This is a genomic window from Marinifilum fragile JCM 15579 (assembly GCF_001310955.1).
GTDB classification, from domain to species: domain Bacteria; phylum Bacteroidota; class Bacteroidia; order Bacteroidales; family Marinifilaceae; genus Marinifilum; species Marinifilum fragile.
In genome coordinates this window covers 115,344-157,783 of record NZ_BAZX01000007.1, presented here as the reverse complement: position 1 = coordinate 157,783, position 42,440 = coordinate 115,344, and the positions used below count along the sequence as shown (strand labels likewise).

Sequence of the window (42,440 nt, the reverse complement as noted above, 5' to 3'; positions counted from 1 at the left end):
CACAACATGTATAATTATTGGCTAGCTCTCGCTACTTACGAAAAACCTCGCGGATTTTCTATTCAGTCTTTATTTGCTAAACTAGGTGCTTAAACACGCCACTAATCATACACAAAACCCTTACCTGCTTTCCTCACAATTAAGAATTTGTATTGTAAAAATTAGACATCCATTACAGCCCTTTCATATCCCTTGGCTTTAGTTGAGGGGCGTATTTATGAATTACATTTTATAATATTTATTTAGAAACTGCTCTCGATAAGTAATGCCGATTGGTATTTTATGATTTTTCATGGTAATTTGGTGTCTTTCTACAATATCTATATGCCTCATAGCCACCACATAAGATTTGTGTACTCTTGCGAATTGTTCCGTTGGCAATTGAGCGATGGTCTCCTTCATGGTTTGCAATACCATTATTTTCTTATCGCATGCATGAAAATTCACATAATTGCCAGCTCCCTCAATAAAATAAATCTGATCCAATAAGATGCGATGTACCTGTGTTCCACTGCGGATGATCATCTGATTATTTTGATTCTTTAATTCTGGCTGAACAGTTTGCTTAGCGCCATTGTTGCGTTCGTACACCTTCCCCATCGCCTTTAAAAAGCGTTCATATTTTATTGGCTTTAAGAGGTAATCAATAGCATCGTATTCATAACTTTCTACACCATATTCAGAATATGCCGTTGTAAATACTACCATTGGTTTGTGCTTTAAAGAATTTAGGAATTGTATTCCTGAAAGCTCGGGCATGTTGATATCGAGAAACAACAAATCCACCTCATGTTCAAGGAGATATTCGAGGGCCTTTAAAGGATTTGAAAAAGATCCTAAACAATCTAGAAAAGGTGTTTTATCGATGTAGGTTTTCATCAAATCCAATGCGAAGGGTTCATCATCTATAACAATACATTTCATTACAGTACTAGTTAAGCATTAAGTTTAAAGATATGCTATATTTTTCTTTTTGTTCTTTAATTTGAAGCTTGTGTTTATTGGGATAAATTAAATCCAATCTTTTCTTTACATTTTCCAACCCTATGCCAGAAGATGAATTGTTTACATTGTTTTTATTTACACTTACAGGATTTGATACCATCAATTTTAACTGATGATTTTGGCATGAAATAAGAATATTAATATTTGTTTCAGCATTGTAATGCAAACCATGTTTAAATGCATTTTCGATAAAGGGAATTAACAATAAAGGAGCCACAGAATTTGAAGAAAAATCACCATTGGTTTGATAGTTTATTTTTACTGGCATATCATCAGAAATGCGTAATTTCTGAATTTCGATATACCTACTGATATGATCTATTTCTTTTTGAACAGATACCTTTTCAAAATTACTCTCATAAAGCATATACCTTAATTGTGAAGAAATCATCTCAATAATATTGGCTGTATACTCATCACCATTTTTCGTTGCACTGGCAAAAGCAATATTCATCATGTTGAATAAAAAGTGAGGATTTACCTGCGCTTTAAGATAATTGAGTTCTGCAGATAGCTTTTCAGCCTTTAAACTTTGCTGTTTCTTCTCTTTCTTGATCCATTCTTTGGTTAAACCATATGACAGAGCCAAAGCCAATATAAAAATATGAAATACCAGAATTACTATAAATTGGGCTAATAATGGTTCTTCCTCCGATGAGTAGATCGAAGGCATTAAAAAATAATCAACCAATGATTCGCCAATACTTAGTACTATAGTTACAATTATCAGGTAAAAAATTAGCTCTCGTCTTAATCCTTTAGCGTTAAATTTTGGTATTAAAAAAAGTGAAACAAAATAAAATAGAACGATATTAAAGAATGTACCAATTACAACTGCCAACGAGTAGATATCCATTCCTCGTTTTAGAAAACCAATGTTGTTGATATTATGAAGTGCAATAAACAATCCTGTTATCCATATCAACAGGTGTAGGAATGGTTCCAAATGTCTTTTTTTCAATAGCATTATTTGTGTTTTAAACTATAAAAATAAGATTGATTATTCATTACGAAAATAATTTCACACAAAATGCTAAATAAAAGGATAAACGACATATTAAAACTGACAAGTTTAATTCATCCAATGGAAATTGGAGTTTGTGTATTATTCTTTTCAGTAATGGATTTGATTTTTAATTGATTTCATGATCAGATAATATTGAGGTGTAATTTAATGCACACCACAATATGAAAACAAACAAAACACTTGTTATACTTGTAATAATACTTACTTGTATGGCCCTATCAAGCTTAGCTTATTATCAGCAAAGTGAAAAAAAAACATCAGACAACTGGGATGTTATTTGTAAGAGTGTAGACAGTTTATTGCTATCGGAGATTGGTACAAATGATCCTGGTGGAAGCATTGGTATTATTTATGGGAATAACTTGGTTTTTAAGAAAGCTTATGGCTTAAGTGATATCTCCGCCTCGATTAAAAACAACAGTAGCACTAAGTTTGAAATTGGTTCTGTTTCGAAACATTTTACTGCTTATGCCATTCTCCTGTTGGAACAGCAACACAAATTAAAATTGGATGATCCGATTGGTTTATACCTACCTGACCTTCCCGATTATAAAAATAGGGTAAGCATCAGGCATCTGATACAACATACCAGCGGTATTGCTTCTACAGATGTACTCCGACTGCTAGCCAATTCTGATTTTGAAATACCCTGGTTTCAGAAAGACGAAATTAATATGATTGAATCATATCCTCAGTTGAATACAGAACCCAATACCCTTTATAACTATTCGAATTCGGGTTATGCCCTCCTGGCTGAGATTATTGAGGTGGTCAGTAAAATGAATTATCACGATTTTATGAATACTTCTGTTTTTCAGCCACTGGCTATGACATCTAGTTATGTATTTCATTCTCCTACTCAAGCGAAAAACATCACTACTAAAGGATACAAAAAAGAAAAGGATGAATTCATTCCATATCAAGTAAATTCTGAATACACCTATGGATCAACAAATATTTATTCTAACATTACAGACATGCTAAACTGGGGAAAACACATGCTTGAGGATGAACTTTCTTGCAAGAATTATTTATCGAGAGTTAGCACCCCATACAACACTCTTGAAAATGGAGATACCATTTCGACAACCTATGGCTTACACGTCAGCAATTATAAAGGTGTTAAACGGGTAAAACATTCGGGAGGAACACTGGGGTTTAGAAGTCAATTTGCCATTTATCCTGATCAAGATTTGTGTATTGTAATTCTATTAAATACGGAAAGTATAAATAGCGCTCGTCTTTTAAATAAAATTTGCAAGATTGTTCTATCGGATCAATTGATTGAAAAAGAGAAACAGCTGCGAAAAGAAATCCAATTGCCAGACAAACTAATGGAAGCCTATACCGGCAAATTTAGAATGCCTGATGGCGCGAGTATAGAAATCAAACTTGATGCCGACACTCTAAAACTTGTTATCCCTGGAAATCAGACATTCAGGTTATTTGCAGAATCGGAACATGAATTCTTTTTAACAGCTTTTGAGGCTCAATGCAAGTTTATAACCGATAATGATGGTAAAGTAAATGAATTGATTTGGCAACAGGGAGGTGAAGATTACGTGGCACATAGAATTTATAAAACTAAAATGCCAACAAACGAAGAACTTCAGGAGTTTGCTGGCGACTATTATCAGGCTACTTTCGATGTACATTATCCTGTTAGCTTTGATAATAACAAATTGACTCTGTCTCCTCCTAAAACTTTTGAAACCTATTTAAATTTTGGGAATACAGAATTGGAGTACATCGAAAAGGACAAATTCAGAGCAGGACAACTTGGCATATTAACATTTGAACGTAACCAAAAGGGTGAAATAAGTACGATGATTTTAAAGGATTTAGGTAGAGTAAAGAATTTCAGATTGGAAAAAAAACTGTAAGAATAAAATACTTCAAACAAGAGCTTGTGCAATTGACATACACAAGCTCTTTAACTTTTATGTGGTTTTTGTTTGCCAATATGCAACACACTATTATAGTTACTGTCTTTTAATTAACCTAAATTGATAACTATGAAAAAAATACTATTTGTACTATTAGCTTTCCTCACTTCTAATAACTCTTTTGGACAATCTGCAGAAAAAGTATCACCAACCCCAATTATGACTCTTGGAGTATTTCATTTCGCATACCATAATCTGGATGTGGTGAAAACTAAAGAGAAAGATATGATTTCCGTTCTTGATGAACCCTACCAATCTGAGATTAGAGCGATCTGTAAATCCATTTGTGAATTTAATCCTACAATAATAGCTATAGAACAGAACCCAGAAAGTCAGCTTACTATTGATTCCCTTTACCAGCAATATAAATTGGGAAAGTTCCAGCTTAAAAAAAGTGAAGTCTTTCAATTGGCATTTAGAATTGGGAAACAATTAAACCTGGACAAAATAGTCTGTGTAAATAATATGGGCAGACATTATAAAAGCGTAGAATCAATTTTTAATGACAGCATCAGGATTTCAAAATTTACAGATTATTATAATAATTCATATCAAACGAAACCTGCTACTAATGGCAAGGTATCAAGCATAGTTAAAGAATTGTACGAATTTAACAGACCTGAATTAATCCGAGAAAGATTAGCAATATATTTATCTCACCCATTTAAATATGAGGAGCAAGAAGGAGATTTTACAGGTGTTGATTTTGAAACTGGAAGATGGTATAACAGAAACCTTAGAATATTACGTAATATCCAACGAATACAATGTAATGAGGATGATAGAATTTTACTAATTATAGGTAGAGAGCATTTGAATTTATTGAATCTATTTTTAGATATTTCTAAAGAATACGAATTAATATCCCCATTACCATATTTGAAAAATTTGTAATCAATCAGAACATTCGCCAAGCAAGGCATTTGTGCGAGTTGGCAAGATAAAATCATAGAAAAGTTATATGTTTAAACATTAGCATAATTAATATATAACATTGTGGTTTTATAGAATAAAAACTTCAGTAAACCACAATACCCTTGCTGGTACGTGACTCTACCGTGTACCAATGTAAAAATAGAACCACACGAGAGAACTCGTGCGGTAGCGAAGTGGAAAATAAATAAATAAATAAATGAATGAATGTGTGAGACAAGAGCCTTGAGTCTTGTCTCTTTTGTTTAAATAACAATATAATGTCTTTGTAAAGGGACTATTGTTTTGTAAATTGACGAGCGGTTATTGCACAATACTTACCTATGGTAGATATATTGTGCAATAAGTGATTTAAGAAGAATAAATTTGACAATGCACTTATAAATACCTTAAAATACATTTAATAGAAGTTATTAAACATGAAACAGAACTTACTTTTTTCTATAATACTCTTGACAAGCAATCTGATATTTGGGCAAAACCACACCATTTTAGATAAAATCTATAAGCATTCTTCTGTAATCACAGAAAATGATACCATAAACTACCATACGCACGCCAAACAAGGTATTGATTCAATTAATACTTTATTCTTATATATTCAAGGTTCAAGAGCAAGGTCCTTATATCAACTAAGAGAACGCAATGGAAAAAAATCGATAAAAACAGTTCTGCCATTTAATTTAAATACCATTCCAAATAACTATTTATTTGTTGTTATTTCACGTAAAGGCTTTCCTTTTCTGATGAAAACAAACAAACCATTCTCCACTCCAAAATCATACTTTGAGAATCAAATTCTTCAGTATAGGGCTAATCAAGCGGACCTAGTTATTAACGCTTTGTGTACAAAGTACAACAATAAGTTTGATAAAATAATTGTACTTGGGCATTCCGAAGGCAGTGATGTTACTGCCAAACTGGGAACTATAAATAATAAAATAACCCACTTTGGATATTTGTCTGGAGGTGGCAATACGCAATTTATTGATTTTGTAACTTTTATTAGAAAAGATGTTGACAAAGGGAAATTAACAGAACAACAGGCTCAAAGCAAAATTGATTCATTGTTTAACGATTTAAAAGACATCATGTCCGATCCCAATGCCACTGATAAATTTTGGCAGGGAGAAAATAATAGCTATAACCGATGGAGCCACTTTTCCGAACCTCCGGTTGAAAATTTGTTACAGATAGAGCAACCAATATTTGCTGCCATCGGAACAAAGGATCAAGCTGTTGCTTTAGAATCGGCTTACTTAATCCCAATTGAATTTATAAGACACCGAAAAAACAATCTTACTTTCAAAGTGTACCCAGATTTAGATCATGGATTTGGAAAAGAAATAGAAAGTGGAAAGTTTGAAGAACATTGGGATGATGTTTTTCAAGATTTTCTAAATTGGGTAAATCAAACAGAATAAAAAATGTATGCTTACATTGGCTATAAGTAATTGCTTGTTCTCGCCTACTTCTGAAAATCCTCGCGGATCTTCAGTTTGGTTTGTACTTGCAAAGTTAAGTGCTAACCTACGCAACTACTCATAATCAACACCCTTAGGCAAAATATTTATGAAGACACAGAAAAATACAAACCTATGGAAAAGATTAAAATAATACTGACTGTAATATTATCAATAATATTCATTGATAATTTACAATCACAGAATAGTAAAGTTTTTCCAGATTCTACATGGTTAAAACACGATACAATTGAAAATGTCGGTTATGATTCAAAGAAATTTAATGAAATAAACCGATTCATAATTGATAGTTTAAATACAACTGGATTAGTTGTGATAGTTGACGGAAAAATTCTATTTGATTATGGCGATATAGATGAATTAAGTTATATCGCATCTTGCAGAAAAAGTATATTATCAATGATATACGGGAAATATGTTGAGAATAATACCATCAATTTAGATGAGACTTTAGAAGAACTTGAATTTGATGATATTCAAGGATTGCTCCTATCGAGAAAAAGGCAACAGTCCGAAATTTAATAACAGCAAGGTCAGGAATTTATCATCCTGCTTCTAATGAAGGTAGTGATAACAAAAACAATCCAGGAAGAGGCTCGATGAAACCAGGAACATATTTTTTATACAACAATTGGGATTTTAATGCTGCAGGGGCAATTTTTGAACAACAAACCGGACTAAACATCTATGATGCATTTAAGAAAGACATTGCTATTCCAATACAAATGCAGGATTTTGAAAGAGAGAAACAAGAAAAATCGGGGAATCAGCGAAAATCTAAATATTTAGCCTATCACTTCTGGTTTTCTACTCGTGATATGGCTCGATTAGGATTGTTAATGTTAAATATGGGGAATTGGGATGGAGAACAAATCATTCCAAAAGATTGGATAAAACTTATAACGAGTGTTACAACTTCAACTGATGAAATGAATTCATATTGGTGTAAAGAAGGTAATTATGCTTATGGATACATGTGGTGGATTTGGGAAAAGTATAATAATCCTGATTTAGAAGGTGCTTATTTAGCAACAGGTGCATATGGGCAATACATTTTGGTAATCCCTAAATTAAATATGGTGATCGCACATAAGACTAAATCAGATTATAAGCGAAATACGGATAAAGATTCATTTGAAAAATTGGTCTATAAAATACTTGATTTAAAAATGAAATAACTACTTTGCCTAGCATTGCATATAAAACATATGGCGGACAATTATAATGGCATTACATTTATAAACTTTGCAGCGGTTTGATTGGAAATTGCTTTGAAATGCCAAATGCTTCATATCCTTATCCGTTCAAAATGAAAATAATCTATTTACTACTCTTAATTACATTATTCTCTGCGAACCATAGTTATGCGGGAAAAATCAATCTGTCTTAAACTCCGTTAATAATCATACAAACTCTCCCACGAAAGAGCAAATGATTGAAACACCATACCATCTGTATGATAATTTAAAAAGTGAAAACTATTTAAATGCAAGACAGTATTTTATTGATTTGAAAGAAATTAACGATGAGAATTTCATTGAAATTGTATCGGACCTAATTGAAAAACAAGAAATATCGAAGGAAGGAATACAAATACTTTCATCTAAAGTCCAATTCGGTAAACTCGAAAAAGTTTATGGTCAAAAAGGTGTTTCAGAAGCTTCAAGAAAAGATTTGAACATTAATAATTGTTACGGGATTTTTATTGAGAATACAAATATAGAGGCTATGGCACTATGGGATGGAAATCATTTCAAGTTTTTCAGAATTGATAGTATTGGAAGACTAAAATAGTACATTGGATAAGACAGAGTAAAAAGCGCAGTCCTACCCTACCAAGCCAGCACTGCGTTTTTTACTCTAGCCTTTGTGCCCAATTTAAACAAAAGAACTGAAAAATTGGCAGCACGGCAACCCACGAAATGTTACAAGCAAGCCCAAAATAGACTATATTAAAGGAATAAAACATGTAAACCGATGAATGAACTAGAATATAGAATTGAAAAAGATACAATGGGTGAGGTAAAGGTGCCAGCTCATTGTTATTGGGGTGCTCAAACAGAACGTTCTCGTAATAATTTTAAAATTGGTCCCGAAGCGTCGATGCCCAAAGAAATAATTCATGCGTTTGCATATTTAAAAAAGGCAGCAGCGATGACAAATCATCAATTAGGTGTATTGGCAGCTGATAAAAAAGAACTGATCGGAAATGTATGTGATGAAATTATTGCAGGCAAACATGACAAGCAGTTTCCTTTGGTAATATGGCAAACTGGTTCGGGGACGCAATCCAATATGAATATAAACGAAGTAATTGCTAACCGGGCACACGTAATGCAAGGTAATAAGTTGGGAGAAGGCAAACTGTATATTCATCCCAATGATGATGTCAATAAATCGCAATCGTCCAATGATGCTTTTTCATCTGCTATGCATATTGCGGCATATAAAATTGTAATAGATAAAACTATACCAGGAATAAATGCTCTGAAAGATACATTGCACCGTAAATCGCAAGAGTTTAAGAACATTGTTAAGATAGGACGTACACACTTCATGGATGCTACTCCACTTACCTTAGGTCAGGAGTTTTCGGGGTATGTACAGCAACTTGTTAATGGTATCAGGGCCATTAAAAATGCACTGCAAATGGTTCGTGAATTGGCCTTGGGAGGAACGGCGGTTGGCACAGGACTAAACACACCAAAAGGATATGATTTATTAATAGCACAAAAAATTGCAGAGCTCACTGGTATCCCATTTATTACTGCGCCAAATAAATTTGAAGCCATTGCTACTCATGATGCTATGGTTGAATTATCAGGAGCATTGAAACGTTGTGCTGTTTCATTGATGAAAATAGGGAATGATATTCGTATGTTGAGTTCTGGTCCCCGTTGCGGTATTGGTGAAATTATTATACCAGAAAATGAACCAGGTTCATCTATTATGCCTGGAAAAGTTAATCCTACGCAAACCGAAGCCTTAAGCATGGTATGTGCCCAGGTAATGGGAAATGATGTAGCCGTTTCTATCGGAGGTTCAAACGGACACTTTGAATTAAATGTATTTAAACCACTTATTGGCACGAATGTTTTGCAATCAGCGCGTTTGATTGGTGATGCCTGCGTTTCGTTTAACAATAAGTGTACAACAGGCATTCGTCCCAATATCCCTGTGATAAAGCAACATCTTGAAAATTCCCTTATGCTTGTAACAGCTCTTAATTCACACCTCGGCTATGAAAATGCCGCTAAAATTGCAAAAAAAGCTCATGCAGAGGATAAAACATTGCGGGAAGCAGCGATTGAACTCAATCTTTTAACTCATGAGCAATTTGATAAATTGGTGAAGCCGGAAGATATGTGTGGACCAATAGACTAGTTGATGTTTTAATACGTCTATAGCAAAACGATTTATGAAATAACTGCACCCTACTTAAACTAATATTTATGGAGTGAGGAAAAAAGAATGATTGGAACAATTAGAATCGCCGTTCTCATTTTAAGACCATTTGAGAAAACTGTCCATCCATTGACGAAATTTGTCCATTTTCGAAAGCTTTAATACTCCCAATCTTTGTATTGTCGATATTGACAAACAATATTTAAAGCAATTTAAAATGGAAAATTTAATTAAAACAGAATTTAAAGTTCCAACAAGAGAGCAAGTATCTTCTACAAACCAAGAGATCTTTGATGGTTTAAACAAAGCTTTGGGAATGGTTCCAAATCTTTATGCAACATTAGCCTATTCCGACCATGGCTTAAAACGATATTTGGATTTCCAAAATTCTAAAACATCCTTATCCAACAAAGAGAAAGAAGCAGTTAATTTAATTGTAAGTCAAGTAAATGGTTGTATTTATTGTCAAAGCGCGCATTTGGTCCTCGGTAAAATGAATGGGTTTGACGATGCCCAATTGTTGGATATCAGAAAAGGGAAAAGTGAGAATGCTAAATTAAACGCTCTGGTAAAATTGGCGGCAGAACTTACCAAAAATAGAGGTAATGCCAGTACTGGAAATGTTGAAGACTTTTTTAATCAAGGTTATACCAAAGAAAATTTGGTTGATCTTATTCTTCAAATTAGCGATAAAACTGCGATGAACTATTTACACAATCTTACTAAAGTTCCTGTAGATTTTCCCATTGCACCAGCCTTATAATTTATCAACAAAAGAAGGAGAAATCGTAATTAATGTATTTCTCCTTCTCTATAAAAAACAGAACAATGAATATAGAAGAAAAAAGATATCCACTCCCCCCTTTTACATTGGAAACCGCTCTTGAAAAAGTGAAAAAAGCAGAAGATGCATGGAATAGCAAAGATCCTGTGATCGTATCAAAAGCTTATACCATAGATTCCGAATGGCGAAACCGGACTCAATTTATCAATGGACGAGAGGAGATTGTCAAATTTCTGACTGACAAATGGAAAAAAGAAAGGAATTATAGATTAAAAAAAGAACTTTGGGGATTTCGTGGAAACAGAATGGCTGTAAGATTTGAATATGAATTTCAAGATGAAAACAACCAATGGTACAGAGCCTATGGAAATGAGCTTTGGGAATTTGATGAAAATGGATTGATGCAAAAACGTTTTGCAAGTATCAATGATATGAAGATTGAGGAAAGTGATAGAAAGTTAATGTAACTTTGGACTTATGATACAAAAAAATAGTTTCACTCTTATTAATCCACAAACAGGAAGTTTGGCTTTCAAATTATTCTATTTCGAAAAGAATAACCCTTTTGACCATATTCAAAGATTGAATTATTACTCAATGGTTTGGATAACAAAAGGAAAAGGAAGTGTAAAAGCAGATTTCTCTGAGTATAACTTCAAGGAAGATGTACTATTTTCATTTTCACCTTATCAACCCTTTATGCTTAATCTAAATGGAGAAATCAAAGGTTGGGTTATCAATTTTCATCCGGATTTCTTCTGCATTCACAAACATCACAAAGAAGTAGCTTGTAATGGTGTATTGTTTAATAATATTTACAATCCTCCTTTAATTCAAATTGATGAGAAGACAAGAATAAACTTTGAAACTGTAATAGAGCAATTGAAGACCGAAATGCAAAATCCTGCATTGGCACAATATGAACTATTGATTTCCTATTTAAAAATATTCTTGATTACTGCATCGAGACTTAAAATCGAACAGCATGCAAAAATACATGAGGTAGATGCAGAAAAGGAAAAACCTTTCATTTTACAAAACCTAAAAAACGCTATCGAGCTACATTATAAAACTAAGCATTCTGCACGTGATTATGCCGATATATTATCAATAACACCTAAAGCCTTAACGAAACTAACTAAAACTCATTTAAACAAAACCCTGACCAATTTAATTACGGAACGAATAATTATCGAGGCTAAGCGAGAATTATATTTAACTAATAAAACGATAAAGGAAATTGCTTTTGAATTAGGATATAATGATGAATATTATTTTAGCCGATTTTTCAAAAAACATTCAGAAGTTGCACCACAACTTTACAGAGAAACTGTTGGCTTTGACAGGGCTAATGCAAGCTTGTGAAAATAAAAAATGAACACACTACATTTTGTATTAGTAAAGTTAGAAATGGAGCTAAACTTCAACGCTTGTAGCATTTAATCTGCCACAGGGTTTACTCTAAATCTTCATGATCAAAAGTGCATCAGCCAACGGTGCGAATAATTAATAACAAAAAAAGTGATTAATATTAAGGCGTGCCAAACGGCATGACGGTTAGACAGGAAAATAAGCTGGAATTAATTCTCCAATTACATCAATTAACACTAAAACTTCATGAATCTTTTTTATAGAATACTTATACCTTTAATTTTCAGTATTATATCCTATTATGCTTTTGGACAGCAGAATAATGACAGGTGGGAGAAAACATTTTCGAAAAAAGGAGTCGGATTTGTACGATTAGGTGACGATTTAGAAACTACAATTATCAACTTAAAGAGCTATTTTATTATAGAAGTCGATAGTATCCCTGTTGGGTTTTTTAACAATGGTAAATACGAACAAATATATGTTGCAAAAGACCATAACAACAAAGTAGTATTTAAGTTTACACGATCAGTAACATTAAATACAATTAATTGCATCGAACTTTATTGCGAGTCATATACATCGAATAAGGGTTTAAAAATTGGCTGTACTATTAAAGATGTAAAAGAAAAATACAAGAAACTTAAAGTCAATTATTTCTTTGATTATGGGTTATATGTATATCCCCGCAATACAAATTATGCGTTACGCCTGAGTACCAATTCACTTTCAGGCTCAGCACAAGAACAGGATAATTACGAAGAGGTAACATCTGAATCAATACCAGATGAATTGGTTATTGATATGATTGCTATAGTTGATAAAAATGCTGACTCGAGAAAAAACAAAAAACTTTTAAAACAACAAGATTAACTTATGCCCGTTTGACAGGAAACTACCTCTCAATCTGCCATTACTCATACAATTTTCCCTAGGCAATCCCAATACTCTCCTCTCCCAAATCATTTTGTCTTTTTTTAATAATAACAATCAAAATCATTAAATAATATGTAAGTTTAATCAACGATCTTTAGTGTAAGTTGATAAGGCGCTAGTTTTTCCCGATGGCTATCGGAAACACGATGCCATACCCGCGAAACCTTGTACACCATTTGAAAAAAGCCATAATAATGGAATATAGAGAAAATAAGATAGACGGATTTCTATCCAACTTCATTCGTTGTTTTTGGGAATTTGAAACCCCTACAAAGGATGTTAATTATACCATCTTACCAGATGGTCATTTTGATTTGATCTTTGAAATTAGAAACAATGAGCTTTCAAATATTTCTTTGACCGGCGTGTGGACAAAGCCAATTAAAGTACAAATTGATAAGGATACAAAACTGATTGGAATTCGATTTAAACTAATTGCAGCAGAGTATATTTTCAAGCAGTCAATGAAAAATATTTTGAATACAACAACCAATTTTTCGATAGATTTTTTTGCGCTGAAAAATTTTCCATTTAACGACTTTGACCTTCTCACTGATTACCTTTTAAAAAAAATTAATTACGGCTTAAAAAAACTGAAAGAAATTGATAGCAGAAAGTTCAAATTATTCGAACTGCTATATGAAAACAAAGGGAACCTAAAAGTAAATGAATTGGCAGAAAAAACTTTATGGAGCAGTCGTCAGATTAACCGATATTTCAATGCAAAATTTGGTTTCTCGTTAAAGACATTTTCAAATATTTTGAAGTGTAATTCTACTTACCGCCAAATTGCAAACGGAAAATTATTCCCGCAACAAGATTATTTCGACCAAGCACATTTTATTAAAGAAATAAAAAAGTATACGGGTACAACTCCCAAAGAACTGTATAAAAATGAAAACGACCGATTTTTACAATTATCAACCCTTATGACTTCATAGTTTTGCTTTTACAACTAACAAAAAGATTAAAAATGAAAGCAAACAAGTTAACACCAAATTTTCAAGTAAAAGACATTAAGGAAACTGTAAACTTCTACCAATCCGTACTAGGGTTTTCTCTTATTATGGCAGTTCCCGAAACCCAAGATGCAATTGAACAATTTGTCGCAGACAACAAAGAGTATGTTTACGCTTTGGTGTCGAAAGACAAGGTAGAAATGATGTTTCAGCGAAGCGATAGTTTTAAGAGTGATGTGAAAATGGCAAAAGATATTTCTTTGGGAGCCTCCGTTTCATTCTATATGGAAATAGATGGTTTGGACAATTTCTATGATGAAATAAAGGATAAAGTTTCAGAAATAACCGAACCAAAACTAGCATGGTATGGTATGAAAGAATTTTACGTGAAAGATCCCAATGGCTACATACTTGGATTTGCTGAGAAATCAGAACAATAAATCGACATTGGATATTGAAAAATTAAACTGATACTAGCAATGTGTATAATGAATAGTAGGTTCCCACCTCGCTTGTTACTCCTCTTATACGGAAAATCATTACCACACAAACTTGAAAAAACAAAATAAGATGAACAAAGAATCTTTCCTTCGAGAATTTATGGATGAAGTTTGGAATAAAAAGAAACTTGAAAAAATTGAGCAATATGTCCATAATGAATATACAATCCATCTCGACCCAGGCGATCCTTGGGAAGGGAAAACATTATCCCATTCCGAATTTAAGAATCGTATGGAATTAGGTTCATTCGAGCCATTTCCTGATATGAATTTTGAAATAACTTTTGCAATTGAAGAAGAAAGTTGTATGGCGGTCACTTGGATTTTAACAGGAACAAATCTTGGACAAATTGGGGAATACCCCCCAACTAAAAAAGCCATTAATATAAAGGGAATTACCATTTATCATTTCAAAGACAATTTGATAAATGGTCATACTCAGATTTTCGACAGAAAAACAGTTATGAAACAATTAGGGGTTATATAAAGGAAAAATATTAAGGACGGTAACATTGAACTGTTATCCCGATCCAATTCCAGTATCACCAAGAAAATTTGATTTCTTAAAGAATATTCTGGAGAATGAGAAGATTGATTCGGCCGAAGAAATTTAAAATAACTAAAGAGACACTATGTAAGGCGTCTCTTTCCTATTATACCTTTATATAGTATTTCTGCATTCTTCATTCCCCGAGTAAGAAGAACCACATATGCGATACTCACCTTTAAAATAGATATTGTTAGCAATATGTCTCCCACTCCAAACTTATCAAGAAGGAAAAAGTCCTATAATTGAAAATATAATTTTAAAAGCATAATTTATTTTACAATAGACTAAAATAAATTATCTTAGTGGTATTCAAAGCCCAACAGATGATAACAGGCTGTTATATCTCTTAAGCTGATGACGAGACATACCGCCGTACTGTTAGGCCAAGCATGATAGTACAACCCATTGATTATCGGATTGATACATTTTATTATAAAAATTTATTTTAGAGATGCTCGAAAAAATTATCAATTTTAGTATCAGAAATAAGTTAATTGTAATATTGTTTACATTAACCCTGACGGGATTTGGCTTATTTTCAATTTATCATATCTCAGTTGGCTCTGTCCCGGATGTTACAAATAACCAAGTTCAGGTTATCACCACATCGGGTAACCTATCCACACAGGAAATTGAGCAATTTATAACCGCTCCGATTGAAATGGAAATGGCAAACCTTCCTGGCGTATTGGAAATACGTTCTATCTCGAAATTCGGAATTTCGATGGTAACTGTGGTTTTTGATGAAAGCATGGGAACTTACCTTCCCAGACAATTAATTGCTGAAAAAATTAAAAGTGCTGCCGGGCAAATACCCGAAAACTATGGCACTCCTGAAATGGGGCCAATTTCAACTGGACTTGGAGAAATATACCAATATATTTTAGACGTAAAACCAGGTTATGAAGACAATTACAGCCCTATGGAACTTCGAACCATTCAAGACTGGATTGTAAAACGCAGGCTATCGGGAATCAATGGCGTTGTGGAAGTCAATAGTTGGGGCGGATACCTAAAGCAATACGAAATTTCAATTAACCCGGCATGGTTAAAAAGTGCCAATGTAAACTTAATGGAAGTTTATAACGCTTTAGAGAATAATAACAATATTAGTGGCGGAGCCTATATAGAAAAAAACAAGCAAAGCTATTTTATCAGGGGCGATGGATTGGCCAAAAGTATAGAAGATATCCAAAACATTGTGATTAAAACCAATGATGGTGTTCCTGTTTACATCCGCGATGTTGCTACAGTTCAATTTGGTCATGCCAACCGTTTTGGAGCAATAACAGCCAACGGAAAAGGCGAAACAATTCTTGGTCAGGTAATGATGCTTAGAGATGCCAACTCTAAAGAAGTAATAAAGGCTGTAAAAGAACGCGTTAATGAAATTCAGAATAACCTGCCAGAAGGCGTTTTTATAAACCCAATACTCGAACGCGGCGAATTAATCGCCAAAACATCAGAAACGGTTGTCGAAAACCTTGTCCTGGGTGCAATTATAGTCTTTCTCACCGTACTGCTCCTGTTAGGAAATATTCGCTCCGCATTGGTAATTTCCTCCATGATTCCTTTGGCATTGTTTTTTACCATTTCAATGATGTACGTTTTTGGTATCGATGCCAATCTAATGAGTCTTGGTGCGCTGGATTTTGGAATCATAATCGACGGGGCGGTAATTATTGTCGAATTTATTGTATTGCGGATGAGCCTGATGAGCAAAAAATTAAGAACCGCTCCCGATGATCAACGAAAGCATATGGTAGATGAAATTTCGATAAGAGGTGCATCTAAAATGATGAAATCCGCTATTTTCGGTCAAATCATTATCCTTATTGTTTTCATTCCAATTTTATCCTTACAAGGGGTTGAAGGAAAAATGTTTCAACCTATGGCTTTGGCATTCTCATTTGCCATTATCGGCGCCATGATTATGGGTTTAACATGGTTGCCTGTGGCTTGTTCATTATTCCTAAAGCCCAAGGACATGACTAAAAATAATTTGTCTAAATGGTTATTAGACAAAATTTACGAGCTCTATTATCCAACCATTAAATGGTCGTGTGGACATAAACGGATTGTACTTGGGGTAGCATTGATTTCTTTAATAATTACAGGGATTCTGTTTACAAAAATTGGTGGAGAGTTTGTCCCTACGCTCGACGAAGGTGATTTTGTGATACAACCAGCCTTAAAAACCGGAACATCGCTTTCCGAAACCATAAATATGACAACAAGGATGGAAAACATCCTGATTGACCAATTTCCAGATGAAGTAGAACAAATTGTTTGCCGAATTGGAGCTGCCGAAGTTCCCACCGATCCAATGTCAATGGAAGAAATTGATATGATTATAAAACTTAAACCCAAGAAGCAATGGATAAAGGCAAGTTCGAAGGAACAACTTGCTGGGGAATTTAAAGAGGCTTTGGAAATCATTCCAGGTATTGAATATGAATTCACTCAGCCTATTGAGATGCGCTTTAACGAACTGATTACCGGGGTGCGTGCCGATATTGCCATTAAGCTTTATGGCGAAAACCTTGAATATATCAACCAAAAAGCAAACGAAATTAAAAGCATTGTTGAAGATATTCCAGGTGCCAGTGATGTAATCCTGGAAAAAACAACAGGACTTCCGCAAATTAAAATTGCTTATAACCGACAAAAACTTGCCCGATACAACATGGATGTAAGTACACTAAACACATATCTGTCGGCAGCTTTTGGAGGTAAAACGGCGGGTGTGATTTTCGAAGGTGAAAAACGATTTGACTTAGTTGTTCGCTTGCAAAATAAAAACAGAAAGAACATAAGCGACATTCGTAACCTAATGGTAGAAACTCCACTAGGAGTTCAAGTGCCTCTTTCGGAATTTGCCGAAATTAAATATACCAAAGGACCCGCTAAAATATCGCGTGACAATACGCAGCGCAGAGTTGTGGTAAGCGTAAATGTAAGAAATCGTGATTTACAATCGGTGGTAGAAGAAATTCAACAAAAAATTAATGCCAATTTAAAATTAACACCGGGCAATTATATCGAATATGGAGGTCAGTTCGAGAATCTTAAAAATGCTTCCAAACGACTTGTAATCGCCGTACCTGTAGCCTTGTTACTAATATTTATCTTCCTTCATTTTGCATTTCAATCCTTAAAAGATGCCATTATGATATTTACTGCTATTCCACTAGCAACGGTAGGTGGCGTGGTGTTGTTATGGATTCGGGGGATGCCCTTTAGCGTATCGGCTGGGGTTGGTTTTATCGCTTTATTTGGTATTGCTGTGTTAAACGGAATTGTGTTAATCGAACATTTTAAAGAATTACAAAATGAAGGTGTAAAAACGATGCGTGAACTTATTATTACAGGTACAAAAAACAGGTTACGCCCAGTATTATTAACCGCAGGTGCTGCAGCAATGGGTTTTCTGCCAATGGCAGTTTCAACAGGTGCAGGTGCCGAAGTACAACGACCATTGGCTACTGTGGTAATTGGGGGATTGGTAACATCTACCATGCTCACGCTTATTGCATTGCCCTTGCTATTTGAGATATTTTATAATGTTATCGGTGTTAAGTTTTTCCCATTGCGATTTATAAGATCAAAATCTTTAACTATTATCACATTTTTACTATTTGTACCCTCTATTACGGGATTTGGGCAAACACCAGAGCTTATGAATCTTGAGCAATTATCTCAAATTGCTTTAGAAAATAATGAACAAGTTAAAGCTTTTGCTCTGCAAGCAAAACAAGCAAAAGTGCTCACAAAATCTGCTTATGCAATTCCCAAAACCCTTATAAGTTATGGAACAGACGAAAATAACATTGCCGAAAACGGTCATCCACTTAAAGTATGGAGTATTGAGCAAGAATTAGCATTCCCTACACTTTATTCTGCTGAAAAAAAAGTAAAACGAACCGAACAGTTAATCGCCGAATCGCAATACATTCTCGAAAAAAATAAACTTTTAAAAATGCTGTCTGTGGGATACTTTGAATATGCCCTAATTTCAAAGAAAATTGATATTTATAATGAACTTGATAGTATTTACGGCAAGTTATTGCTACAATACAAAAAAAAACTTGATCTTAAAGATGTTAGCAATTTAGAATACCTGAATATTAAATCGAAGCAAAATGAAATTGGTGTTGTGCTTGAAAGGTTTCAGAATCAACTTGATATTACTTTTCAGAAACTGAAAACCATTGTGAATTCACCCAATGAATTTATCTTGCCAAAATGCTGTGAGTTGCACCCTTACGGTACATTCAATGCTGATTCTCTTGAGATTTTCAACTATTATAACTTGCAAACAGAAAAAGCAACTTCGCTTGTTAAGGTTGAAAAAAACAAATTATTACCTAATCTTAAATTCAATTATTTTCTGGGGTCGAATTCTTACGACCAAGCTAAGACTTACCACGGGTTTGAAGTAGGAATTGCAATACCTGTGTTTTATGGAAGTCAAAAAAGCATGTTGCAGTCGGCAAAAATAAACCTTGAAGCTGAACAGAATAAAAAAATCAGTATTACTAAACAAGTAAAAGCAAAGTTTTATGAATTAAATGCTTTATTAGTTCAAAGTAAAAACCTGATTGAACGATACGAAAAAAATGAATTGCCCCTTGCCTCTGAGATAAAACGCACAGCTTTAAAAGCTTATGAATTAAGAGAAATTGATTTTTTCAACTTTGCAAATAGTTTAGAATCAGCATTAAAAATTGAATCGGGCTATTGCGATGTCTTGTTCAATTACAATAAAAATTATCTAGAATTAAAGTATTTTACAAATTGATAGTAGCATGAAAAATTTATACATCATTTTAAATACACTCTTCCTTTTTGCAGTAGTTTCATGTAAACATGAAGTTAAAAACGAAGTAGAAGCTGATGAAAACCTTGTTGAAATTTCGAAAGTACAGTTTCAGGAAGAAAACATGGTATTAGGGAAAGTAGAAAAAACAGAGATAAAAGAGCAGGTGGCTTTTTCAGGTAAGATTGTTCCAAAAATAAATGGGATTGCCAAAATAAGTGCACCTGTACCAGGAAAAATTATATCTGTTCAGATAAGAGATGGGCAATATGTAAATGCCAATGAAAGCTTGCTAGAGATTGGAGGAAACGAGTTAATTGATTTACAACATGCTTTTGCTTCGTCATCGGCCAAAATAAAACAGTTAAACTCAAACTATGATAAAGCAAAAAAACTTTTTGATGAAAACATTAAAACAGAAACTGAGTATTTACTTGCTGAAAGTAACTACAAAGTTGAACTGGCAAATTACAATGCTTTAAATGCAAAGCTTCAAAATATTGGATTAAAGCCAGCAAACATTATAAACGGAAAATATGTTTCACGCTATAGCATTAAATCTCCTATTGCAGGTCAAATAAGCGAAATAAACGTTATCAACGGACAAAATGTAAACACAGAAACTGAAATCATTGAAATCACAGATAACACCAAAACCGAATTACATCTCACCTTATTTGAAAAAGATTACCAGAAAATTAAAATCGGACAAAAAGTCCAATTTTGGGGCATAGACAAAAATACATCTAAATCTCTTGCAACAATAGTTCGAATTGGAGGTAAGCTTAACTCAAACTCAAATACAATCGATTGCTTTGCTTCAATCTCAGACAAAGCAAGTACTTTTGCTATCAACCAAATGGTAAATGGAGAGATTATTGTATCTTCAGATTCTGTACCTGCAATTTCTCAAACAGCAGTTTATACTATTGGAGATAATCACTATGTTTTAATCAAAAAATCAGAAGGCGAAACCAATTATCAGTTTGAAAAAAAGAAAATAAGCACCGGAAAATCCTCAGATGATTATATTGAAATTTTAGAAATTATTAAAGAAGAAATATTGATGAATGGGACCTATAACATTAGTATAGAATGAAGAAATGCGATCGCTTAACGAACAGGTATACATGCCCAGGTTCCATTCTGCTGGAAAAGCTTAGCTGTAATTAAAAAGATATAAAGTATGACAAATCAATTAAAAGTTTTCATTCTAATTCTCACAACAATCTTAACGTCATTGTCGTGTAAAAATGAAACCCATAAGAAAAATCAAACAACACAAACTAAAAATACGGAAAGTGTTGCTATAACAGGTAATTATGTGTCTGAAGGTTATGTAAATCGTAAACATGGAAGTGATTGGGTATCTGTAGCTGTTACTAAGCTTGATAATGACAAGTTGAACATCTCAGTCCGTTCACGAGCCGACATAAAAAAGCCTACTTGTACTTTTGATGCAACTGCACAAAAAGTTGACAATAGAACCTATGAAACTCAAATTGACGAAAAAAGCGTTTTATTCCTATTTTTAAAAGACGAATTATCCATAAGCACTAAAAACGAAGCTGATAAAGATTTACTCTATTTTTATTGTTCTGGTGGGGCAAGTATTGCCGGAACATATCAAAGAATTGACGAAAAACTTGACGAGACTCAAATCGATAAAACACAATTCAGTAAAATCCTTAATTTACAAAGCATTGGATTTAATATTTCGAGTGTATATAAAGATGGAAACAATCAGTTAACAGTTTTAACCTTTGGCCTACCACATGATTACAATGAAATTTTTGACATTGGAAATAATATAATAGTCAATGCTGAAGTTGAAGACTTAAATGCCGATGGTTCACCTGAACTAGTTGTTTTTGCCCAAAGCCAAGACAAATCAAAAAAAATAACAGTTTATGCATTTTCGGTGAACAACCAAACATCAATGAGCCAAGTCTATTTTCAACCAACCGAAAAAAACACAAAAATAAACAATGGTTACAACGGAAATGATGAGTTTGCTTTGGTAGAGAACTATTTGGTACAACGCTTTTCTATCTACAAAAACGGGAACAAAACAGATAAAATGAAGCAAATACAATACAAATTAGTTAACGGAGAAGCTTCTCGAAGATTTGAAATCGCCAAAATAAGTGAATATGATATAAAATAACACTAATAAATTAGGTTCTCGGCTAGATCATTAGCCTAGCTGAGAACCTCTCACCCATCCTGGTAAGAATAATCTATCCGCAATTTTTTTTTATCAGGCATTCATTAGCTCACTCCTTTCGTTACCCTCCTTCAATTTTTGCCTACTCTACTTCTGCACGTTTCACTAAAATAGTGCTAGAATGTTAAGCTTGACAAGAATATCATGACCTCCCCCTCAACATTTGGTCAACATTCATGATAATACAAATATTAAGATTTTTCACACGCAACCTATACCACATTTCACCATCATTCAATCGAATAAAATCAATAAAAAATGAATCAAAGAATATTATTTTCAGCACTAATATTATTCACACTAGTGCTACAATCTTGTTCTTCAAATGTGAACAAGATATTTTGGGTTGGTGGCTATAAAACTGAATGTTCTGCAGGAGCAGGAAAAATACAATGTCTCAATGTAAATAGATCAGAAAGTTTGGACAATCCTAATTGGGAGAATTTCTATACTAATATTAAAAATTTCGAATTTGAAGAAGGATATCTCCAGAAAATAAAAGTAAAAGAAACAAAATTAGAAGAAAATAAAGTTCCTGCTGATGCTTCAACCTTAGAGTATGAACTTATAAAGGTATTGGATAAACAAAAAGATATTCGCACAGAATTAAATGGCGAATGGACTTTAATAAAACTCAATGATGCTCCTATAAACAGAATGGTGGCCATTCCAACAATGACCATTAATCTTTCCAATAATTTAGTCTCGGCCAATGGTGGATGTAATAATTTTAGAGGTCGAATACAATACCTGACTAGCTCAAAAATATCTTTGGGAACAGTTGCTGGCACAAAAAGAGCTTGTATTAAAAAAAATATCGAACCTGAGTTTATCGAAGCCTTGAATTCCATTGCATCTTATCAAATAAAAGGTGAAACGCTCGCTTTTTACAATGAAAATGGAAATAAAATTCTTGATTTTATTAGAGGACAAGGCAACAAACCAAATTCAAGTCTTCATGACATATGGATAACAACAAGAATAAACCAAAATCCTATCAACCGAATGTCTCCAGTGCCAAGATTGGAAATTAATTTATCTGAAATGAAAATTATGGGAAATGATGGTTGCAATGACTTTACAGGAGAAATAGAAGAAGTTTCTACGAAACAGTTGAAAATAGGAAATATTGCTTCAACAAATAAAATGTGTCGAAATATGGAGACAGCCCAATCTTTTAATAAGGCACTGAATCAAGTTACCTATTACAAATTAGATGGATTGAATTTGATTTTGTTTAATAACGAAAATAAAGAAGTATTGGCTTTTTTGAAAGGAGATTAAAATAGACGGTTATGAACAGGTATAATCGTTGTTCAAAAAAATAAGATACAAGCCTTAAAAAAATGTGAGCTCACATTTTTTAAGGCTTTATTTATGTAGGCCTAATTAATTCTATTGATATTTATTTTTAAAGTTCCATAAATTGGGTTAAGATTCTCAAACCAGTTCGCATATTAATCACTTCTTGCCTTTTATGTACCTTTCAAATTTGCTTTCTACTCTTTTGATTGATGATAGAAGTTATCATCCAGGACTCAATTTGAGAGTTGAAAACCTGAAAATTACTTGATATATCAAATATTTTCATATATTTGTTTGATATATCAAGTAATTATGAATTTTAAAACACCCACCAACACAGCTCTCTATTCTATTGAGGAAGCTATAAAGGCATATCGCAAATTAAGTCAGCACAATATTTCTCAAATCGTGCCTAATATTACTGTTGATCAAGCATTGATTCTACTAATACTGGAAAACAATGATAAAACTCAAACTGAAGTAGCAGATATGGTTTTTAAGGATTATGCTTCGATGACTCGTATTGTAAAATTAATGGTCAGTAAAGACTATTTGATTAAAACAGTTGATAATCAAGATAAACGAAAAGCAAAATTGGAAATTACTAAAAATGGGAAAACTATTTTAGAAAAGCTCAAACCAATGATTCAAAGGAACAGAGAAGTTGCCTTAAACAACGTTTCGCATGAAGAACTGGAACAGATGTATAAGACATTAAATAAAATTACCCAAAACTGTAAATCTAAAAAATGAAAAAACTCATTTATTTATTAATTCTAATAGTACTCTGTTCTTGTAAAAACAAGAAATCAAATTCCTTTTCGATTAAAGACCCTAAAGTAACTGAAATAGCAAACTATTTAGAGGCTTTAGAAGGATTAAGCGGTGCGGTTTTAATTGCTAAAAATGATAGGGTCATGTTCAAAAAAGCTTATGGGTTTGCACATTTGGGACATAAAGTTAAAAACAATACAGAAACCAAGTTTTCTTATGCTTCTATTGGTAAATCATTCACAGCAGTTGCTATATTTCAGCTAATTCAAGAAGGAAAATTATCATTACAAGATCCTATCGGAAAATTTCTTCCTGACTATGCTAATGAAACAGCAAGGGATGTGATAACCGTTGAGCTATTGCTCAAACACAAAAGTGGATTGCCTAATTATTTTCATTCAGAGACATACCTAAATACCTCAAAAGATCAATTTAGAACCCTGGAGAGCCTTGAAAAGCTATACGAGAATAAACCGTTAGAGTTTAAACCAAATGAGCAATTTGCTTACAGAAACACCAATTATATTGTTCTTGGCAGAATTATAGAAGTCGCTAGTAAAATGTCTTATGAAGACTATATCAAAAAGCATATTTTCTCCGTTGCAACAATGGAAAACACAGGCGATTTTGATATTGACCTCAACATTGAAAACACAGCTGAAAACTATACGTTGTCAGACATCTATCCCAATCAATTTCAAAAAACAATCTTTATGGGTTCGGCAAAAGGTGGTCCTGCCGGTGGTGGATATTCAACTATTGATGATTTGTATAAATTCGCAAGTGCTTTCAAGAACAATAAACTTTTAAGACCCGACTTAACAAATTTCATGAAAAAGGAACCTGAAAGTGATTGGTACGGATACGGAATGCAATTTGCCGGTGCAAAAGGTTCGGGAATTTATGGACATAGTGGTGGGCATTATGGCGTGGGAGCCGAATGGAGAGTCTTTGAAGAACAAAATTACATTGTGATACTTTTAACCAATAAGGATTTAGACCAAGGTTTTTTTGATGCTCGTTTTTTTATAGAAAAAACCCTTTCTGGTACAACTCAAAAGTTGGATAATTATTTTTTCACTAAAGACGTTGTTCAAACCTGTTTGGATGACAATCTTAAGCAAGCTAAAATATTGGCAGAAGATTCCAATTATCAAATTTCTGAAATTCATTTGAATGCAAAAGGTTATGAAATGATAAAAAGAGGTTTCTATAAAAAGGCAATAGATTTATTTACACTTGAAGCACTATCTTTTCCTGAATCTTATGATGCTTATGATTCTTTAGGAGAGGCCTATATGAAAGATGGACAAATTAAAAAGGCCATAGAAAATTACCGAAAAAGTTTAGAATTGAACCCCGAAAATCAAAATGCAAAAGAAAAATTAACCGAATTACTTAAAATATAAAAAATGGATTATCGCGATACGGTATTTATTGCTGTAGCTGAAAACTTAAGTTTTTCTAAAGCTGCAAATGATTTAAACATTAGTCAGCCGGCAGTAACCAAACATATCAAGGAATTAGAGATCAAATTCAATACAAATTTATTTGAGCGTAAAGGCAATAAAATTTTCCTTACCCGAAAGGGGAAAATTGTATATAATTCATACAAACAGATTGAACAGCAATATCGAGAACTTGAATTTGAAATCAGCCAGTTAAACCATGATATTTCGGGTGATTTTATTATTGGGGCCAGTTCAACTATATCGCAATATCTTATTCCCAAAACCATTGCCTCTTTTCACAAGCGTTACCCTAAAGTAAATATTCACCTTATCAATGGCAATTCTTTTGACATGGAGCAGCTTTTGTTAAATAATAAGGTTGATATTGCCTTGGTTGAAAATCACTCTTCTCAATCAGGCATACGATACAAAAGCTTTCTTGATGATGAACTGATTTTCGTAACTGGTGGAAATAGCATCTATTCCAAACGTAAAGCCATAAGTAAAAATGATTTGCTTCAGTTTCCTATTGTACTAAGGGAAAAAGGATCGGGTACGCTTGAGGTAATTAAAGAAGCTTTGTTGAAACAAAACCTGGATTTTGAGGATCTTAACGTACCCATTCATTTGGGTAGTACTGAATCGATTAAGAACTTTTTGCTTGATTTTGATGGACTTGCAATTGTTTCAGGACAAGCAGTTAAAACTGAATTGTATATGAAAACACTTGTGGAAATAAAGGTAACAGGGGTACATATCCCTCGCCAATTTCGAATTGCTTACAAAATGGGACACAAAAGCAGACAGGTTGAATTGTTTGAAAATTTCCTATCAGGTTATAACTTATAGTTATATAATATAACTATTCAGTATTTGCTTTGATTATATCAAATTGATACTTTTGTAAACAAAAAGTATTAGTATGAACGCGATTAAAGCTCTAAAAAGCACTATTGCCATTGGAAATCAATCAAAGAACTTCAATTGGCCTTATTTAATTATTATTTATTTATGTTTTATGCCGTTTATATCCCCGGCTATAGCACTGTGTGTTGGCCTGGTATTTTCATTTCTGGGAATAAAACATGAAAGCATACATCACTACACATCAAAAATACTTCAGGTATCTATCGTTTTAATGGGGTTTGGAATGAGTTTGTCTGCCGTGATCTCATCATCGAAGGATGGTTTTCTTGAAACTGCAATTTCGGTAACGGTTGTAATGCTACTGGGTATATTTCTGGGAAAACTGCTTAAGGTAGAAAAAAACATTAGTCTGCTTATTGCTTGTGGAACCGCAATTTGCGGAGGTAGTGCCATTGCGGCTGTCGCCCCCATTCTTAATAGTAAAAACTACGAAAATTCCTTTGCTCTTATTGTGGTTTTTGTGCTAAACGCAATTGCATTGCTATTATTTCCTTTTCTTGGACATCAGTTAGGGCTAAGCCAGGAAACTTTTGGCAATTGGGCTGCTATAGCCATTCACGATACCAGCTCTGTTGTTGGTGCTGGAGCAATCTATGGCGAAAAAGCCTTACAAGTCGCCACCACTGTTAAACTTATTCGTGCCTTATGGATCATCCCATTATCCTTGATTGTCGCATTCATGAATCGAAATGGGGAAAAGAAATCGATTCATTTTCCTTGGTTTATTTTGCTATTTGTTCTTGCCATTGTATTTGCCAATATATTTCCCACTTACCAAACAAGTTACGAACACTTTAATTGGCTAGGCAAACGTGGAATGCTGATTGCTTTGTTCCTGATCGGTTCAAATATCAGTGTTAGTGAAATTAGAAAATCAGGCGTTAAAAGTTTTGCACTTGGAATTATTCTTTGGGGAGTGATAGCAGCAGGTTCATTGTTCTTTCTAATTCATTAAGTCATGCCAAACATCTACATTTTTCTGACTGTTATTATTTCGAGTTTAATTAAAGGAGTAAGCGGCTTTGGCTTTGCACTAATTTCTTTACCGATTCTATTGTCATGGTATGAACCCAAAGAAATCATCCCTGTTCTCATGATTTGTAATCTCGTTGCCTCAGTGTTTATCATCTTGCAGAAGAAAAATCAACAATTAATTGATAAAGCATCTATTTCCTTAATCCTTTCAGGAGGGATTTTTACACTTACGGGGGTATTTCTTTTAAAGTATGTTGATGCCAATCGTTTGGTTCATTTTTCAGGAGTGGTATTTTTGGTGATCACCCTATTATCTTTTATCAAAAGCAACAAAAGACATGCTATTTTGCCTGCATATGTGTATCCAATTGTTGGTGCTATTATTGGAACAATAACCGGAATTATTTCGATTAGCGGACCTCCCTTGGCCCTGTTTCTAAATAGAGCAAATGTAGACAATAAACAGTTTAGGGAGATATTTGCATGGTTTAGTGTAGTAACAGCAGTAATTGCAATCGTAGGTTACTATCAGGTTGGATGGCTCACTCCTCAGGTCTTAAAGTTATCTTTGATCTTCTCTCCCATCCTGTTAGCAGGAACCATAGCTGGCAAATATTTTAATGGTATTATGCCAATAAAAAGCTTTCGCACCATCAACATCCTACTTACATTGATTTCTTGTTTTCTGTTGTTAATTCGTTAATCGTTTTTAACAACTAAAAATATAGCGTGAAGTAAGCCATTTGCTGATTCCTGAATACCTATTAGAGTTAAAAAAATTTCTTTGTAACAAATCTTGAATTGTCTTATATTTATAAACTCAAAATGATTCTGCTATTTACCATCATTCAAACTTCACCAATTATTTTACTCATCCTAAAACGTCAAAAAAAATGAAAAAGATTTTGTTTCTATTAATAGCTGTAATGCTAAGTTCTGGATTGTTCTCACAGGATCTTAAAAAAGAAAAAGAGGCAATTAAACAAGTAATTCAAACAGCTTATGTTGATGGTCTTCAAAATGAAGGTGATTTAGATAAAATTGATTCCGGAATCCATCCCGATTTTAGATTAATTGGGATTGGCGAAAACAATAGCATGTGGAGTTTGCCGATTGAAGAGTGGAAAAAGAAAACCAAAAAGAAAAAGGCTGACGGAAAATTTCCACGAACCGGAGATAAAAAAGTTAGTGTTAAATTCGAGAACATCGATATTACTGGCAATGCAGCAGTAGCAAAGATTCAATTCTATATTGGCAAAAAACTAACTTACGCTGATTATATCTCACTATACAAATTTTCCAATGGATGGAAAATGGTAAATAAAATCTACTATAAGTTTCCAGAAAAGAAATAAAGATAATGAAGGAGAAAGCATTCAACTTTCTCCTTTTTTATTTTGTATTCAACACAATGTTGTTTCTTCTATCAATAAAGCTACCTGAAAAAATTAACCCTCCAATAATTCCCATAAAAATATACAGGATTTGTTCTCCCATATTGCTGTAAGAATTCCCTGCGTGTAAAAACACACTGCTCAATCCAATAAATGCTTTACTTCCTGGAACCAGCATAATTATTCCTGGAACCAAATAAACCAATTCTGGTGCTTTTGTAATTTTGCTGAATAGTTTGCTACAGCTTACCGCTACAATTGTTCCGATAAAAATACTAATTAGAATACCTGTAAAATCAAATAAAGTTGTGGTGTAGTAACTTGCAAATCCAGCTATCACGCAAAACAACAAGTCTTTGGGGCGTACTTTAAATACAGGCAATAAACTTAAGGCAAGTAATATTATCGCAAAATAATCTATCCAATTTGGAACATCATTTACTACATCATTAGGACTCAAATCAACAAAGCTGGAAAGCACTGCAAGTCCAAGAACAACACCAAAAAATTGCTTGAATAAAGATACCAACGCGTCAAAGAGTTTTGCTGTTCCGGAAACCAAACTACGAGAAGTGATTTCCTCTAATGCCGTTGTGATGGATAATCCTGGAATAAAAACAATAATTGACGCCAAAATTGTCATGGAGATATTAATCTGCTCAAACTTTAAGGCCAACAAACCAGTTATTATGGTAACTGTGAATGCAACAAGTGATTCCAATGTACTGCGCACATAATTAGATTTTTGTGCAAATAAGGTAATTCCATATACCACTGCCCCAAGTAAAAATGCAAGAAGTGCAGAAACCCAACTTGTATCTAGAATAATACTAAAGGCTCCAGCAGATGTCATAAATGCAAACAGCTCGATTAGCTTACCATAACCCAAAGGAGCGGTTTTTATGTTCTCAATGGCCTGTTTGGCTTCTTCAAAACTAATTTTATTTGACAATACATTATTGGTGATTTCCACGATTTTAGATAATGCACCCAGATTCAGTTCTCCAGGAGGCACACATTCCACATAGTTGAAGGTATGATCATCTTCCTCGTAAAATACGTAGTTAATCCAGGTAGGCGTATCCATAAAACTGCCTTTAATTCCTTTCTTTTCGGAAATTTCGCTTAAATATATCTGTGATTTATATGATGGCACTCCATAAGTATGAAGTGCTTTCCCTAGTTGCACAATAAATTTGTATTGCTGAGGTATTTGCATTATTCTCTTACCATTTTAAAACAGCCACTACGGCTATTGTAATCAAAAATCGCACAAAAATACAATTTAAATCTCTTTCGTAAATATCTTATTTTACCCTTGCTTTTATTTATACAAGCTTATCTTTTTTTTATCTAATTCACAATAGATCAAAAAGCTAGAAATCACACCTAATAACCAAACAATTACAGATATTTTTATCCGTAAATAAAATTTAAGCACTAATCTGAAAATTTATCAATAACAGAGAACAACGAGAGCTGTTTAGCATTACTTTTGCAGCTTAATTAATATCAATTTTCAATGAAATCGATCTTCAAGCCTAAACTGTTTTCAGTTTTAAAAGGCTATAATTCTCAATCTTTTCAAAAAGATTTATTCGCAGGTATAATTGTAGGTATTGTGGCACTTCCGTTGGCAATTGCTTTTGCGGTGGCATCTGGTGTTTCACCAGAAAAAGGGTTGATAACTGCAATTATTGCCGGATTTTTAATTTCGTTTTTAGGCGGTAGTAGAGTTCAAATTGGAGGACCTACAGGAGCTTTATCGTTATTGTTTATGGTATTGTAAGTCAGTACGGGTTAGATGGCTTAATGATATCTACCTTTCTAGCAGGTATTATACTCGTTCTCTTTGGTTTACTTCGCTTGGGTGCAGTCCTAAAGTTTATTCCACATCCTTTGATTGTTGGTTTTACATCTGGTATTGCTTGGTAATTTTTTCTACTCAAATTAAGGCCGCATTTGGCTTAGATATTGATTCTGTTCCTTCAGAATTCATTGAAAAATGGCTTTGTTATTTCTCAAATCTGGATAGTATTAATATCTATGCTGTTGCCATTAGTATTGGAACCATTTTAATAAGTCTGTATGCCGGGAAACTAATCCCGAAAATCCCAGGATCGTTTATTGCCATTATCACTATGACTGTATTGGTTCAGGTTTTAGAATTGCCTGTAAATACCATAGAATCGATATATGGAGAAATACCTAACTCTATTTCATTTGACATGCCAAATATCGATTGGAGCTTGGTGCACAACTATTTTCAGCCTGCGCTAACCATTGCCATTTTGGGTGCAATTGAATCCTGCTTTCAGCAGTGGTTGCTGATGGTATGATTGGTGGAAATCATCGCTCGAACACAGAGCTTATTGCCCAAGGTATTGCCAATATCTTCTCTCCTATTTTTGGTGGAATTCCTGCAACAGGTGCCATTGCCAGAACTGCTACCAATGTAAAAAATGGCGGACGAACTCCTATTGCAGGACTTGTTCATGCCCTAACGCTTTTACTGATCATGTTGGTATTTGGAAAATGGGCAAAACTGATTCCAATGTCATGTTTAGCTGGTATTCTTATTGTTGTTTCATACAATATGAGCGAATGGCGTTCATTCCGATCTATTTTAAGGGGATCGCGTTTCGATATAATCGTTTTACTAACTACATTCTTCCTTACCGTATTGGTTGACCTTACTGTAGCCATTGAGTTTGGAATTGTTTTAGCTGCCCTGATTTTCATGTATCGCATGTCTAAAATCAATGGTGTGATGCCTGTTGAGACTGAATCTGATGAAATTCAGAATTACAATCTTATCCCAAAAGAGATAGAAATTTATGAAATTAGTGGTCCTTTCTTTTTTGCTGCAGCCAAAAGATATCAGGAAACTTTAAGAGAACTAAAGCATTCTACCTCAGTTTTAATCATTAGAATGCGACACGTTCCTTTTATTGATGCTACTGGGATTAGAAATTTTTCAGAAATAATTAAAAATCTATCTGATCGTAAAACAAAGATCATATTGTCTGGCGTAAATAAAGAGGTAAGACTTGAGCTGGAAAGATGTGAAATTGCCGACTATATTTCTGAGAAGGACATTTGTGACAATTTTGAAGAAGCACTTAAAAGAGCTAAAGAAAAATTATAATACCAAGTTGGTGTTTAATGTAAAAAGCAGGATCAATTGATCCTGCTTTTTTTAATCATGCCTATAACCCAAATATTAAGGACATGATCACGCTACTACACTTATATTTTCAAATTCTTTGACGGATATTTTTAATTGAATTCAAGTAATTAACAAATAATATCAAGACATTTTAAAATAAAGTCTAGATGTTTTTTAAAAAAGTCTTGACCTAAAAAAATAAAGTCTTGACTTTTTTTTCGACAAGTCTGTATGTTTTTAGGAAAAGGTCTTGATCTCTTCAATTAAAAATCTTGACCTTGCAGGATTCGAGACTGTAAAGCTTCACTTATCATAGCAGGAACTCTTTTAGGTTTTCGATTACTGCTATCCACAAAAACAACTGTAGTCTTAGCCAAACAGACTGTCTCACCTTTCGAGTTTTCGAATCTAAAGTCAAATTTCATTCTGGTATCTGGCATGTTGTGAATACTGGTAATTATTCTAACTTCATCATCGTAACCTACCGGCTTTTTATACTTCAGATTCATTTCAATTACCGGCATCATTATTCCATTCTCTTCCAACACCTTATCATTTATCCCAAATGATCGCATCAACTCGGTTCGCGCAAAATGGCAGTAATCTACATAATTGGCATGGTACACATAACCCATCTGATCAACCTCTCCATATCTAGGTCTTATTAGACACTCTCCTTCTATCATTTTAATTCTTTAATTGGTTCAGTTACTTTGTTCCACATTTCCTCAATCTTCCCGGCAATTTCCGAATCTGGTCGATATTCAATGATTGATTTTTGATTTACAATGGCATTCACCATATCTTCGTCAAATGGAATTTTTCCTAAAAGTTGAATGCCTTGTGTAAGAAAGAAGCTTTCCATTTGCTTCGTGATTTCAGAATTGATATCACATTTGTTTATCACTGCATACAATGCGATATTAAACTTCTGAACCAGTTCAATTAATCTTACGGCATCATGAAAACCTGATTTGCTGGGTTCAGTTACCAATATCACTTTATCAACTCCTGTAAGTGAAGCAATTGCAGAACAACCAACTCCCGGAGGACCATCATTCAAAAGAAAATCAGCATTTTGTTCACGTGCTTTTTCCTTGGCATTTTTTCTTACCGTAGTAACCAACTTTCCTGAATTCTCCTCTCCTGGCCCCATTTTAGCATGTAACATGGTTCCAAATCGAGTATTGGAAACATACCAATGATTGTTGGTACTGTGTTCTGAACTGATTGCCTGAACAGGACAGATCCTTTCACAAAGACGACATCCTTCGCATTCGAAAGGATTTATCTCCAAACCTCCTTCTGCTCTATAGTGAATTGCATCAAATCTACACTCCTTTTTACACAAACCACAATTGGTACATACTTGTCTATTGATTGTGGCAATTCTTGCACCCAAAAATTGATTCTCTTCCTTAATTTCCGGCTTCAAAATCAGATGTAAATCTGGTGCATCAACATCGATATCTGCAAAAACAGTATTCTTAGCCAAACTTGCAAAAGCCGCTGTAATGCCAGTTTTACCAGTTCCGCCTTTCCCACTTAATATTGTTATTTCAATCATGATGCATTCTGTTTTTCAGATAAATTGCCAGTTTCAGGTATTCCTGTTCTATTAGAGGTGGTATATCAGAAAGAAGTTTACCTTGTGCATATTGACCGGCATACTCTCGATTAAATGGAATTTCTGCCAGCAATTCAATATCTTCCTCTTTTATGTAAGCATAAACCTCTCTATCACCCAATCCTGCTTTATTTACCACAATTCCAAAGTCTTTCCGCATTTCCTTCATCAAACTAACAGTCAAACGCAAATCGTAAAGACCAAAAGGTGTAGGCTCAGTCACCAAAATAACAAAGTCTGCAACGGATACAGTTTCTACAACCGGGCAACTTGTTCCCGGAGGTGCATCGTAAATTAAAATATCCGATTCATCACTTGCATTCACCTTTAACTCCTTTATGATTTTTGTCTGCATTGGAGAGCCAATTTTCAGACTTCCTTCAAGAATATCAGTTTGATTTCCTCTGGAATAGTTGGTTAACTCTCCAATGGGATGTTGTTGCTCTTGAATTGCACCAAACCTACAAGCATGCAAACAAGCACCACAAGAATGGCACATGTTGGGATCAACTGATGCATATTTTACCGATGGAATAATTGATATGGCATTAAATTCACAATACTCTTCACACTTGCGGCAAAAAGTACATTGCGATTCATCAATTACAGGAACAAGCTGATTTACTATTGAGCGGTTAATTACTTTAGCATCCTTAAAGAATAGCAAATCGTTAGGCTCCTCTACATCACAATCGATTAACTGTACATTTTTTGTCCACTTCGTTTGTATTGTTGAAAAAAGATTAACCGCAACGGTTGTTTTGCCCGTTCCTCCTTTGCCACTGCATACGGCTATTTTATAGCTCATAATTCTATTTCTTGTTTTGCTTAATCACTAAATCTCTTTTCTTAACTCCAAGCTTAGCTGCTATTAAATCACATTTTGCCATTAGCATAAAAAACAACTTGTCCCTTTTCTCATTCAGAAGGCCTTCCAAATTCCCTTGCCCTTTGGATATAACCACATCAGCATCTCTGTATAAGTTTTGGAGTTCTCTTGAACAATTTTCCAATAGAGTTGAAGGGGCATCATGTCCATTAGAGATCACCTTGCACACATCCTCCATTTTTACAAACTGAGAATCTTCGAAAGTAACGTCATTGATAATTGGTTCGCCTCTTACCACAAAGGTTAAGTTAGGATGATTTAAAGTCTCAATAAAGAGTTTGTCAAAAACAATTTCTCCAGCGTTATCTCCTAAGTATAGAACAGTTTTGGCATTCTTTATTACCTCAAACATTTCTTCGCTCTCATTTAATGCGAATTCCTTGTCTAAAAGATGATTAATTTCAGATACAATATCATCAGGGACTGAATGAGCTCCATAATCAATAATATTGCCAATCACAGCCAACTTTGCCGCTAAATGCAATGGATTTTCAGATTTTGAAACAAGAGATTTCCAGTACGAATAATTAAGATGAAGAAGTTTATTTGCCTTTAGCTTTTCGTTGGCATATAAATTCTCGGTTTTAAAAATTCTCTTTGCCAGACGATGTAGTAACAAACCAGAATAAGGAGTAGGAAGCGACTGACTATTGGCAACAATGTAATTTGCTTCCTCTTTAAATTTAGCAGTCGCTTTCTTATCTGATCCGAATTTATTTGCAATATGATTTATTGTTTTAGCCTGACAAGCTAAACATTCCGAATTCATATTAAACTAAGGTAATTAGTGATCACAACAGTTAGCATTAAATTCAATGGTTTCATTTAAGAACCCGGTAACCAACTCTTTTGCCTGTAATGCAGGAGCACCCACAAAAACATTTACATTGTTGGCATTAAATATTTCAATGGCTCTCGCCCCCATTCCACCAGCAAGAACATCGGTTACTCCAAGATTAGCCAAAAATGGAGGCAATTTTCCTGGTACATGTGGAGGTGCTTCAACCAACTCCTCTGCAATTATTTCTTTTTCTTCGACATCAATTAATGCAAAATGGCTACAATGTCCAAAATGCGAATCTAATACGCCTTCCTTTACTGGTATTGCGATTTTTTTCTTCATTGTTTATGATTTTAGTTCTTTTTAGAGATTACTTATTCGCCGCTTTTTATCCTTCTTTGCTTTCCTACTCCTCCGCCACTTCTTCTTTTTAAGCCTAAGCCCTTACCAAGTTTATCTAATAATGTTCCGTCATCCTTACTTCGACATTTTCCTAATCCGCGCCCTGTTCTACAACCATTTCCATCGGGTCCGGTTTTATCCATTCGTGGCATAACAAATTGTTTTTATGATTTAAAATTCTCTACAATCTCTTTAATTGTTTTGCGATCATCGTTCAGAATCACCATTTGTATATCGAATTTTTCCAATAAATCTTTCGCTTTAGGTCCAAAATCTCCTGAAATAACTCTTGACACTCCCAACTCAACAACATCTTCTACCACTTTACCTCCTGCCCCTGATGGAGCATCTACGTGTTTATTTTCGAAAAACTCCATGCTATCTGTTGCATCATCGTAAATGCAGAACCAAGCTGCACGTCCAAAACGCAAATCAAATAGTTGCTCTTCTCCTTTTCCTGTTGCTGTTATTATTGTTTTCATCGGTCTTATTTATTTAAAGATTCTATATCATTGGAATTGCATGCGGGACATTTATCACTTGTCATTGTTTTAGGAATGTTAAAACGAGCGTGACATTTGTTACATACAAACCAATCTTTATCCATAATGCATTGCCATATACTGTTTTAATGTTTTTTGTTTCAACCAAGGCCTGAGCAATTTTTCGCCTTGCTGCTTCATAGATTCTGGCAAAAGTAGGACGTGAAATCCCCATAATTTCTGCTGCTTCCTTATGATTCATCAAATCGTAATCCGCCAGCTTAATGGCTTCGTATTCTTCATAAAGCAACTCAATAGACTCTCGTCTTTTTGAATTTACACCATAAGGTCTATATCCTTTAAATCGTGGAGGTTCTACAACCTTTCTTAATCTTGTACGTCGTGGCATATCAGTAATTTTAAAACAAACTTATTGAGAATATTCTCATTTCGCAAATTTTTTAACACAAAAAAAGAGATCAATACTGATCTCTTCATTAACATTTTATATTCTTGATTAGGCTTCTTGTTCTTCGGAAACAAAATGAGCAAACTGCTTTTCGATGGTAATTGGCTCTGTAAGGTACAATTCACCAACCTGTTTCGACATCATATCAGGGAATACATATTCCAGTCCCCGTTTTAATCCCATTATGATATTTTTTGCCACATTTTGTGGAGAATCTTTATCCATATCAAGATCTCTGGTCATATCCGTATCAATCGGACCAGGATAAACTCCCATGACTAATACATTCGAATTAAGAAGTTCCCCTCTCATTCCTTGAGTAATACTATGAACCGCAGCTTTTGAGGCTGAATAAGTGCCTGCAATCGGCATGCTTGCCAAACCCAATACTGAAGAAACATTTACAATAGCTGCAAATGGTTTGTTCAACAAATGATCGATTAAGGAAGTACTAAGTTTTACCAATCCCCAAACATTTACCTCAAAATTATCAGATAAACTATCTAATGTATCATCCGAAAAAAAACCACTAGCATCATACACTCCTGCATTATTAACTAAAATTTCAACATCTTTTACTTGTCTTGTAGCCCTAATAATCGTCTTATCATTTTTCAGATCTAATAAAATTGGTACCAATCGCTCTCCATATTCTGGTTTTAAATCATCTAAAGACTTGATATTTCTAACACCTGCATAAACCTTTTTTGCTCCCGCTTCTAACAATTCAATGGTTATTGCCCTTCCAATTCCTCTATTTGCCCCACTTACAAAAGCAACTCTCCCTTTAGGGGATACTTTTAATTCATTCATCGCAACCTCCGTTTTATTTAAATTGAATCTATACAAATTACAAATATTGATACCCAATTGCAATGTAAATAAGTCGTTAAACACTATTTAGAAAATTCAGTAAAAATCAATACTACAAGATAAATGTGATGAATCGTTATTTTTTTACCTTTGTCATCAGTGCAATGTTTCTGCGATTTCTTATCCGGGTGCGAGTAGTCTATAATCTTTTCCAATGGCATTCCGGGCTGGAAGTTTTTAAGAGACATTGCATTTTTCTTATACAACAGTATGTAATTGTAAACAAAATAAATTCCGATTGCTATATTTGTGCTGATAACTAAAAACCACAGAATATTATTAACCAAATTTTAATACATGTCGAGCAACTATTTTAAGACATATCCTGATGATAAAGGATATTTTGGAGAGTACGGAGGAAGTTATATTCCCGATGAGTTAAATGCAGAGATGCAGAAAATTAATGATGCATACTACTCTATCAGTAAATCTCATGAGTTCATTTCTGAATTAAGAAGTATTCGCAAGCATTTTCAAGGCAGACCCACTCCAGTATATTATTGCAATAGATTATCCAATAAATATGGTGGAAGAATCTATCTTAAAAGAGAAGATTTAAATCACTCTGGAGCACATAAATTGAACCATTGTATGGGAGAAGCTCTCCTTGCAAAATACATGGGTAAGAAAAAGCTCATTGCAGAAACCGGAGCTGGTCAGCATGGTGTAGCTTTGGCCACAGCTGCTGCTTATTTTGGTTTAGAGTGTGAAATCCATATGGGTGAAGTTGATATTGCCAAAGAGCATCCAAATGTGATGCGAATGAAAATATTAGGAGCAACAGTTGTTCCCGTTACTCATGGCTTAAAAACTCTTAAAGAAGCTGTTGATTCAGCATTTCAATCATACTTAAAAGATCCTGTTAATACGATTTATTGTATTGGTTCTGTTGTTGGTCCTCACCCATTTCCAATGATGGTAAGAGAATTCCAAAGAGTTATTGGAATTGAAGCAAGAGATCAATTTCAGGAAATGACCGGAGAACTGCCAGATAATGTTGTTGCCTGTGTTGGTGGCGGTAGTAATGCAATGGGAATTTTCTCTGCATTTTTAGAAGATAAGGAATGTAAATTGCATGGTGTTGAACCTGCTGGAAGATCATTCGATAAAGGAGAGCATGCTGCCACCTTAACTTTTGGTAAACCTGGTATTATTCATGGTTTTAAATGTTACCTTTTGCAAGATGAAGAAGGTCAACCTGATCCTGTTTACTCTGTTGCAAGCGGACTGGATTATCCTGGAGTTGGACCAGAACACTCTATGCTAAAGGATTGGAATAAGGTAGAATACCATTCTGTTACAGACAAAGAGTGTATTGATGCATTCTATGAACTAAGCCGTTCGGAAGGAATTATTCCAGCTTTAGAAAGCTCGCATGCAGTGGCGTATGCATTGAAACTGGCAAAGGCCAATCCTCGTCAATCCATTCTTTTAAATTTGAGTGGTCGTGGCGACAAAGATCTTGACTTTGTAGTTGAAAAATATGGATTACCTGAATAAAGTTCATTAATATGTCAAAATGCTGCTCAAATGGGCAGCATTTTTTATACGATCTCTTTCTATTTCAAATATTGAATATATCTTTACTTACTATGAAAGATGACTATAAATTTTCAAAAGATCTGAGCAAAGAATTTGAATTTATCACTTCGCGAAGCAGTGGTCCGGGGGGACAAAATGTGAACAAGGTGAATTCAAAAGTAGAATTGCGTTTTTCTGTGTTTGATTCAAGCATCCTTTCACAGGAAGAAAAAGAAACCATTTTCAAAAAACTTTATCACCATATCAATAGTCAAGGAATATTATCGGTAACTGCTCAAACAGAACGTTCCCAAATTTTGAATAAAGAAATTGTGATTCAAAAATTCTACCAATGGATAGAATTGGCTTTAAAACCCGTAAAGCCAAGGAAGAAAACACGTCCAACAAGAGCTTCTATTGAAAAACGAAAGACTGATAAACAACAACTTTCGAAAAAGAAGGAAAGTAGAAAAAAACCTGATTTACAGTGAACAGTGATCAGTGATCAGTGAACAGTTAGCAATAAGCTATTGACATTCATAAAAAAAGCTTGCATAAAATGCAAGCTTTCATTTTATATATTAATTCTGGTTTTACATATCTGCAAAGAAATCATTCCCTTTATCGTCAACAATAATAAATGCCGGGAAGTTTTCTACACGAATCTTACGAACCGCTTCCATTCCCAATTCAGGGAAATCGATCACTTCGATTGATTTAATGCTATTCTTAGCCAATACAGCAGCTGGTCCACCAATTGATCCCAAATAGAAACCACCATTTGCTTTACAAGCATCGGTTACTGATTGGTAACGGTTACCTTTTGCCACCATAACCATTGAACCACCAACTTTTTGGAACACGTCAACATATGGGTCCATACGACCTGCAGTAGTTGGTCCGAAACTACCTGAAGCCATTCCTTCCGGAGTTTTAGCTGGTCCTGCATAATATACCGGGTGATTCTTGAAGTATTCAGGCATCTCTTTGCCTTCATCCAAGATTTCCTGAATTTTCATATGTGCCATATCTCTGGCAACAATCATAGTTCCTGAAAGATTCAAACGAGTTTTGATTGGATACTTGGTCAACTCCTTCAAGATGTCTTCCATTGGCTGATCCAAATCGATATCAACAGCTTCCTTCATTGCAGGAGCTTCTTCTGGCAAATATTTTACTGGATCTTTCTCCAATTGCTCTAGGAAAATACCATCCTCGTTGATTTTTGCTTTGATATTTCTATCTGCGCTACAGCTTACACCGATACCAACCGGACAAGAAGCAGCGTGACGAGGCAAACGAATTACTTTCACATCGTGAACGAAATATTTACCACCAAACTGAGCTCCAATTTCACTTTCACGACAGATTTGCTCTACTTTCTTTTCCCATTTTAAATCGCGGAAAGCCTGACCACCTTCATTACCTTCTGTTGGCAAATGATCAAAATATCCAGTAGATGCTTTTTTAACTGTAGCAAGGTTTGCTTCAGCAGAAGTACCACCAATTACCAAAGCCAAATGATATGGAGGACATGCAGAAGTACCTAGATCTTTAATTTTTTCCTTGATGAATTTGGTTAAATTCTCTTCATTCAAAAGAGCCTTGGTTTGCTGATACAAGAAAGTTTTATTTCCTGATCCACCGCCTTTGGTTAAGAACAAAAATTCATACTCACTTCCCTGATTTGCATAAATATCGATTTGTGCTGGAAGGTTGTTACCAGTATTCTTTTCTTCGAACATGGTGAAAGGAACAACTTGAGAATATCTAAGGTTTCTTTCCTGATAAGTTTCATAAACACCTCTTGAAAGATGCTCTGCATCATTTGCACCAGTGTAAACATCTTCACCTTTTTTTGCTACAACAATTGCAGTACCTGTATCCTGGCAAGTTGGCAACTGACCATCAGCAGCAACTACTTGGTTCATTAACATGGTATGAGCAACAAATTTATCGTTATCTGAAGCTTCATCATCCTTTAAGATATTTTGCAATTTTGCAAGATGCGCAGGACGTAAATAGAAAGAAACATCAGAGAATGCTGCTTTAGATAACATCTCTAACCCCTTAGGATCAACCTTAAGAATTTTTCTTCCGTCAACATCAATGGTTGATACATAATCCTTAGTCAACAAACGATATTCTGTAGTATCCTTTGTTATCGGAAATGGTTTCTGATATTTAAAATCGGACATGATATGATAATTTAAATTTTGTGTGTTATTTCTATTTAATGAAGTATACAGACAAAGATAAAACAAAATGAATTCCTCAATCTATTAAAAAGGCTATTCTATAACATTGCCCTTAAACATACGAATTACCAATGCTCCATCACAAAGCTAATTTTATCAAACTGATAACACAAAGTTGATCCTTATGTCCACATCAAGCAATTAGCTGATATTAATTAATCATTTTGTAAGGACTCAATGATATTCTGTCTTCGAATCACCTTTAAAGGTATATAAATCCATGCTAAGCCACTAATGGTAATGGCCAAAATAAGCAATAACACATACAGGTATGGCATTTGAAAAGCATTGGTAAACAAAGAAGGCAGCACACCAATTAGTGCTGATAGGATTCCACCCGCTAAACCAAGCAGCAATAAAAACAAATTTTCACTAAACAAGAGTTTAAAGATATTTCTTTCAGTATAACCGATAGCTCTTAGTACAGCCAATTCTTTTTTGCGTTCCCATACATTTCTTAACAAAACAATTCCCAAACCAATTGTTCCTATAATTACACCCAAACCTCCCAGTATCATGAACATACTTAAATAGGTATTCTCAACAGAATAGAAAGCAGCCATTCTTTCCGAAGTTTTACTTCCTCTTACTCCAAAGTCCTGCAGGTTATCTTCAAAATTGTCCATAAACAAGGAATCCGTTTTAGGACATTCAGCCAAAATAATTTTAGAACCACTTACCGATGGAAAGTTCTTTTGGAACAAGCTATCTGATATCAAAATATTACCCTGAAAGATGGAGTTTGCCAAACCTCCAACAAGCAATAGCTTTACATCCTTTCCATATTCGTTCTGATAAACCAAGGTATCTCCTACTGCTTTTTTCAAGCCCCACAATATCACAGTTTGATCCGCAATGGCCGGTATCACATCCTCCCCAAAATTATGATTTAAGGCACTCCAAGGATTCTCTTTATTCACTTCCGGAAGCAATTTTGCAAAACTAAAGGAGTGTCGATATTCAAAATCCGTGGTATTAAACCCCAATACTCTTGGTTTACTAACCTGATTCAAATTCAAACAACTCGCATCATCTCCTTCCAACGCTCTGAACTGCACAAATCTCACAGATTCATCCAAATCGCCTTCCCAAAAACCAACTTTTTCCTGACCTTCGCTCGTATTTAAATCATTTAAGATTGGAAGAGTAGCTTCAATCCAATATTCATATCCACCAGTTCCTGATTGATTGGAATTT

General features: G+C 34.2%; 42 protein-coding genes and 1 pseudogene (1 of these 43 only partly in view). 29 read left to right on the top strand and 14 right to left on the bottom strand.

The genetic code is table 11. The annotated features are described in order from the left end of the window. Window positions 1-222 precede the first annotated feature (222 nt). Both JCM15579_RS08105 and JCM15579_RS08100 read right to left on the bottom strand, forming a co-directional pair. On the bottom strand, window positions 223-924 hold the full coding sequence (locus JCM15579_RS08105; protein ID WP_054718365.1) for a LytR/AlgR family response regulator transcription factor: 702 nt from the start codon (window positions 922-924) through the stop codon (window positions 223-225). A gap of 7 nt (window positions 925-931) precedes the next feature. Continuing rightward, complete coding sequence (locus tag JCM15579_RS08100; protein ID WP_054718362.1) at window positions 932-1,972, bottom strand: sensor histidine kinase; 1,041 nt, start codon at window positions 1,970-1,972, stop codon at window positions 932-934. A gap of 269 nt (window positions 1,973-2,241) precedes the next feature. Here JCM15579_RS08100 and JCM15579_RS08095 point away from each other — a divergent pair, with 269 nt between their 5' ends. The 24 genes from JCM15579_RS08095 to JCM15579_RS07980 all read left to right on the top strand — a co-directional run bounded on the left by JCM15579_RS08095 (window position 2,242) and on the right by JCM15579_RS07980 (window position 28,733). Next, window positions 2,242-3,915 carry a serine hydrolase gene (locus JCM15579_RS08095; protein WP_054718359.1) on the top strand — a complete coding sequence of 558 codons (1,674 nt, stop codon included), beginning with the start codon at window positions 2,242-2,244 and terminating at the stop codon, window positions 3,913-3,915. Between the two features lie 132 nt (window positions 3,916-4,047). Further along, window positions 4,048-4,872 (top strand): DUF5694 domain-containing protein, encoded by an 825-nt coding sequence (locus JCM15579_RS08090; protein WP_054718356.1) that lies wholly within the window; start codon window positions 4,048-4,050, stop codon window positions 4,870-4,872. 458 nt (window positions 4,873-5,330) lie between these two features. Beyond that, window positions 5,331-6,335, top strand: a complete 1,005-nt coding sequence (locus tag JCM15579_RS08085) for a dienelactone hydrolase family protein (protein ID WP_083464595.1) — start codon at window positions 5,331-5,333, stop codon at window positions 6,333-6,335. A gap of 174 nt (window positions 6,336-6,509) precedes the next feature. Next, window positions 6,510-6,917 (top strand): hypothetical protein, encoded by a 408-nt coding sequence (locus tag JCM15579_RS08080; protein ID WP_054718351.1) that lies wholly within the window; start codon window positions 6,510-6,512, stop codon window positions 6,915-6,917. Further along, window positions 6,878-7,573, top strand: coding sequence for a serine hydrolase domain-containing protein (locus tag JCM15579_RS08075; protein WP_083464594.1), 696 nt, complete (start codon window positions 6,878-6,880; stop codon window positions 7,571-7,573). Before JCM15579_RS08080 ends, JCM15579_RS08075 begins: the two co-directional genes overlap by 40 nt. Before the next feature lie 253 nt (window positions 7,574-7,826). Further along, window positions 7,827-8,189, top strand: coding sequence for a hypothetical protein (locus JCM15579_RS08070; RefSeq protein ID WP_054718345.1), 363 nt, complete (start codon window positions 7,827-7,829; stop codon window positions 8,187-8,189). Window positions 8,190-8,372: 183 nt separating this feature from the next. Then, a complete protein-coding gene (fumC, locus tag JCM15579_RS08065; RefSeq protein WP_054718342.1) occupies window positions 8,373-9,779 on the top strand; it encodes a class II fumarate hydratase in 1,407 nt (468 codons plus the stop codon). Between the two features lie 238 nt (window positions 9,780-10,017). After that, the gene (locus tag JCM15579_RS08060) at window positions 10,018-10,563 is read left to right on the top strand and encodes a carboxymuconolactone decarboxylase family protein (protein ID WP_054718340.1); all 546 of its coding nucleotides are present in this window, start codon (window positions 10,018-10,020) and stop codon (window positions 10,561-10,563) included. A 65-nt stretch (window positions 10,564-10,628) separates the two neighbouring features. Beyond that, window positions 10,629-11,051 (top strand): nuclear transport factor 2 family protein, encoded by a 423-nt coding sequence (locus JCM15579_RS08055; RefSeq protein WP_157471394.1) that lies wholly within the window; start codon window positions 10,629-10,631, stop codon window positions 11,049-11,051. A 10-nt stretch (window positions 11,052-11,061) separates the two neighbouring features. Further along, on the top strand, window positions 11,062-11,949 hold the full coding sequence (locus JCM15579_RS08050) for a helix-turn-helix domain-containing protein (protein WP_054718333.1): 888 nt from the start codon (window positions 11,062-11,064) through the stop codon (window positions 11,947-11,949). Window positions 11,950-12,201: 252 nt separating this feature from the next. After that, on the top strand, window positions 12,202-12,828 hold the full coding sequence (locus JCM15579_RS08045; protein WP_054718330.1) for a hypothetical protein: 627 nt from the start codon (window positions 12,202-12,204) through the stop codon (window positions 12,826-12,828). Window positions 12,829-13,085: 257 nt separating this feature from the next. Further along, window positions 13,086-13,832 carry a helix-turn-helix domain-containing protein gene (locus JCM15579_RS08040; RefSeq protein ID WP_054718327.1) on the top strand — a complete coding sequence of 249 codons (747 nt, stop codon included), beginning with the start codon at window positions 13,086-13,088 and terminating at the stop codon, window positions 13,830-13,832. 32 nt (window positions 13,833-13,864) lie between these two features. Continuing rightward, the gene (locus JCM15579_RS08035; RefSeq protein WP_054718324.1) at window positions 13,865-14,290 is read left to right on the top strand and encodes a VOC family protein; all 426 of its coding nucleotides are present in this window, start codon (window positions 13,865-13,867) and stop codon (window positions 14,288-14,290) included. A gap of 112 nt (window positions 14,291-14,402) precedes the next feature. Then, a complete protein-coding gene (locus JCM15579_RS08030) occupies window positions 14,403-14,837 on the top strand; it encodes an ester cyclase (protein WP_157471393.1) in 435 nt (144 codons plus the stop codon). A 514-nt stretch (window positions 14,838-15,351) separates the two neighbouring features. Beyond that, window positions 15,352-19,701: a CusA/CzcA family heavy metal efflux RND transporter gene (locus JCM15579_RS08025; protein ID WP_054718319.1), complete on the top strand. Its 4,350-nt coding sequence runs from the start codon at window positions 15,352-15,354 to the stop codon at window positions 19,699-19,701. A 7-nt stretch (window positions 19,702-19,708) separates the two neighbouring features. After that, complete coding sequence (locus JCM15579_RS08020; RefSeq protein ID WP_054718317.1) at window positions 19,709-20,818, top strand: efflux RND transporter periplasmic adaptor subunit; 1,110 nt, start codon at window positions 19,709-19,711, stop codon at window positions 20,816-20,818. A gap of 87 nt (window positions 20,819-20,905) precedes the next feature. Beyond that, window positions 20,906-21,886 (top strand): hypothetical protein, encoded by a 981-nt coding sequence (locus JCM15579_RS08015; protein ID WP_054718313.1) that lies wholly within the window; start codon window positions 20,906-20,908, stop codon window positions 21,884-21,886. A 318-nt stretch (window positions 21,887-22,204) separates the two neighbouring features. After that, window positions 22,205-23,230, top strand: coding sequence for an META domain-containing protein (locus JCM15579_RS08010; protein WP_054718310.1), 1,026 nt, complete (start codon window positions 22,205-22,207; stop codon window positions 23,228-23,230). A gap of 333 nt (window positions 23,231-23,563) precedes the next feature. Further along, complete coding sequence (locus JCM15579_RS08005) at window positions 23,564-24,004, top strand: MarR family winged helix-turn-helix transcriptional regulator (protein WP_054718308.1); 441 nt, start codon at window positions 23,564-23,566, stop codon at window positions 24,002-24,004. Next, window positions 24,001-25,434 carry a serine hydrolase gene (locus tag JCM15579_RS08000; protein ID WP_054718304.1) on the top strand — a complete coding sequence of 478 codons (1,434 nt, stop codon included), beginning with the start codon at window positions 24,001-24,003 and terminating at the stop codon, window positions 25,432-25,434. Before JCM15579_RS08005 ends, JCM15579_RS08000 begins: the two co-directional genes overlap by 4 nt. 3 nt (window positions 25,435-25,437) lie before the next feature. Continuing rightward, window positions 25,438-26,325, top strand: a complete 888-nt coding sequence (locus tag JCM15579_RS07995; RefSeq protein ID WP_054718301.1) for a LysR substrate-binding domain-containing protein — start codon at window positions 25,438-25,440, stop codon at window positions 26,323-26,325. A gap of 73 nt (window positions 26,326-26,398) precedes the next feature. Further along, a complete protein-coding gene (locus JCM15579_RS07990) occupies window positions 26,399-27,358 on the top strand; it encodes a YeiH family protein (RefSeq protein WP_054718298.1) in 960 nt (319 codons plus the stop codon). 3 nt (window positions 27,359-27,361) lie between these two features. Beyond that, entirely contained in the window at window positions 27,362-28,081 is a 720-nt protein-coding gene (locus JCM15579_RS07985) for a sulfite exporter TauE/SafE family protein (RefSeq protein WP_054718295.1), read from the top strand. Window positions 28,082-28,271: 190 nt separating this feature from the next. After that, window positions 28,272-28,733 carry a nuclear transport factor 2 family protein gene (locus JCM15579_RS07980; protein ID WP_054718292.1) on the top strand — a complete coding sequence of 154 codons (462 nt, stop codon included), beginning with the start codon at window positions 28,272-28,274 and terminating at the stop codon, window positions 28,731-28,733. 37 nt (window positions 28,734-28,770) lie between these two features. On the opposite strand, the gene JCM15579_RS07975 is transcribed toward JCM15579_RS07980, so the two are convergent. Continuing rightward, window positions 28,771-29,991, bottom strand: a complete 1,221-nt coding sequence (locus JCM15579_RS07975) for a threonine/serine exporter family protein (protein WP_054718289.1) — start codon at window positions 29,989-29,991, stop codon at window positions 28,771-28,773. A gap of 303 nt (window positions 29,992-30,294) precedes the next feature. Between JCM15579_RS07975 and JCM15579_RS21870 the strand changes: the two genes are divergently transcribed. The 3 genes and pseudogenes from JCM15579_RS21870 to JCM15579_RS22120 all read left to right on the top strand — a co-directional run bounded on the left by JCM15579_RS21870 (window position 30,295) and on the right by JCM15579_RS22120 (window position 31,920). Next, window positions 30,295-30,561: a SulP family inorganic anion transporter gene (locus tag JCM15579_RS21870; RefSeq protein WP_218186106.1), complete on the top strand. Its 267-nt coding sequence runs from the start codon at window positions 30,295-30,297 to the stop codon at window positions 30,559-30,561. Window positions 30,562-30,584: 23 nt separating this feature from the next. Further along, window positions 30,585-31,377, top strand: a pseudogene (locus JCM15579_RS21865) (SulP family inorganic anion transporter); the annotation flags it as partial. Then, window positions 31,369-31,920, top strand: a complete 552-nt coding sequence (locus JCM15579_RS22120; protein WP_306305812.1) for a SulP family inorganic anion transporter — start codon at window positions 31,369-31,371, stop codon at window positions 31,918-31,920. The pseudogene JCM15579_RS21865 and the gene JCM15579_RS22120, both read left to right, overlap by 9 nt. A gap of 284 nt (window positions 31,921-32,204) precedes the next feature. Here the strand turns inward: JCM15579_RS22120 and JCM15579_RS07965 are convergent, their stop codons facing one another. From JCM15579_RS07965 to JCM15579_RS07925, 9 genes are all read right to left on the bottom strand, one after another. Then, a complete protein-coding gene (locus tag JCM15579_RS07965; protein ID WP_054718286.1) occupies window positions 32,205-32,627 on the bottom strand; it encodes an acyl-CoA thioesterase in 423 nt (140 codons plus the stop codon). Then, window positions 32,624-33,508 carry a P-loop NTPase gene (locus JCM15579_RS07960; RefSeq protein ID WP_054718282.1) on the bottom strand — a complete coding sequence of 295 codons (885 nt, stop codon included), beginning with the start codon at window positions 33,506-33,508 and terminating at the stop codon, window positions 32,624-32,626. Before JCM15579_RS07960 ends, JCM15579_RS07965 begins: the two co-directional genes overlap by 4 nt. Then, window positions 33,501-34,376, bottom strand: coding sequence for a P-loop NTPase (locus JCM15579_RS07955; RefSeq protein ID WP_054718279.1), 876 nt, complete (start codon window positions 34,374-34,376; stop codon window positions 33,501-33,503). The genes JCM15579_RS07960 and JCM15579_RS07955 overlap by 8 nt, the downstream gene beginning before the upstream one ends. Before the next feature lie 4 nt (window positions 34,377-34,380). Further along, entirely contained in the window at window positions 34,381-35,226 is an 846-nt protein-coding gene (locus JCM15579_RS07950) for a damage-control phosphatase ARMT1 family protein (RefSeq protein WP_054718276.1), read from the bottom strand. Window positions 35,227-35,241: 15 nt separating this feature from the next. Beyond that, on the bottom strand, window positions 35,242-35,580 hold the full coding sequence (locus JCM15579_RS07945; protein ID WP_054718274.1) for a NifB/NifX family molybdenum-iron cluster-binding protein: 339 nt from the start codon (window positions 35,578-35,580) through the stop codon (window positions 35,242-35,244). Window positions 35,581-35,612: 32 nt separating this feature from the next. After that, window positions 35,613-35,792: a DUF5320 domain-containing protein gene (locus JCM15579_RS07940; RefSeq protein WP_054718270.1), complete on the bottom strand. Its 180-nt coding sequence runs from the start codon at window positions 35,790-35,792 to the stop codon at window positions 35,613-35,615. Between the two features lie 12 nt (window positions 35,793-35,804). After that, on the bottom strand, window positions 35,805-36,122 hold the full coding sequence (locus JCM15579_RS07935; protein ID WP_054718266.1) for a NifB/NifX family molybdenum-iron cluster-binding protein: 318 nt from the start codon (window positions 36,120-36,122) through the stop codon (window positions 35,805-35,807). Between the two features lie 61 nt (window positions 36,123-36,183). After that, on the bottom strand, window positions 36,184-36,531 hold the full coding sequence (locus JCM15579_RS07930; RefSeq protein WP_245625853.1) for a DUF134 domain-containing protein: 348 nt from the start codon (window positions 36,529-36,531) through the stop codon (window positions 36,184-36,186). A 108-nt stretch (window positions 36,532-36,639) separates the two neighbouring features. Beyond that, window positions 36,640-37,404, bottom strand: coding sequence for an SDR family oxidoreductase (locus JCM15579_RS07925; RefSeq protein WP_157471392.1), 765 nt, complete (start codon window positions 37,402-37,404; stop codon window positions 36,640-36,642). A gap of 357 nt (window positions 37,405-37,761) precedes the next feature. Here JCM15579_RS07925 and trpB point away from each other — a divergent pair, with 357 nt between their 5' ends. Both trpB and arfB read left to right on the top strand, forming a co-directional pair. Next, window positions 37,762-38,964, top strand: a complete 1,203-nt coding sequence (trpB, locus tag JCM15579_RS07915) for a tryptophan synthase subunit beta (RefSeq protein WP_054718258.1) — start codon at window positions 37,762-37,764, stop codon at window positions 38,962-38,964. A gap of 92 nt (window positions 38,965-39,056) precedes the next feature. Then, window positions 39,057-39,476: an alternative ribosome rescue aminoacyl-tRNA hydrolase ArfB gene (arfB, locus tag JCM15579_RS07910; protein WP_054718255.1), complete on the top strand. Its 420-nt coding sequence runs from the start codon at window positions 39,057-39,059 to the stop codon at window positions 39,474-39,476. A 102-nt stretch (window positions 39,477-39,578) separates the two neighbouring features. Here arfB and JCM15579_RS07905 read toward each other — a convergent pair whose 3' ends face one another. Continuing rightward, window positions 39,579-41,183, bottom strand: a complete 1,605-nt coding sequence (locus tag JCM15579_RS07905; RefSeq protein ID WP_054718252.1) for a fumarate hydratase — start codon at window positions 41,181-41,183, stop codon at window positions 39,579-39,581. A 215-nt stretch (window positions 41,184-41,398) separates the two neighbouring features. Then, on the bottom strand, window positions 41,399-42,440 hold the final stretch of the coding sequence (locus JCM15579_RS07900; RefSeq protein WP_054718249.1) for an ABC transporter permease. 2,225 nt of this gene lie beyond the right edge of the window; only the last 1,042 of its 3,267 coding nucleotides appear in the window; its start codon lies beyond the right edge, outside the window — the gene reads right to left on this strand; the stop codon is at window positions 41,399-41,401.

Bases quoted from the DNA above. Each gene is read 5' to 3' on its own strand.
- JCM15579_RS08050 (WP_054718333.1), top strand. From the start codon at position 11,062: ATGATACAAAAAAATAGTTTCACTCTTATTAATCCACAAACAGGAAGT.
- JCM15579_RS08010 (WP_054718310.1), top strand. From the start codon at position 22,205: ATGAATCAAAGAATATTATTTTCAGCACTAATATTATTCACACTAGTG.
- JCM15579_RS07980 (WP_054718292.1), top strand. From the start codon at position 28,272: ATGAAAAAGATTTTGTTTCTATTAATAGCTGTAATGCTAAGTTCTGGA.
- JCM15579_RS07905 (WP_054718252.1), bottom strand. From the start codon at position 41,183: ATGTCCGATTTTAAATATCAGAAACCATTTCCGATAACAAAGGATACT.
- JCM15579_RS08085 (WP_083464595.1), top strand. From the start codon at position 5,331: ATGAAACAGAACTTACTTTTTTCTATAATACTCTTGACAAGCAATCTG.
- JCM15579_RS08020 (WP_054718317.1), top strand. From the start codon at position 19,709: ATGAAAAATTTATACATCATTTTAAATACACTCTTCCTTTTTGCAGTA.
- JCM15579_RS07990 (WP_054718298.1), top strand. From the start codon at position 26,399: ATGAACGCGATTAAAGCTCTAAAAAGCACTATTGCCATTGGAAATCAA.
- JCM15579_RS08090 (WP_054718356.1), top strand. From the start codon at position 4,048: ATGAAAAAAATACTATTTGTACTATTAGCTTTCCTCACTTCTAATAAC.
- JCM15579_RS07975 (WP_054718289.1), bottom strand. From the start codon at position 29,991: ATGCAAATACCTCAGCAATACAAATTTATTGTGCAACTAGGGAAAGCA.
- JCM15579_RS08105 (WP_054718365.1), bottom strand. From the start codon at position 924: ATGAAATGTATTGTTATAGATGATGAACCCTTCGCATTGGATTTGATG.
- JCM15579_RS21870 (WP_218186106.1), top strand. From the start codon at position 30,295: ATGAAATCGATCTTCAAGCCTAAACTGTTTTCAGTTTTAAAAGGCTAT.
- JCM15579_RS08055 (WP_157471394.1), top strand. From the start codon at position 10,629: ATGAATATAGAAGAAAAAAGATATCCACTCCCCCCTTTTACATTGGAA.
- JCM15579_RS08080 (WP_054718351.1), top strand. From the start codon at position 6,510: ATGGAAAAGATTAAAATAATACTGACTGTAATATTATCAATAATATTC.
- fumC (WP_054718342.1), top strand. From the start codon at position 8,373: ATGAATGAACTAGAATATAGAATTGAAAAAGATACAATGGGTGAGGTA.
- JCM15579_RS07950 (WP_054718276.1), bottom strand. From the start codon at position 35,226: ATGAATTCGGAATGTTTAGCTTGTCAGGCTAAAACAATAAATCATATT.
- JCM15579_RS08025 (WP_054718319.1), top strand. From the start codon at position 15,352: ATGCTCGAAAAAATTATCAATTTTAGTATCAGAAATAAGTTAATTGTA.
- JCM15579_RS08035 (WP_054718324.1), top strand. From the start codon at position 13,865: ATGAAAGCAAACAAGTTAACACCAAATTTTCAAGTAAAAGACATTAAG.
- JCM15579_RS07940 (WP_054718270.1), bottom strand. From the start codon at position 35,792: ATGCCACGAATGGATAAAACCGGACCCGATGGAAATGGTTGTAGAACA.
- JCM15579_RS07960 (WP_054718282.1), bottom strand. From the start codon at position 33,508: ATGATTGAAATAACAATATTAAGTGGGAAAGGCGGAACTGGTAAAACT.
- JCM15579_RS22120 (WP_306305812.1), top strand. From the start codon at position 31,369: ATGAGCGAATGGCGTTCATTCCGATCTATTTTAAGGGGATCGCGTTTC.
- JCM15579_RS08070 (WP_054718345.1), top strand. From the start codon at position 7,827: ATGATTGAAACACCATACCATCTGTATGATAATTTAAAAAGTGAAAAC.
- JCM15579_RS07925 (WP_157471392.1), bottom strand. From the start codon at position 37,404: ATGAATGAATTAAAAGTATCCCCTAAAGGGAGAGTTGCTTTTGTAAGT.
- JCM15579_RS08005 (WP_054718308.1), top strand. From the start codon at position 23,564: ATGAATTTTAAAACACCCACCAACACAGCTCTCTATTCTATTGAGGAA.
- JCM15579_RS08060 (WP_054718340.1), top strand. From the start codon at position 10,018: ATGGAAAATTTAATTAAAACAGAATTTAAAGTTCCAACAAGAGAGCAA.
- JCM15579_RS07930 (WP_245625853.1), bottom strand. From the start codon at position 36,531: ATGCCACGACGTACAAGATTAAGAAAGGTTGTAGAACCTCCACGATTT.
- JCM15579_RS08100 (WP_054718362.1), bottom strand. From the start codon at position 1,972: ATGCTATTGAAAAAAAGACATTTGGAACCATTCCTACACCTGTTGATA.
- JCM15579_RS07965 (WP_054718286.1), bottom strand. From the start codon at position 32,627: ATGATAGAAGGAGAGTGTCTAATAAGACCTAGATATGGAGAGGTTGAT.
- JCM15579_RS08095 (WP_054718359.1), top strand. From the start codon at position 2,242: ATGGCCCTATCAAGCTTAGCTTATTATCAGCAAAGTGAAAAAAAAACA.
- JCM15579_RS07995 (WP_054718301.1), top strand. From the start codon at position 25,438: ATGGATTATCGCGATACGGTATTTATTGCTGTAGCTGAAAACTTAAGT.
- JCM15579_RS08045 (WP_054718330.1), top strand. From the start codon at position 12,202: ATGAATCTTTTTTATAGAATACTTATACCTTTAATTTTCAGTATTATA.
- trpB (WP_054718258.1), top strand. From the start codon at position 37,762: ATGTCGAGCAACTATTTTAAGACATATCCTGATGATAAAGGATATTTT.
- JCM15579_RS07985 (WP_054718295.1), top strand. From the start codon at position 27,362: ATGCCAAACATCTACATTTTTCTGACTGTTATTATTTCGAGTTTAATT.
- JCM15579_RS08000 (WP_054718304.1), top strand. From the start codon at position 24,001: ATGAAAAAACTCATTTATTTATTAATTCTAATAGTACTCTGTTCTTGT.
- JCM15579_RS07955 (WP_054718279.1), bottom strand. From the start codon at position 34,376: ATGAGCTATAAAATAGCCGTATGCAGTGGCAAAGGAGGAACGGGCAAA.
- arfB (WP_054718255.1), top strand. From the start codon at position 39,057: ATGAAAGATGACTATAAATTTTCAAAAGATCTGAGCAAAGAATTTGAA.
- JCM15579_RS08015 (WP_054718313.1), top strand. From the start codon at position 20,906: ATGACAAATCAATTAAAAGTTTTCATTCTAATTCTCACAACAATCTTA.
- JCM15579_RS07945 (WP_054718274.1), bottom strand. From the start codon at position 35,580: ATGAAGAAAAAAATCGCAATACCAGTAAAGGAAGGCGTATTAGATTCG.
- JCM15579_RS08040 (WP_054718327.1), top strand. From the start codon at position 13,086: ATGGAATATAGAGAAAATAAGATAGACGGATTTCTATCCAACTTCATT.
- JCM15579_RS07935 (WP_054718266.1), bottom strand. From the start codon at position 36,122: ATGAAAACAATAATAACAGCAACAGGAAAAGGAGAAGAGCAACTATTT.